42 protein-coding genes (2 of these 42 only partly in view) are annotated in these 57,671 nt (G+C 72.1%); 17 read left to right on the top strand and 25 right to left on the bottom strand.

The window, feature by feature from the left end; translation table 11 throughout:
• Positions 1-370: the 5' portion of a hypothetical protein gene (locus tag WMF19_RS17825; protein WP_437900190.1), read on the bottom strand. 53 nt of this gene lie to the left of the window's left edge; 370 of the gene's 423 nt are visible here — the first part of the coding sequence; it begins with the start codon at positions 368-370; its stop codon lies beyond the left edge, outside the window.
• Positions 371-830: 460 nt separating this feature from the next.
• Here WMF19_RS17825 and WMF19_RS17820 point away from each other — a divergent pair, with 460 nt between their 5' ends.
• The 3 genes from WMF19_RS17820 to WMF19_RS17810 all read left to right on the top strand — a co-directional run bounded on the left by WMF19_RS17820 (position 831) and on the right by WMF19_RS17810 (position 6,444).
• A complete protein-coding gene (locus tag WMF19_RS17820; RefSeq protein ID WP_437900189.1) occupies positions 831-2,651 on the top strand; it encodes a hypothetical protein in 1,821 nt (606 codons plus the stop codon).
• Between the two features lie 67 nt (positions 2,652-2,718).
• A complete protein-coding gene (locus WMF19_RS17815; RefSeq protein ID WP_437329783.1) occupies positions 2,719-4,110 on the top strand; it encodes a pyridoxal phosphate-dependent aminotransferase in 1,392 nt (463 codons plus the stop codon).
• A gap of 90 nt (positions 4,111-4,200) precedes the next feature.
• Complete coding sequence (locus tag WMF19_RS17810) at positions 4,201-6,444, top strand: protein kinase domain-containing protein (RefSeq protein WP_437900188.1); 2,244 nt, start codon at positions 4,201-4,203, stop codon at positions 6,442-6,444.
• A gap of 49 nt (positions 6,445-6,493) precedes the next feature.
• On the opposite strand, the gene WMF19_RS17805 is transcribed toward WMF19_RS17810, so the two are convergent.
• The gene (locus tag WMF19_RS17805; RefSeq protein ID WP_437329781.1) at positions 6,494-6,916 is read right to left on the bottom strand and encodes a response regulator; all 423 of its coding nucleotides are present in this window, start codon (positions 6,914-6,916) and stop codon (positions 6,494-6,496) included.
• Between the two features lie 203 nt (positions 6,917-7,119).
• On the opposite strand from WMF19_RS17805, the gene WMF19_RS17800 reads away from it, so the two are divergent.
• From WMF19_RS17800 to WMF19_RS17790, 3 genes are all read left to right on the top strand, one after another.
• Positions 7,120-7,626: a DUF2505 domain-containing protein gene (locus tag WMF19_RS17800; RefSeq protein WP_437329780.1), complete on the top strand. Its 507-nt coding sequence runs from the start codon at positions 7,120-7,122 to the stop codon at positions 7,624-7,626.
• A gap of 229 nt (positions 7,627-7,855) precedes the next feature.
• Complete coding sequence (locus WMF19_RS17795; RefSeq protein ID WP_437900187.1) at positions 7,856-9,193, top strand: NAD(P)/FAD-dependent oxidoreductase; 1,338 nt, start codon at positions 7,856-7,858, stop codon at positions 9,191-9,193.
• 85 nt (positions 9,194-9,278) lie between these two features.
• On the top strand, positions 9,279-10,058 hold the full coding sequence (locus tag WMF19_RS17790) for a hypothetical protein (protein ID WP_437802254.1): 780 nt from the start codon (positions 9,279-9,281) through the stop codon (positions 10,056-10,058).
• Positions 10,059-10,082: 24 nt separating this feature from the next.
• Here WMF19_RS17790 and WMF19_RS17785 read toward each other — a convergent pair whose 3' ends face one another.
• From WMF19_RS17785 to WMF19_RS17775, 3 genes are all read right to left on the bottom strand, one after another.
• Positions 10,083-11,573, bottom strand: a complete 1,491-nt coding sequence (locus tag WMF19_RS17785) for a tetratricopeptide repeat protein (RefSeq protein WP_437900186.1) — start codon at positions 11,571-11,573, stop codon at positions 10,083-10,085.
• An 88-nt stretch (positions 11,574-11,661) separates the two neighbouring features.
• Positions 11,662-13,812 carry a protein kinase domain-containing protein gene (locus tag WMF19_RS17780; RefSeq protein WP_437900185.1) on the bottom strand — a complete coding sequence of 717 codons (2,151 nt, stop codon included), beginning with the start codon at positions 13,810-13,812 and terminating at the stop codon, positions 11,662-11,664.
• A gap of 44 nt (positions 13,813-13,856) precedes the next feature.
• Positions 13,857-14,513 (bottom strand): hypothetical protein, encoded by a 657-nt coding sequence (locus WMF19_RS17775; RefSeq protein WP_437802248.1) that lies wholly within the window; start codon positions 14,511-14,513, stop codon positions 13,857-13,859.
• A 150-nt stretch (positions 14,514-14,663) separates the two neighbouring features.
• On the opposite strand from WMF19_RS17775, the gene WMF19_RS17770 reads away from it, so the two are divergent.
• Positions 14,664-15,851, top strand: a complete 1,188-nt coding sequence (locus tag WMF19_RS17770) for a lipin/Ned1/Smp2 family protein (RefSeq protein WP_437900184.1) — start codon at positions 14,664-14,666, stop codon at positions 15,849-15,851.
• A 25-nt stretch (positions 15,852-15,876) separates the two neighbouring features.
• Here WMF19_RS17770 and WMF19_RS17765 read toward each other — a convergent pair whose 3' ends face one another.
• Together WMF19_RS17765 and WMF19_RS17760 are read right to left on the bottom strand one after the other, a co-directional pair.
• Complete coding sequence (locus tag WMF19_RS17765; protein WP_437900183.1) at positions 15,877-16,695, bottom strand: lysophospholipid acyltransferase family protein; 819 nt, start codon at positions 16,693-16,695, stop codon at positions 15,877-15,879.
• A gap of 223 nt (positions 16,696-16,918) precedes the next feature.
• Positions 16,919-17,887, bottom strand: a complete 969-nt coding sequence (locus WMF19_RS17760) for a hypothetical protein (RefSeq protein ID WP_437802243.1) — start codon at positions 17,885-17,887, stop codon at positions 16,919-16,921.
• A 270-nt stretch (positions 17,888-18,157) separates the two neighbouring features.
• Here WMF19_RS17760 and WMF19_RS17755 point away from each other — a divergent pair, with 270 nt between their 5' ends.
• Positions 18,158-18,595: an acyl-CoA thioesterase gene (locus WMF19_RS17755; RefSeq protein ID WP_437329771.1), complete on the top strand. Its 438-nt coding sequence runs from the start codon at positions 18,158-18,160 to the stop codon at positions 18,593-18,595.
• 38 nt (positions 18,596-18,633) lie between these two features.
• Here the strand turns inward: WMF19_RS17755 and WMF19_RS17750 are convergent, their stop codons facing one another.
• The 9 genes from WMF19_RS17750 to WMF19_RS17710 form a co-directional block, all read right to left on the bottom strand.
• Positions 18,634-20,193, bottom strand: coding sequence for an AMP-binding protein (locus WMF19_RS17750; protein ID WP_437900182.1), 1,560 nt, complete (start codon positions 20,191-20,193; stop codon positions 18,634-18,636).
• Complete coding sequence (locus WMF19_RS17745) at positions 20,181-21,254, bottom strand: mandelate racemase/muconate lactonizing enzyme family protein (RefSeq protein WP_437900181.1); 1,074 nt, start codon at positions 21,252-21,254, stop codon at positions 20,181-20,183. Before WMF19_RS17745 ends, WMF19_RS17750 begins: the two co-directional genes overlap by 13 nt.
• A 5-nt stretch (positions 21,255-21,259) precedes the next feature.
• Positions 21,260-22,195, bottom strand: coding sequence for a 1,4-dihydroxy-2-naphthoate polyprenyltransferase (locus tag WMF19_RS17740; RefSeq protein ID WP_437900180.1), 936 nt, complete (start codon positions 22,193-22,195; stop codon positions 21,260-21,262).
• Between the two features lie 186 nt (positions 22,196-22,381).
• On the bottom strand, positions 22,382-24,226 hold the full coding sequence (gene menD / locus WMF19_RS17735; RefSeq protein WP_437900179.1) for a 2-succinyl-5-enolpyruvyl-6-hydroxy-3-cyclohexene-1-carboxylic-acid synthase: 1,845 nt from the start codon (positions 24,224-24,226) through the stop codon (positions 22,382-22,384).
• A 33-nt stretch (positions 24,227-24,259) separates the two neighbouring features.
• A complete protein-coding gene (gene ubiE / locus WMF19_RS17730; RefSeq protein WP_437900178.1) occupies positions 24,260-24,991 on the bottom strand; it encodes a bifunctional demethylmenaquinone methyltransferase/2-methoxy-6-polyprenyl-1,4-benzoquinol methylase UbiE in 732 nt (243 codons plus the stop codon).
• Positions 24,988-26,262 carry a hydroxymethylglutaryl-CoA reductase, degradative gene (locus tag WMF19_RS17725; protein ID WP_437329764.1) on the bottom strand — a complete coding sequence of 425 codons (1,275 nt, stop codon included), beginning with the start codon at positions 26,260-26,262 and terminating at the stop codon, positions 24,988-24,990. Before WMF19_RS17725 ends, ubiE begins: the two co-directional genes overlap by 4 nt.
• Positions 26,263-26,333: 71 nt before the next feature.
• Positions 26,334-27,410, bottom strand: a complete 1,077-nt coding sequence (locus WMF19_RS17720; RefSeq protein ID WP_437900177.1) for a polyprenyl synthetase family protein — start codon at positions 27,408-27,410, stop codon at positions 26,334-26,336.
• Positions 27,411-27,501: 91 nt separating this feature from the next.
• Complete coding sequence (locus WMF19_RS17715) at positions 27,502-28,059, bottom strand: GbsR/MarR family transcriptional regulator (RefSeq protein ID WP_272098226.1); 558 nt, start codon at positions 28,057-28,059, stop codon at positions 27,502-27,504.
• A gap of 420 nt (positions 28,060-28,479) precedes the next feature.
• Positions 28,480-30,228: a phosphoenolpyruvate carboxykinase (GTP) gene (locus WMF19_RS17710; protein WP_437900176.1), complete on the bottom strand. Its 1,749-nt coding sequence runs from the start codon at positions 30,226-30,228 to the stop codon at positions 28,480-28,482.
• On the opposite strand from WMF19_RS17710, the gene WMF19_RS17705 reads away from it, so the two are divergent.
• Positions 30,223-31,263 (top strand): metallophosphoesterase, encoded by a 1,041-nt coding sequence (locus WMF19_RS17705; RefSeq protein WP_437900175.1) that lies wholly within the window; start codon positions 30,223-30,225, stop codon positions 31,261-31,263. The genes WMF19_RS17710 and WMF19_RS17705 overlap by 6 nt on opposite strands.
• 28 nt (positions 31,264-31,291) lie before the next feature.
• Here the strand turns inward: WMF19_RS17705 and WMF19_RS17700 are convergent, their stop codons facing one another.
• Complete coding sequence (locus WMF19_RS17700) at positions 31,292-32,491, bottom strand: aminotransferase class V-fold PLP-dependent enzyme (RefSeq protein WP_437900174.1); 1,200 nt, start codon at positions 32,489-32,491, stop codon at positions 31,292-31,294.
• A 493-nt stretch (positions 32,492-32,984) separates the two neighbouring features.
• Between WMF19_RS17700 and WMF19_RS17695 the strand changes: the two genes are divergently transcribed.
• Positions 32,985-36,530 (top strand): protein kinase domain-containing protein, encoded by a 3,546-nt coding sequence (locus tag WMF19_RS17695; RefSeq protein WP_437900173.1) that lies wholly within the window; start codon positions 32,985-32,987, stop codon positions 36,528-36,530.
• A gap of 403 nt (positions 36,531-36,933) precedes the next feature.
• Entirely contained in the window at positions 36,934-37,617 is a 684-nt protein-coding gene (gene mutH / locus WMF19_RS17690) for a DNA mismatch repair endonuclease MutH (protein ID WP_437901642.1), read from the top strand.
• A 39-nt stretch (positions 37,618-37,656) separates the two neighbouring features.
• On the opposite strand, the gene WMF19_RS17685 is transcribed toward mutH, so the two are convergent.
• Both WMF19_RS17685 and WMF19_RS17680 read right to left on the bottom strand, forming a co-directional pair.
• Positions 37,657-39,366, bottom strand: coding sequence for a serine/threonine protein kinase (locus tag WMF19_RS17685; RefSeq protein ID WP_437900172.1), 1,710 nt, complete (start codon positions 39,364-39,366; stop codon positions 37,657-37,659).
• Positions 39,367-39,648: 282 nt separating this feature from the next.
• Entirely contained in the window at positions 39,649-41,766 is a 2,118-nt protein-coding gene (locus WMF19_RS17680) for a hypothetical protein (RefSeq protein ID WP_437900171.1), read from the bottom strand.
• A 1,031-nt stretch (positions 41,767-42,797) separates the two neighbouring features.
• Between WMF19_RS17680 and WMF19_RS17675 the strand changes: the two genes are divergently transcribed.
• From WMF19_RS17675 to WMF19_RS17665, 3 genes are read left to right on the top strand one after another with little or no spacing between them, the layout of a single operon-like run.
• Complete coding sequence (locus WMF19_RS17675; protein ID WP_437329755.1) at positions 42,798-44,129, top strand: HD domain-containing protein; 1,332 nt, start codon at positions 42,798-42,800, stop codon at positions 44,127-44,129.
• The gene (locus WMF19_RS17670; protein ID WP_437900170.1) at positions 44,129-44,857 is read left to right on the top strand and encodes a hypothetical protein; all 729 of its coding nucleotides are present in this window, start codon (positions 44,129-44,131) and stop codon (positions 44,855-44,857) included. The genes WMF19_RS17675 and WMF19_RS17670 overlap by 1 nt, the downstream gene beginning before the upstream one ends.
• On the top strand, positions 44,854-46,152 hold the full coding sequence (locus WMF19_RS17665; RefSeq protein WP_437900169.1) for a DUF4147 domain-containing protein: 1,299 nt from the start codon (positions 44,854-44,856) through the stop codon (positions 46,150-46,152). Before WMF19_RS17670 ends, WMF19_RS17665 begins: the two co-directional genes overlap by 4 nt.
• A gap of 193 nt (positions 46,153-46,345) precedes the next feature.
• Here the strand turns inward: WMF19_RS17665 and WMF19_RS17660 are convergent, their stop codons facing one another.
• The 4 genes from WMF19_RS17660 to WMF19_RS17645 form a co-directional block, all read right to left on the bottom strand.
• Entirely contained in the window at positions 46,346-47,350 is a 1,005-nt protein-coding gene (locus tag WMF19_RS17660) for a hypothetical protein (RefSeq protein ID WP_272098214.1), read from the bottom strand.
• Positions 47,351-47,540: 190 nt separating this feature from the next.
• Entirely contained in the window at positions 47,541-48,122 is a 582-nt protein-coding gene (locus WMF19_RS17655; RefSeq protein WP_020735583.1) for an ExbD/TolR family protein, read from the bottom strand.
• 15 nt (positions 48,123-48,137) lie between these two features.
• The gene (locus tag WMF19_RS17650) at positions 48,138-48,707 is read right to left on the bottom strand and encodes an ExbD/TolR family protein (protein WP_272098213.1); all 570 of its coding nucleotides are present in this window, start codon (positions 48,705-48,707) and stop codon (positions 48,138-48,140) included.
• A gap of 226 nt (positions 48,708-48,933) precedes the next feature.
• Positions 48,934-49,554 carry a MotA/TolQ/ExbB proton channel family protein gene (locus WMF19_RS17645; RefSeq protein WP_231864858.1) on the bottom strand — a complete coding sequence of 207 codons (621 nt, stop codon included), beginning with the start codon at positions 49,552-49,554 and terminating at the stop codon, positions 48,934-48,936.
• 1,011 nt (positions 49,555-50,565) lie between these two features.
• Here WMF19_RS17645 and WMF19_RS17640 point away from each other — a divergent pair.
• The 3 genes from WMF19_RS17640 to WMF19_RS17630 are packed head-to-tail and all read left to right on the top strand — an operon-like array spanning position 50,566 to position 52,400.
• Positions 50,566-51,228: a MotA/TolQ/ExbB proton channel family protein gene (locus WMF19_RS17640; protein ID WP_437900168.1), complete on the top strand. Its 663-nt coding sequence runs from the start codon at positions 50,566-50,568 to the stop codon at positions 51,226-51,228.
• A 3-nt stretch (positions 51,229-51,231) separates the two neighbouring features.
• Positions 51,232-51,795 carry an ExbD/TolR family protein gene (locus WMF19_RS17635; RefSeq protein WP_272098211.1) on the top strand — a complete coding sequence of 188 codons (564 nt, stop codon included), beginning with the start codon at positions 51,232-51,234 and terminating at the stop codon, positions 51,793-51,795.
• Positions 51,792-52,400, top strand: a complete 609-nt coding sequence (locus tag WMF19_RS17630) for an ExbD/TolR family protein (protein WP_437900167.1) — start codon at positions 51,792-51,794, stop codon at positions 52,398-52,400. Before WMF19_RS17635 ends, WMF19_RS17630 begins: the two co-directional genes overlap by 4 nt.
• A gap of 167 nt (positions 52,401-52,567) precedes the next feature.
• On the opposite strand, the gene WMF19_RS17625 is transcribed toward WMF19_RS17630, so the two are convergent.
• Together WMF19_RS17625 and WMF19_RS17620 are read right to left on the bottom strand one after the other, a co-directional pair.
• Complete coding sequence (locus WMF19_RS17625) at positions 52,568-55,897, bottom strand: DEAD/DEAH box helicase (RefSeq protein WP_272098209.1); 3,330 nt, start codon at positions 55,895-55,897, stop codon at positions 52,568-52,570.
• Between the two features lie 95 nt (positions 55,898-55,992).
• A protein-coding gene (locus WMF19_RS17620; RefSeq protein WP_437802212.1) for a sodium-translocating pyrophosphatase crosses the window boundary here: on the bottom strand, positions 55,993-57,671 show its 3' portion. Its footprint extends 538 nt past the window's final position; 1,679 of the gene's 2,217 nt are visible here — the last part of the coding sequence; its start codon lies beyond the right edge, outside the window; it ends in the stop codon at positions 55,993-55,995.

Below are 57,671 nucleotides of genomic sequence, written 5' to 3'. Positions count from 1 at the left end.
GGACCGCGAGCATCGCGTCGATCTCTTCCTTCGTGTGGACGCCGCTGCGCAGGATGGCCGCCGGGCCGTCGCCCCCAGGCACCACGACCGACTCCACGGCGAGCGCGGTGTTGACTCCATAGCCGTAGGACGCAAGCGTCACGACCGCGGTGGCTTCCCGGTCGTCGAGCAGCCTCCGGATCGTCAGCGTACGGCGCACGCGCTCGCTGTCCTCGGCCCACGACGCGAGCCACGCCCGCGCCGCCTCGTCGAGGCCGACGAGCACGAGCTGCGCGGGAGGCAGCGCGTCAGGATCGGCCGCGGCGACCGCGGCGCGGTGGAAGCCCCGCACCTCCCGGCACCAGAGCGGCGGCGCGCCGTCGACGCGCACGAGAAAACCGTAGGGGCCACGGGCCCCCTCTCGCTCCGAGCCCCCCGAAGAAGCAGAAGAGAAACTGTCGTTCGACACGAAGGGAGACGATACACGAGCTCTGCTCGGCGGCGGAAGCCCGCTCAATTGCGCAGCACGTCGAGACGACACGGCTCCGCCCCGGTCACACCTGTCACACGCACGCCGCCTGGGTACGCTCGCCGATGCCCATGGCGGCCACAACGAGAGCGCCACACTCCTGGGATTTCGGCTAAGGTGGCCCCGCCTCCCCCGTGGAGCCCGTCCGGGACGGGGTGCGTCCTGCACCTACGGCGTCGCCCCGGCCCCGACGGGCTCCAGCCCGCAGCGACGGGTCGGGGCGGCAGCGGCGCCCGATGTCGGGCGCGCTGCCGCGGAAGGCCGGCGAAGAGGCCCGCCGGCGCGTCCCGCGTCACCTCGATCCCGATCCGAACCGCAGGCAATGAAGCTCACGTCACAACAAGTCATCGAGATCGTCATCGCGCTCTGCGCCTACTTCGGCGTCGCGTTCGCGCTCAACTGGTTCACCCCGGCGCGTTTCCGCGTGCTCGCGCGGTACAGCACGGTCGCCGCGGGCGTCGCGCTGTTCTTCTATGGTCTGGACCGGTACATCGACGAGCACGCCCGCGCCGTGGACATGGCGAAGGTGGCGATCGCGATGGGCGCCGCGCTCTGCGTCTTCTACGAGACGCACCGCGAGGGGATGCGCCGTCCGATCGCGGAGCGCTGGAAGCGGTTCGCCGGCGTCGCGCTCGGCGTCGCCGCCATCATCGCGTACTTCAACGGCTTCCGCTTCGGCTATCCCAAGTATTACCACCGCTGGGATCAGTTCCATTATTACATGGGGGCCAAGTACTTCCCGGAGATGGGGTACGACGGCCTCTACAAATGCACGCTGATCGCGCAGGACGAGCTGGGGCTCGTCACATACACGAACGAGGACACGGGGCGGCAGGTCAAGCTCGACATGTCGAAGGAGGTCCGCCACCCGGACAAGAAGATCCGGAACCTCGGCGGCGACAACCTCCTCATGCCGGCGAGCGAGGTGCTCGCCAACCCCGAGATCTGCAAGGCGCACTTCGCGCCGGAGCGCTGGGATGCGTTCAAGGCCGACGTGCAGTTCTTCCGGACGGCCTCGGACAAGGGCTACTGGGAGGACATGCAGAAGGACCACGGCTACAACCCGCCGCCGGTCTGGACGATCATGGGTAAGTTCTGGGCGGACCTCCAGCCGGCCAGCACCCGCTACCTCCAGTTCCTCGCCAGCTTCGATATTTTCTATCTGCTCGGGATGTTCGCCGCCCTCTACTGGGCCTTCGGGTGGCGGGTCTTCGCCGTCGCGGCGATCTTCTGGGGGTGCCAGTCGTCGGCGCCGTTCTACTGGACGGGCGGCGCGTTCCTCCGGCAGGACTGGCTCTTCTACCTGGTTCTCTCGGCCTGCCTCATCCGGAAGCGCTACTTCAAGCTCGCGGGCGCGAGCATGGTCTACGCGGGCCTCCTGCGCATCTTCCCGGGCCTGCCCGTGATCGGCTGGCTCACCGTCGCCGGGATTCACCTCGTCCGCCACAAGCGCATGGCGAGGTCGCACGTGCAGGTGCTGATCGGCGGCGTCCTCGCGGCCGCCGTGCTCATTCCGGTGAGCATGAAGGTCTCCGGCTCGGACTCGTACCGGCAGTTCTACGAGCACACGCTCAAGGTGCACGACCAGACGCCGCTGACGAACCACATGGGCCTCCGCGTGCTCGTCTCCCACGAGCCCGGTACGGGCGTCGAGTCCGGCCGCATGAAGTACACGAAGGACACGAAGCTCGTCGATCCGTTCGAGGTCTGGAAGCGGATGCGCAACGAGCGCTACGCGAAGTACCGCTGGATCGCCTACGCGATCATCGCCGCGTCCCTGGCGGGCTTCGTCTACGTGTGCCGGCGGGTCCGCTCGCTGTGGGTGGCCCAGTGCCTCGCCCAGATCTTCGTCATCCTGCTCTCGCAGCTCACCTGTTACTACTATTCATTCATGATCTTGAGCGCGCCGCTCACCCGGGTGAAGCGCCAGATCGAGGTGCCCCTGTTCGGCCTGGCGGCGCTCAGCCAGTTCATCTGGATCACGTTCAACTACAACGACGACAAGTACACGGTGCTCACCGCTGTCTCACTCGCCTTCTGCTATTACCTGCTCTGGATCTTCTCCGGTAAGACGATGCCGTGGGCGCGGCAGCCCGAGCCGGCGAGCGAGGACGGCGGAAAGCCGACGGCCCAGCAGGCCTGAGGCGCTCGCCTCCTGCTGGATCACCACGGCAGCGCATCTCATGCCTCGAAGTGCCTGGAAACAAACGATGACAGAAGTAGAGCGAGAGCATCCCGACGAGCGAGGCGATCTCCAGGGAGACGAGGCCCGGCCCAGCGATCCTGGGGCGCCGGCCGACCGGGGGAACACGCCGGCCCCGCCGCGCGGCGACGAGCGGGCGGTCCACGCTTTCCGGAAGGTGCCGCGGACGGGCGTCATCTACGTGACGACCGAGGCCGCGCGCCTCGGGTTCAAGGCAGGCGCCGACGAGGGGACGGACGGCTGGTGCAACCTCGGGCAGGGCCAGCCGGAGACTGGCCCGCTCCCGGGCTCGCCCCCGCGCTGCGCGGCGGTGCCGATCTCCGGAGACGACCAGGAGTACGCGCCGGTGGCCGGCCTCTGGGAGCTGCGCGAGGCGATCGCGTCGCTCTACAACCGCGCTTACCGGCGGGGCATGCCGTCGCGCTACACGGCCGAGAACGTGGCCGTGTCGGGCGGGGGTCGCATCGCCCTCACCCGCGCAGCGGCGGCGCTCGGGCAGATCAACCTCGGCCACTTCCTCCCCGATTACACAGCGTACGAGGAGCTGCTCGACGTCTTCCGGCTGTTCTCGCCGATCCCGATCCTGCTCGAGGGCGAGCGCGGCTACTCGTTCTCGGTCGGCGACCTGCGCCGCGAGATCCTGGGCCGCGGGCTGAGCGCGATCCTCGCCTCGAACCCCTGTAACCCGACAGGGAAGCACGTGCGCGGCGAGGAGCTCGCCGCCTGGGTCCGCACCGCGAAGGAGCTCGATTGCGCGCTCTTGCTCGACGAGTTCTACTCGCATTACGTCTACGGGATGGGCGACGTCGCCCCGATGGAGAGCGCGGCGCGCTACGTCGAGGAGGTCGATCGCGATCCGGTCGTGATCTTCGACGGCCTGACCAAGAACTGGCGCTACCCCGGCTGGCGCGTCACCTGGACGCTGGGGCCGCGCGAGGTCATCGAGGCGGTGGCGAGCGCCGGCAGCTTCCTCGACGGCGGCGGCTCCAAGCCGATGCAGCGCGCCGCCGCAGAGCTGCTCACCATCGAGCACACCCGCGCCGAGACGACGGCCATCCACCGGACGTTCTCGCACAAGCGCGAGATCATGCTCGAGGGGCTGCGCAGGATCGGCGTCACCGTCGACGCGGAGCCCGAGGGCACGTTCTACGTCTGGGGCTCGGTCGCGGATCTGCCCCCGGGGCTCTCCGACGGCTACGGCTTCTTCCGGGCGGCCCTCGGGGAGCGGATCATCGTGGTGCCGGGCGAGTTCTTCGACGTCAACCCCGGCAAGCGCCGGGCGGGGCGGCCGTCGCGGTTCCGCCACCACGTCCGCTTTTCTTTCGGCCCGAGCGAGGACGTCCTCGTCCGGGCGCTCGGGCGGCTCGAGCGCATGGTAGGCGAGCGTCGCCGGGCCTGACACCGGCGGCGCCGCGCAGGGGAGCGGGAAGACGGGGCTGAGCGCCAGGTCTTGTCGCGCTGCACGTCTTCCGACATGGTGGGGGAGCGCGTGGCCAAAGATCCGTGGAGTGATTGGAACGACGACGACCCCGGTAACTTCCAGCCGGGCGATACGATCGGCCCCTATGAGCTGCTGTTCCCGGCAGCCGTGGGCGGCATGGCCGCCGTGTGGGCTGCGCGGCTCAGGCGGCCCAACGGCTCCGTCCAGATCGTCGCCGTCAAGCTGCTGTCGGACGCGATGCGCGGGGATGACGACGCGCGGGCGATGTTCCTCGACGAGGCGTGCACCGCGTCGCGGATCCTCCACCCGAACGTCGTGCACATCCTCGCGTACGGCGAGGTCCGCGATCGGCCGTACCTCGCGATGGAGTGGATCGACGGCGCCCCGATCGCGAAGATCTTCTCGAACCAGAAGGCGAAGCGCGCGCTCCTGCCGCTCGGCTGGGTGCTCCACGTGATGATCGCCGCGTGCGCCGGGCTGCACGCGGCGCATGAGGTCCGCGACGACACGGGCGAGCTCCTCAACCTGATCCACCGCGACGTCACGCCGGAGAACGTGATGGTGACGTTCGACGGCATGGTCAAGGTCGTCGACTTCGGCGTCGCGAAGACGCGGGCGCGCGCGCAGACCAGCCGCGTCGGCGCGATCAAGGGCAAGACGGGGTATTTCTCGCCCGAGCAGGTCATGGGCGGGGCGCTCGACCGCCGCAGCGATCTCTTCTCGATGGGCGTGCTGCTCTACCTCCTGGTGACGGGCCACACGCCGTTCCGCGGCAAGGGCCCGCTGGAGGCGATGCAGCAGATCGCCAACCGCAACCCGCAGCCGCCGCGCGAGATCATGCCCGAGGTCCACCCGGAGCTCGACCGCATCATCATGCGCGCGCTCGCCAAGAACCCGAACGAGCGGTACCAGACGGCCGCGGAGCTGCGCCGCGATCTCGAGCAGGTGAGCGTCGCGGTCCGCGAGAGCTACACCGACAAACAGGTGGGCCAGCTCGTCCGCGATCTGCTCCCCGGGGTCGCCGAGGCGCGCAAGGAGCGGATCGATCAGGCGCTCGACGAGCTCGATCGGATCCTCGCCGAGCGCGCCCACCCCCAGAAGCCGCAGGCCTCGCGCCCCGAGGACGCGACCGAGGTGATGCTCCGGCGCATCTCCATGCTGCCGATCCTGCAGGACGGCCCGGAGGCGACGGAGGGCGGGGGCGCGGCCGACGCGGCGCCGCCCTCGTCCCCGGCGGGCCCCGCGAGCTCGCGCATGTCGGGGCCGGCAAGCTCGCGCATGTCGGGGCCCGCGAGCTCGCGCATGTCGGGGCCGGCAAGCTCGCGCATGTCGGGGCCCGCGAGCTCGCGCATGCCGGCGCCGACGAGCCCGCGCCGCGCGAACGCCGACCCGATGCGCAAGTCGAATCCGGACGCGACGCGCAAGTCGAATCCGGATGCAACCCGCAAGTCGAACCCGGACGGGGCAGGCTCGCCGTTCGATTTCCCGGCGGGGCTTTCGCCGCTGCCGCTGCTCCCGCCGCCGCTGCACGTTGGGCCGCCGGCGCCCCCGGGGCCGGCGGCTTACGTCGGTCCGGCGGCGCACGCGGGCGGCCCCGCGAGCGCTGTCGCGCCGGCGCCCGAGCGCCGCGCGCCCCCGGCTCCTGCGACGTGGTCCTTCGTCCGCGTGGCGTTGCTCGCGCTGATCGTCCTGGGCCTGATCGCGGCCGCTGCGTTCGTGCTCGCGCGTTCCGGCCGCCTGCCGTTCGGCGGTGTGGTGGTGCCTTCCGCCAGCCCCAGCGCCTCCGGACCGACGGTGCAAACGCCCGATGCCGGCGCTGATGCCGCGGCGAAGCCGAGCGCGTCGGCGACGGCCGCCACGGTCGCGAGCGACGCCGTCGCCGATGCCGCGGCCCCGATCGACGCGGCCGCAGCCGAGCAGATCGCCGACGCGGCCGCGCAGGTCGACGCGGCCGACGCGGCCGCGCAGGTCGACGCGGCCGACGCGGCCGTGGATGCCGCGGTCCCCGCCGACGCAGGCGCCCCTCTCCCGAGCGGGCAGCCGGCGTACGTCCCCGGCACCGCACCCGCGCCGGGGACGCCGTACCCGGGCTCCTCGGTCACCCCTGCGCCGCGCGTCCCGGGACCCTTGCCGACGCCATCCGTCACCGGGTGGCCTCCGCCACGTCCCTCGCTCCAGCCCGCGCAGCCGGCGACGCCGCCCGCCCCCGCGCTGCCGCGCGGGCCCGTCCCCGGCCCGGCGCCGCCGCGGCCGCGCCCCGCTGCGCCGCCCCTCGACCTGGCGCCGCGGTAGCGCCTTCAGACCGGCCGCAGCGGCCTCCCGCGCGGCCGGCGGATCGCGCTCAGTGCTCCTTCGGCTTCTCGGGCTGCGCCTCGTCGGACGGCGTGGCGCGCGCGGCAGCTTTCTTCAGCGACGACTCCGCCAGCGACACCAGCATGGCGAGGTTCACCGGCTTCGAGAGCAGGAAGATCGCGTGCCGACGCAGCGCGCGGATACGAGCCTGCTGCGACTCATCGGCCGTCACGACGAAGACGGGCGTGTCCCGGTTCAGCGCCCCCTTGGCCGAGAGCGACTCGAGCACGCTGAAGCCGTCGACCAGCGGCATGTGCAGGTCGAGCACCACGAGATCGAACTTGCGCGCGGAGAGCCGGCGCAGGGCCGGCGCCCCGCCGTTCGCCTCCTCGACCTCGCCCAGCGGGCGGAGCGAACGCACGAACATGGATCGGATCGCGGCGTCGTCGTCGATGACGAGGATGCACGTCACAGCGTCATGCTCGCACGGATGCGGAAGCGCTGGAAGCCCGCCGCCCGCGCCTGCATCGCCCGGCGCGCGCAACGCAGACGGACGCATTGTCCTCGCAGATCCCGTGTTCAGCGCTCCCGGCCGAGACATGGACGCCACGTACGGGCTGCGGTACACGCAGAGCTAGACGTCATCGAACCCGCGCACCGCAAAGGAACGATCCCATGGGCAAGTTCACCCTCACACACGAGATCAACTGCAACCTCGAGACGTTCTGGAAGCTGTTCCTGGACAAGACATTCAACGAGGAGCTCTACAGGAAGGAGCTCGGTTTCCCCGAGTTCACGATCACGGAGCAGGTCGAGACGGCGACGGAGATCATCCGGAGGTCGGCCGGGAAGCCGAAGATGAACCTGCCCGGCCCCGTCGAGAAGCTGCTCGGCTCCGGGTTCCGCTACACCGAAGAGGGCAGGCTGAACAAGGCGACGAAGGTGTGGACCTTCAAGCTGACGCCAAGCACCCTGGCCGACAAGATGCGCAACGAAGGCGTGGTGCGCGCCGATGCCATCGGCGACAACAAGGTGCGTCGGATCGCCGAGATCACGATCGAAGCGAAGGTGTTCGGCGTCGGCGGCATGCTCGAGAGCAGCGCCGAAAAGGAGCTGCGGCAAGGGTGGGAGCTCAGCGCGGTCTTCATGAACAAGTGGATCGCCCAGGGCAAAGCCGCTTGACCGGGCCGATGGCGATCGGTCGGCCCCTGCTGCGCACCGCCTGGGGCGCCTGACGCAGGCGCTGCCCGACGAACGGGCGGCGACGCCGACGAGAGGGGATCGCGAGCGGCCATCTCGCGGCCTCCGTCCCGCGAACGAGCGAGGGCGCCCCCTTCACGTCCAGGGTCAAATCGGGAGATCTGCGGCTCCTGCTCTTGCTGCGGTGGCACACGGGAACCAGGGCCACGGCATGGAGCACGTCGTCATCATCGGTGCCGGCTTCGGCGGCCTCTACGCGGCGCGGGCGCTCCGGCGCGAGCCGGTACGCGTGACCGTGATCGACCGGCACAACCATCACACGTTCCAGCCCCTCCTGTATCAGGTCGCGACGGCGGGCCTGAGCGCGAGCGACATCGCCACGCCCATCCGCCACGTGCTGCGCAAGCAGAAGAACACGAGCGTGATCCTCGCCGAGGTGAAGGCGATCGACCCCGTCCAGAAGCGGGTGATCTTCGAGGACGGCGAGCTCGGCTACGACAAGCTGATCGTCGCGGCCGGGGCGTCGCACTCGTACTTCGGGAACGACGCGTGGGCGGCCTTCGCGCCCGGGCTCAAGACCGTCGAGGATGCGCTCGAGATTCGCCGGCGCGTCCTCGTCGCCTTCGAGGCGGCCGAGCGCGAGCCCGATCCGGCGCGGCGGAGCGCCTGGATGACGTTCGTCGTGGTGGGCGCGGGCCCGACGGGCGTCGAGCTCGCCGGTGCCCTCTCGGAGCTCTCGAGGCACACGCTCAGGCGCGAGTTCCGGCACATCGACCCGAGCAAGGCCCGCATCGTCCTGCTGGAAGGGGCCGGGCAGGTGCTGCCGTCGTACGTCCCGGAGCTCGGCGAGAAGGCGAAACAGCAGCTGGCCGCGCTCAATGTGGAGGTGCGGACGAACTGCCGCGTCACCGGCATCGACGAGGAGGGGGTCTCGATCGGCGACAAGCGGATCGAAGCCAGGACCGTGCTCTGGGGGGCCGGCGTCGCGGCGTCGGCCATCGCCCGCACCCTGGGAGCGCCGCTCGACCGGGCAGGGCGCGTGCTGGTGGCGCCGGACCTGACGGTGCCGGGTCACGAGGACGTCTACGTGATCGGCGACCTCGCGTCGCTGAAGCAGGAGGACGGGACGCCCGTGCCCGGCGTGGCGCCCGCGGCGATCCAGGGAGGGCGCCACGCCGCGCGCAACATCGCGCGCACCTTGCGGGGGCTGCCGCGGCTGCCGTTCCGGTACGACGACCGAGGCTCCATGGCGACGATCGGGCGCGCGGCGGCGGTCGCCGACTTCGGCAAGCTGAAGCTCTCCGGGTTCCTGGCGTGGCTCGCGTGGCTGTTCGTCCATATCCTCTTCCTGATCGGCTTCCGTAACCGCTTCCTGGTGCTGTTCTCGTGGGCCCTGTCCTACGTGACCTACGAGCGCGCCTCGCGGTTGATCACGGGCGAGATCCCGCCGCTCCTGGAGGACCACCGCGCGCCGGAGCTCGAGGCGCGCAAGGACGATGGCGCCGTCAGGAGGCACCAGCCCATGGAGCCCGCGCGCACGCGCGCCTAGGCGCCGCCTGGAGCACACACGCCACGCGCCGGCGCACTGCGCTCGTCTGGACCTTGGCGACGGAGCTGCGTTAGCGTCATTGACCATGACGATCCATCCCGGACAGGGCGCCCCGACGCATCCGTGGCGAGCGCTCCTCGCCAGCGCAGCACCTCTCGCCGCACTCCTGCTCGGCGCCCCCTCCGCCTTCGCGCAGGCGCCTCCTGCTGCGTCCGCGCCGCCGCGCGCAGCCGCCCCTGCCGGCGCCGAGCCGCAGCCCGCGCCCTACGGAGCCCCCGCGCCGTACGGCGCGCCTGCCCCCTATGGGCAGCAGCCCGGCTATTACCCGCCTCCCGGATACGCCCCGCCTCCGGGCTATGCCCCGCCTCCCGGATACGCCCCGCCTCCGGGCTACGCCCCGCCTCCCGGATACGCCTCGACCCCCGGCTCGTACCCGGTCGGCCCGAGGATCATGAACTACGAGGAAGGGCAGGCCGTCCCGGAGGGCTACCGCGTGGAGGAGAGGGCGCGCCGCGGCCTGGTCATCGGCGGCGCCGTGACGTTCGGGGTCACCTACATCCTCTCGGCGATGGTCGGGCTCGTCGCGGAGAGCGCGGACAGGGCGAGCGGCGGCAGCGGGGAGAGCTACCTCCCGCTCTACATCCCGCTCGCCGGCCCCTTCATCACCGTCGGCACCGCCGATGCGAAGGGCGGCGGCGTCTTCGTCCTCATGGTCGACGGGCTGGCTCAGGTCGCCGGGGCCGCGATGTTCATCGGCGGCCTCGCCGCGCCCGAGAAGAAGCTCGTCCGCAACGACGTCTCCCTGTCGGTGAAGCCGATCGTCACGGGCGACGCCGTCGGGCTCGGCGTCTCCGGCTCGCTCTGAGCGCGCGACGCCCGCGGCTCGGCGTCACGGCACGACGGGCGGCGTCTCATCCATCGTCTTGACGGCGCGCTTGGCCCTGCGGCGCACGTCGACGTGCAGCGACTCGTCGAAGTTGATGGCCGAGAACGCCGCCCGCGCCTCGATGTTCTTGCCGAGCGCGGCGTACGCCTCGGCCTCGTTCCATCGCAGCTTCCAGTCGCGCTTCGCGAGATCCGAGAGCCTCGCGGCGTCGGCGATGATGTCCGGGTACCGCTGCTGCTTCCCGAGCTCGGTCCAGTACTCGGCCCGGAGATCGTCGTCCCCGGGCGCGAGCGCGACGGCCGCCGCGAAGCCCGCCAGCGCGTCGTCGATCCGACCTGCGACGAGCTCGGCGCGGGCGAGCGAGCGGCGCGCGCCGGCGCTCTCGGGGTGAGCCGCGACGAAGGCGGCGAGCGCGGGGATCGCCTCGTTGACCTTCTGGATGTCCGCGGAATCGCTCGGCCAGAACCGGAGCGAGAGCGCCGCGAGATCACCAGGGTCGCTCTCCAGCGCGCGCTCGACCGCGGCGGGCACCTCCGCTCCGCGGCCCGCCTGAGACAGGCACTTGGCGAGCTCGACCCAGGCGCCCGACGAGGACGGCGCGGTCGCGACGAAGGCCTCGGCCGCGGCGAGCGCCTCGTCGGTGCGCCCGAGCGATCGGAGCGCGGCGATCCGCGCGAGGTGCGCGCGCTCGCCGCTCGCCCCTTGGCCCGAGGCGGCGACGGCGCGCTCCGCCGCGACCAGCGCGACGTCGTGGCGGAGCTCGCGCTCGTGGTAGGCGAGCTGCTCGAGATAGAAGGCGCCGTCGCGCGGCGCCGCGTCCCACTGGCCCGCGAGGTACTCGAGCACCGCGTCCGAGCGCACGTAGACGAGCGAGGCCGCGTCGCGCGGGTTCTCGTAGATCGGCGTGAGGACCCCGAGCTGGACCATCGCATCCAGCGCCGGCTGGCAGTCGGGCTTCGCCTCGAGCGCGAGCACCATCTCGTCGAGCGCGGCGTCTTTCTTCTGCATCGCCAGGTGCACTTGCCCGACCGCCACGTGGTAGTCGGCGTCCCCCTGGAACGTCTTTCGGATCGCCTGGAAGCTCTTCAGCGCCGCGGGGTGATCGCCCATGTTCGCCTGCGCCGAGGCGAGGTTCAGCCGCGCGGCGTGATCGTCGGGATCCATCGTGATGATGCGCTTGAGCGCCGAGATCGCCTTCTCGTAATCGCGCTCGCCGAACGCCTTCTGCGCGCGCTCCCAGACCGGAGCCTTGTCGAGGAACGCCTCGAATTGCGAGACGAGCGTGCTGTTCTGCTTGCGCCAGACGCCGCTCTTGCCGGGCTCGGAGTTCGTGAGGAAGTCCTTGATCCACTTGCGGGCGGCGTCGATGCCGAGCCCCTTGTCGGCCAGCCCTTCGAACTCGCCCCGAGGCACCGGCATGCGCGCGGGGATCCCCTGCCGGCGCGCCGTGGTCTCATCCAGGCCGATCAGCACCCAGTCGCTTTGCTCGCTCATGATCCAAGGACGGTAGCCGCCGTGCCCCGCCGGGATCAAGCGACGTCTCGGCGCGCGGCGCGTCGCGCGCTCGCGGGCGCAGCGGCGCTCAGGAATAGAACCAGGCCAGCAAGACGAACGCCATGAAGGCCGCCGCCGCGACGGCGAGCGCGAGCGCGCGCGGCACGCCGAGGAGCATCGGCCGGAGGCTGGCCTGAAACGCGTCGGCGTCCGCAGCGGTGGGCGGACCGATCGCGTCGCCCCGGACGGCGAGCGCAGCGGATGGCACGCCTGCCGCGTCGCTCCTCGCCGGGTCGGCCGCCATGAGCTGCTGCGCCGCGCTCGCGTCCCCGGGCGCCGGAGTGAGCCGCTGCGGGGGCGCGCCGAAGTCCGAGGGCCTCGACGTGGCGGGTGATGCCAGGTGCTCGAGGCCGAGCTGGGCGAGGATGGACCGCTGCTCGTTGCCCCACGCGACAGGCAGCGCGGTCGTCTCGGGCGCGAGCGTGAGCGGCGTGGACATGACCTTGTGCATCGCCCGCTCGAGCGCGAGCGCCTCGTCGAGGCGGTGCGACGCGCGCTCCGGGGCGGCGCTCGCGGAGAGGCGCAGCGCCTCGGTGGCCATCTCGGAGAGGTGAGCAGCCACCTTGGCCAGCGCCAGCTTGCGCTCGGCGTGGGCGACCGCGAAGCGCGCCTCCTCGCGGAGCCGGAGCGCCTCGGTCGTGAGGCGGTCGACCTCCGCGTGCAGCGGCCGCGCGCCTCCCGGTACGCCTTGCGCCGTGAGCGGTGTGTCGGCGTCATGATCCACGGCGAACGCGGCCACCCTCGAGATCGAGGGCGTCGCCTCGTTCCCGGGCGTCGCGCGCGGCTCGTTCCCGAACATCGGCAGCGGCTCGCTGTCCCGCTCGGTGATGGATCCGTACGAGGGCAGGCTGCTGCGCCGCCGTCCTCCGCCCGAGCTGGAGGACCCGGGGTCGGCGCGCCCCCTGCCGTTGCTGCCGACGACGACCGTCGCCTCGTCGGCCATCTCGGAGGCCATGGGACCGCGCCGGCCCAGATCGTCGTCCGCGGCGTCCACGTCGCTCGGCGTGAGGCCGGTCGGCGAATGGGACAGCGTCCCGCGGCGCGCCTCGATGTCGGTCGCGTCGTCGTCCTGAGCGCGCGCCCCCCCGTCGCCGCGCAGCCGTCCGGGCGCGTTCGCCCCCCTGCCCCGCGGATCGGCCGATGGCCGGCGCGGGATCGCCCGCGCGGTCGAGAGCGAGGGGCGCGGCGCCTTGGCGACGCCGGCGAAGCCGCCGGTGACGGCGCGCTCGAACCAGCGCATCTGCCTCATCGCGTTGCGCCGCACGAAGCGCCCGAGCGCCTCCTCGTTGCCCTCGTGGTACCCGTGGCTGTGCAGCCAGCCCTCCAGCCGAGCGAGGATCTCGTCCGCGCTCTGGAAGCGCGACGGCGGGTCCCTCTCGAGACAGCGCATCACGATCGACACGAGCTCCTTGTCGATCTTCGGCCGGAGCTCCCGCAGGTCGGCCGCCGGCTGCGTCGACATGCTCCGCAGGAGCTCGTAGTCGCTCGTCGACGGCCACGGGTGCTTGCCGGTGAAGAGCTCGAACAGCACGACGCCGAGCGAGAACAGGTCGGAGCGCTTGTCGGCGGCGCCCCCGCGGGCCTGCTCCGGCGCCATGTACGTCGTCACGCGGCGGCGCGCCCCGACGGCCGTCGTCATCACGCGGAGCGACGATTTGGCGAGCCCGAAATCGGCGATCTTCACCTCGCCCTGGAACCCGACGAGCACGTTGCCCGGCGTCAGATCGCGGTGCACGAGGTTGAGCAGCGCGCCGCCTGGCGAGCGGAGCTCGTGCGCCGCGCTGAGCCCGCGGCAGAGCGTCGCGCCGACGTGGACGACGAGCCGCTCGGAGAACATCTCGCCCGTGTCGAAGACGGTCTTCATGAGCCGCGCGAGGCTCACGCCCTGCACGAGCTCGACGGCGAAGTACCATCCCTGCTCGTCCGTCCCCCAGCCCGCGACCTCGACCACGTTCGGGTGCTTGAGCGCCGCGGTCGTGCGCACCTCGTCGAGGAACCGGGTGGAGACGTTCTGATCCTCGGCGAAGTGCGGGTGCAGCCGCTTGACGGCGAGCAGCTCCCCAGGCCGGTGCGGACCTGCCGACCTGCAGAGATCAACGCGGGTGGTGGCCCCGGACGCGATCTCTGCAAGGAACTGAAGCGAGAGCGCAGCCGGCGCGGGCTCGGGGAGCCGAGACATGCACGGAGAAGTCTAGCGGGCGACGGCCCCCAGCGGAAAGAGCCTCAGACGCCCGCGCGCACCGCGGCGATCGCGGCGGCGACCCCGGAGGGGGTGGCCTTGAGGTGCACGTCCAGGTGGTCATCCTTGGTCTTGAGCGCACGGACACCGAGCACCGGCGCGCAGATGCGCAGCGCCCGCGCGACCGTCGGATTCCCGCCGAGGGCCGGGATTTTGAGGAGATCCAGGGTAATCCTGTCATCCTTCGCGTCGATCAGCGCGGCGGGCCGCTTGGGCATGAAGGAGACGAGATCGCCCGGCTTGTTCAGGTCGATCGCCCCCGAGCCGATCAGCCCGGCGATCGGCGAGGCCTCGTCGCCCATCACCTGCAGCTTGAGGTCGGCGATCCGCAGGCCGACCTGGATCGCGTCCGCGCGCACGTCGAGCTCCTCGGCGAAGGCCGTGAACGAGGCCCGGATCGGGGCGCCCATGACCTTCACCGTCAGCGCGAGGCGCAGGCCCGGGGGCGCGGCCTCGATCACGATGTCCTTCGGCGCGCGCTTGCCGCCGCTGAGCTCTCTCGCCAGATAGCGCAGCGCATCGATCGGGACGCCGAACCGCAGGCGGAGCGCGCCGCGCAGCGCCCTCGCGATCTCCTCGGGGTGCGCCTTGAGATAGTCACCGGCGTGGCGGAGCAGGACCTTCGGGTCGGGCTTGGGCATCGTTAGGGCAGCTACGATTGCCCGGAGTCAGGCCAGCACGCAAGGGGCGAGCGCGGTCCACAGCGACGCCATCGACGACCGGAGCTCGCTGTTCGAATGGGGGCGACTCGGTCACACTCGGGCCCGATGCAGACCAGGATACTACTTGTCATGGCGACAACAGTGCTCGCGATCGGCTGCGGATCGGCCGACGCGACGCTCGAGTGGACGCCGAGCGGCGACGGGGGCGGTGGCCAGGGCGGCGATGGTGATGGCCGGGGCGGCGATGGCGACGGCCAGAACAGCGGTGGGGGCCAGAGCGATGGCGGCGGGGGCAAGGGCGATGGCGGCGGCGGCGCACCGAGCGGCGAGGACGGCGGTTCGAGCGGCGACGGGGCGCCGGGGGCCTTTTGCAACCCACCTCCGGCGTGCGATGCGCCGCCGCCGGATCCGGGCGAGGAGCTCGCGTGGAACCACCCGTCCTCGTACCTCATCGCCGGCGCTGGGAGCCCCAACCACCGCGGACGCGACCTCTACCTGACGCCGGACGACCCGCAGTGGATCATCGGAAAGTTCGCCTACGGGATCACGGACAAGGACCTGAAGGATGAGCGGGTCGACGTCTATCTGCTCCGCGGCTGCGACGGCGCGTGGGAGCGCCTCGGCTCGGCGACCACGACGGAAGCGGACTCGGCGCACCGCGCGGTCGAGGGCGTCAGCGATGACGGCGGCCGCGTCTATTTCGAGATCCCCGCGGCGCAGCGGCTCGGTCCGGGCCGGCACCGGGTCCACCTGGTCGTCCGCGGCGACCTCTCGAGCACCGACCTCTTCATCGAGGTCGTCCCGCGGGGCGCCCCGGTGTTCGTCAGCGACGTCGACGGGACGCTCACCGGCACGGAGACCGAGGAGTTCACCTCGCTGCTCCTCGGCGAGCTGCCCGACGTGCATGCGCACGCCGCGGCGGCGTTCCACCGGCTCACGTCGAAGGGCTACCGCCCGATGTACCTGACCGCGCGGCCGGAGTGGCTCGTCCAGCGCACGCGCGATTTCCTCGAGGCGTACGGCTTCCCGCCTGGCATCGTGCACACCACGCTCAGCCTGACCGGCGCGGTGGGCGACCGCGCCGTGGAGTACAAGACAGCGGAGCTGGAGCGGCTGTTCGACGGAAGGGACATGCTGCCCGCGTGGGCCTTCGGCAACACGGCGACGGACGCCGAGGCCTACGACAACGCCGGCGTGATGCCGCTCGCGCAGCGCGTGTTCTATCGGTTCGACGATGAGTCGCACGGGGGCCGTCGCATCGACGGCTACGACGAGCTGTTCGCCGAGATCGACGCGCTCCCCAGCCTCTGCGATTGATCCACCCGGCCGGCGTGCCGGCCCGTCAGCCGGACGCCTGCTCGGTCCGGGCGCCGCTCGCCGGCGCCTCCGATGCGGCCGCGGCGCCGGCCGGCGCTTCGACGCGACCGCCGATCGAGCGGAGGAGCTCGCTCACCGCGGCGTGGGCGCGCTCGCGCAGCTCGTTGACCCGCGCGCCCTCGCGGCCGTCCGGGCGCACGGCGATCGGCGCGCCGACCCGGACGCGGACGATCCGCAGGGTGCCGTCACCGGTGTCGATGGCGCCCTTCTTCATGAGGAGGTGCGTGCCGTCGATGGCGACCGGCACCACGGGCACGCCGGCGCGGACGGCTGCATAGAAGCCGCCGTTCTTGAACTCCCGGAGGATGCCGTCCTCGCTCCGCGTCCCCTCGGGGAAGACGAGCAGCGGCTTGCCGCTCCTGAGCACCGCCTCGAACCGCGCGATCGCCTCGACCGCGGCGCGGGAGCCGACCGTGCGATCGACAGGCACATGGCCCGCGAGCCGGAGGTGCCAGCCGAGGAATGGGATCTTCATGAGGGAGCGCTTGGCGGCCCACTTGAAATCGCCTGGTAGAACGGCGCCGAGGGCCAGAATGTCAAGAAGGCTCTGGTGGTTCGAGCAGTAGACGAACACCCCGGGAGGGACGTTCTCGAGCCCGCTCGCCTGGATCTCGATATCGAGCCCTCGCGCGCTCGCCTGACACCAGCGCCGCATCGCCCACAGGCTCGCCGAGCGCTGCGGCGTGAGGGGGCCCAGCGTCAGAGACACTGTGCCGTACGCCATGGTCCTGAGGGTGAAAGGGACCCACTGGCGCGTCGCCAGCCATGCGCTCTTGAGATCCATACTACAGCGCTTACCACTCTCCATGTCGGGCGAAAACGCGTAGTGTCTTGCGCACCATCGCTGTGTGCAAGCCGCGTTGCTCGACTCCGGATCGCCGCTCAGCGCCGCGACGCGCCGAGATCGCGATCCGGCGTTCGCCCACGTCGGAACCTCGCCATGAGCCGGGATGGCTCCGCGGGCCAGGGTGGCGGCTCGAGCGACGCGCTCTTGCAGCGCCGTGCGGCTACGGCTGGAGCGGCGGCGTGAGCAGCCCCCAGCCGACCGTGGCCGGCCGCCCGGCGCGCTCGAACTTCACCGTGTACAGGCCTGTCTCTTCGGCGCTCTGCACGACGGCTGGGCGCAGCGCGCCGACCCACTCGGCCCAGACGCTCGCCCCGATCTTGAGCTGCGGCTTGACGGGGAGCGGACGGAGCGCCGATTCGTCGGCGAGCAGCGCGGCGCCGCCGTAACCGAGGGCAAACCACCGCGCGGAGCTGCTGGACAGCGACGTCAGGACGGCGCCTGGCTCGGCCGCGGGACCGCCGAGCCGCGACACGAGCAGCACGTGGCGCCACGTCTCGCCGTCCTTCCATGCGGCGAAGTTGCCGGGCGCGAGCCCCGCGGTCTGCACGACGAAGCGAACGCCCTTGAGCTGCGCGAGCGGGGTCCGCGGGTCCATGTCGGTGTAGCGGACCTCGATCTTGTCCTTCACGAAGCGGGTGAGGACGGCGTGCTTCATGACGCCGTTCCACTCCGTGAGCAGCGGGTCGTGGGGCCGGAGGCGGGGCGCGTCGGGCACGGGGATGACGTAGCCCGGGTGAACCTTGTACGACGGTCCGCCCCTCCCCTCGACGATGAGGTCGTCGCCGTCGAAGCCGACCACCGTCCCAGCGTACAGCACGAGCGTGGACCCGAGCTTGGCCCCGGCGAGCATCCGGTCCGAGAAGGTGAACACGCGGCGGCCTGGCTCGAGCTTGATCGGATACGGGGGGAGGCCGAGCGGGTTCGACGCGTGCGCCGCGCCGGTCGGCGCCGAGGACTCCGCGAACGCAGGCCGCGGCAGCGCAGCGACGGGCGGGCTCTGGGAGGGCATCGGCGTCGGGGTCGACGCCGGCGCCGACTCGCACGCGGCCGCGAAGCACGCCGCCAGGAGGCAGGCGAGCGCCGCGACCACGCCGCGGGAGCGCGGCGCTCGGGCCCCGAGGCATCGCATCGCGCGGCGCTCGCTATCCTTCGCGGTGGCGCGACGCAGCCTGCGGGACCCGGCCCCGAGACCGCCGGGACGTCGGTCAGCCATCGCGGGCGAGCATGGACCGCGAAACGGGCGACGGCGAGCGGAAAGGGACACGGGAACGACGCGACGAAGCGCCGCCGGTCCGACGTGACCGCCCGCGTCAGAGCCGGAGAAGGAGGGCGCCGCGGTGCGGCGGAGCACCGCGTTCCTCGCGACGTGAGCAGCGCCTCTGCGCTACCCTGCGGCGCGATGAAGCGCGCGTTCAGCGTCGATGAGCTCAAGCAGACCGCGCCGCGCCTCGCCGTGGAGCGCCGCGCCGTGCGCTTCCAGGACGTCGACGCGGCCGGGATCGTCTTCTATCCGCGGGTCCTCGAGTATTTCAGCGATGCTTACATGATCGCGTTGAAGGAGCGAGGCATCGACCTCCCCGCCATGATCGCGGGCGGCACGATCAAGCTGCCGCTCGTCCACGCCGAGGCGGACTACCTCCTGCCGCTCCGGTTCGGCGACGCCATCGAGGTCGAGGTGCTCGCGCCGAAGCTCGGCGACACGTCGTTCACGGTGGGCTACCGCGTGACGACGGCGGGCCGGGTCGCCGCCATCGGGCAGACCGTGCACGTGTGCATCGACGGCGCGCGCTTCACGCCGTGCCCGCTCCCGGGCGATCTGCGCAGCGCGCTCGCATAGCCGCGCCGAGCGACGACCGCCGGACGGCGCGCCGGGCGCTAGCGCGGTGGGAACGGGGCGAGCGCAGCCGCGAGCTGCGCCGCCGCGCCGGCGCGATCGAGCTTGCCGGCCGCGGTGAGCGGCAGCGCCGCGACGGCGCAGAGGCGCCGCGGGCGCTTGTGCGGGGCGAGCCGCGCCGCGACGACGGCCGCGAGGTCGCCGAGCAATGCGGGCGAGGGCGCGGCGCCGCCCGTCGCGCCGGGCGCGCCCTGATCCGGGACGATCGCCGCGGCGACGACCTGGCCCCAGCGCTCGTCAGGCACGCCGAACACCACCGCGCCGGCGACGCCCGCGCAGGACGCGAGGACCTGCTCCACCTCGGCGGGGTAGACGTTCTCGCCGCCGGTCACGATGAGATCGCTGCGGCGCGCCGCGACGTGCAGCCGCCCGGCGGCGTCGAGCGCGCCGAGATCGCCGGTGCCGAACCACCCGGCGCCGTCGACCGCGAGCTCCGGCGCGCGGTCGGGGCCGCGGTAGTAACCGCGGAACAGCACCGGGCCGCGGATCTCGATGCGGCCCACGCCGTCGCTGCCGGCGCCCTCGATGCGAAGCTCGACGCCGGCGATCGGGGAGCCGGAGCCCGGCTCCCTCGCGCGCGGATCGCGCGGGCGCTGCGCGGTGACCTGCGAGCACGCCTCGGTGAGGCCGTACGTGGTGAGCGCCGGGATCCCGCGGCGCGCGCACTCGTCGAGCGCCCGCTCCGGAGCGCCCGCGCCGCCGACGAGCACCGCGCGGAGCCGGGCGAGGACGTTGTCGCGATCGGCCTCCAGCAGCGCGAGCAGCATCGTCGGCACCACGGAGAGCAACGTCGCGCGGTCTCGGACGATCGAGGCGAGCACCGAGGCGGGCTCGAAGCGCGGCGCGAGGATGACGGCGCGCCGCGCGAGCAAGCAGCGGGTCACGATCGAGAGGCCACCGACGTGGCAGAGCGGAAGGCAGAGCAGCCAGCGATCGTCGTCGCGCACGCCGAGGTTGGCCGCGCTCCCCTCGGCGGCGGCGAGGAACGCCCGGCGCGAGAGCACCGCGCCCTTGGGACGCCCGGTGGTGCCCGACGTGTAGACGATCGCCAGATCGCCGGATGGATCCGGCGGCGGGACGCGCGCGGCCTCCGCGGCGCGCGCCCCGCGCTCGCGGAGCGCGCCGATCTCCGGCGCGGCGTCGTCGAGCAGGGCGGCGAGCGCAGGCTCGCGCAGAACGAGGTCGGGGCGCGCGTCGTCGACCAGGAGGCCCGCCTCGCCGGCCGTGAGCCGGGGGTGGATCGGGACGAGCACGGCGCCGAGCGCGAGCAGCGCGTGGATGACGACCACGGTACCGAGCGCGTTCGGGGCGACGAGCGCCACGCGGGCTCTCGGCCCTACCCCCGCGCGGGCGAGCCGGGCGCACACGGCCGCGACCGCGGGCGCCAGCTCGCCGAAGCGGAGAGCGCCCCCGGGGCCGACGCCGAAGGCGGGGACGTCGATCGCGCGCGGCGCGCCGTCCTCGGCGCCGCCGTGGACGATCGCTGTCCGGGCGGCGATCGCCGGATCGCGCGCGGCATCGAGGAGGCTCAGCCCGTCCATGGCCCAATGCCGAGGCCGGGCCGATCGCTGGCCGCGACCAGGCCGCCCTCGCGGAGCTGCGGGATCCGGATCGCGGGCCACGCCTCCAGGCCGGCGTGCGCGTCGAGGCCGCACGCGAGCGGCGGGCGCGGCAAGGCGAGCGCGAGCTCGCACGAGGCGGCGAGCGCGATGGGCCCGTCGAAGAGGTGCGTCACCACGGCGTCGATGCCGCGCGCCTGCGCCCTGCAGCCGAGCGCGTGCGCGCGCAGCAGGCCGAGCATCGCGGGCTTCAGGATGAACGCAGCGCAGCCTTCCGCTGCGAGCAGGCGCTCCGGCATGCCCTCGACCGCGAGCGACTCGTCGGCCGCCCACGGGACCTCGCGCGCGCCGAGGTGATGGAGGAGCTCCGGCGCGACCGGCTGCTCGACGAAGCGCGGGCCGAGCGGCGCGAGGAGCGCGAGCCGACGCGGCGCCTCGTCGAGCGACCATGCCGCGTTCGCGTCGAGCCGGAGCTCGACGCCCGGGTGCTCCCGCCGCAGCGCGCGCAGCGCCTCGAGGTCGCGCGCGAAGCCGTCCTCCCCGCGCGAGCGGAGCTTCACCTTGATCGCGCGGACGCCGCGCGCGGCGAGCCCGCGAGCGCGCTCGAGCATCTCCGGCAGCGCCACCGAGGTCGTGAGCAGGCCGTTGACCTGGACGTCGGCGTAGCGCCGGTGTCCGCCGAGGCACGCCGACATCGAGAGGCCGAGGCGCTGGCCCAGAAGATCGAGAAGCGCCGTCTCCAGGGCGAAGCGCGCCGCCGGGAGATGGCGCAGCCGCGATGACAGCGGCGCGAGCGCGCGCAGGATCGCGGACGCCGCGGCCGTCGGTGTCGCGCCCTCGGCCGGCGGGTCGATCGCGCCGAGCGCCCCCGGCAGCTCGGCGAGCGCGCGCTCGTCTTCGTCGGCCGTATCGGGCGAGAAGCCGGGGAGCGGCGTGGCCTCGCCCAGGCCGACGCGCCCCTCGTCGTCGGTGAGCGCCAGCACGAGGCCCCGGCGCGCGCCATCGAGGATCCGGGACGCGAGGCGGGCATCGACGACGCGCATGATCCCTACAGCTGGGCCGCGAGGCCGAGCGAGAAGAGCAGCGCGTAGGCGAGCAGCAGCTTCGCCGTCCCGGCGAGGCACTCGTTGAGCGGCCGGCCGTCGGTCGTCGCCAGCACCCGGAGCAGGCGCACCGCGCGAGGGAACGTCGCGAACACGAGGAGCGTCCACCGCCGGCCCTCGCCGACCGCGAGCGCGACCGGCACCGCGTAGGCGACGGCGAAGAGCATCGCGTATTCGATGACGCCCGCGCGGCGCCCGAGCCGGACGGCGAGCGTGCGCTTGCCGGCGACGACGTCCGTCTCGCGATCGCGGACGTTGTTCACGACGAGCACGGCGGTGGCGATGGCGCCGATCGGCACGGCCGCCGCCCACGCGAGCGGGGGCACCGAGCCGAGCTGGACGAACGCCGTACCGCAGACGGCGACGAGGCCGAAGAACACGAACACGAAGAGGTCGCCGAGGCCGTGATAGCCGAGCGGGTACGGCCCGCCGGTGTACGCGACGCCAGCGAGGATCGAGACGACGCCGATCACCACGATGGGCCACCCGCCCACGAACGCCAGGTAGACCCCGAACGGCAGCGTGAGCGCGATCGTGACGAGCAGCCCGGCGCGCACCTGGCGCGCGGTGAGCAGCCCCGCCTGCACGGCGCGCGTGGGACCGAGCCGCTCGTGCGTGTCGGCCCCCTTCTCGTGATCGAAGACGTCGTTCGCGAAGTTCGTCGCGATCTGGATGAGCATCGCGCCCGCGAGCGCCGAGAGCGCCGGGCCGAGCCGCATCCCGCCGAGCGCGTAGGCGACGGCCGTCCCGACCATGACCGGCGCGACCGCCGCGGTGAGCGTCGCCGGCCGGGACGCGAGGAGCCACGCCCGGAGCGAGCCGGGGCGCACGCCCCCCGCGGCCGCCGCGCCCGCCGCCTGAGGAGCCGCCGCGGCGCTCACGATCCCCTCCCCGCCTCGCGGAGCCCGCGCGCTCCCGCGGCGGCGCGAGCGCTCCCGCGCTGCGCGGCGTCCTCGCCGGAAGCGCCGCGCGCGACATCGTCGGGTGCAGGACTCGTGTTCGCGTTGACCTGGCTCATGATCGTGGATCCCTCTCGGCAAGCTCGGGGTTCTCGGCGCGCGCGCCGCTCATGGAGACTGCAGATCGGCCGCCGCCCCCTCCGCGGCCGGCGCGCTGACCAGGGCCGCGACGTCGCGGCGGACGTCGGACCAGAGCCGCGCCACGCGGGCGGCGCCGTCGTGGGGCGGCACCACCGCCTCGATCAGCGTCGCGCCCATCCTCTGGTACGCAGCGGCGAGCGCGCGGGCCAGATCTCCGGCGGTCCCGGCGCGCTCGTAGGCGAGCCCGAACATCGCCGCCGCGGGCGCGAAATCGAGGTGCTGCGGCATGGTGAAGCACCGCTCGAGCAGCTCGGCGCCGCGCCTGGCGATGGGGAGGTGCTCGAAGATGCGGCCGCCGTCGTTCTGGACCACCACGATGACGAGCGGCGCTCGGCCGTCGCCCGCCGCCTTCGCCCCGAGGAGCAGCCCGGTCAGATCGTGCAGCAGGCTGAGATCGCCGAGCAGCAACGTGACCGGCGCGGCGGCGGCCGCGCGGGCGCCGGCCGCCCCCGACACCAGGCCGTCGATCCCGCTCGCCCCGCGCTGGTGCAGCACGCGCAGCGCGCGCGCCGACGGCGGGCAGTACGTGTCGAGGTCGCGCACCGGCATGCTGTTGCCGATCGCGAGCAGCGAGCCTGCCGGGCACGCGCTGGCCACCATCCGGGCGACGGCGCCCTCCGTCAGCTCGTCCCCGGCGCAAGCGCGCGCGGCGTGCGCCGCCGCGATCTCGCCGGCGCGCGCGAACGTCGCGGCCCAGTCCCGCCGCCCGCGCCCCAGGCTCAGCGCCGCCCCGGCGAGGCGCGCCGCGAGCGCCTCGCACACCTCCACGGGCTCGCCCATGACGAGGGCGGCCGCGGCGCTCGTCGGGTCGTTCCAGCCGTGCGAGGAGACGACGACGCGGCGGGCGCTCGCGTGCTCGGCGATGTAGGTCGCGTACCCGGCCGATGTCGGCGGGGCGCCGAGCTCGAGGAGGAGGTCGGGCGCGTTCGCCGCGCGGAACTCGGGCGCGCGGAGGAACGAATCGAACGACGCCGGCATCACGACGCCCTCGGCGAGGCCGCCGAAGCAGATCTGGCTCGTGCCCTCGGCGAGCACCGGGAAGCCTGTCGCGCGCGAGAGCGCGAGCACCGCGCGGCGCGCGCGCGCGTCGTCCTCTCGGCTCTGGGCGGGGCCGCACACGATGAGCCCCCGCTCCGCGCGCGCGCAGCGCGCGGCGATCTCCTCGATCGCGCGCCCATCGACCCCGGCGCGGGCCGACACGACCCGCGTGCCGCCGCGGCGCATCAGCGCCTCCCACTCCGCCTGCCATGGCTCGGGCCCGGCCGCGTCGACCGGCTCGAGCGGCTTGCGGAAGCGCGCGTTGATGTGGACCGGGCCCGGCGTCGGCGAGAGCGCGCGCGTGACCGCCTGGGCCGCGATGCGCGCCGCCGCGCGCATCGCGAGGGGCGACGGATCCGGCAGCCCGAGCTCGGCGAAGTGACGGACGTGGTCGCCGAAGAGCTTGGTCTGATCGATGGTCTGCGAGGCCGCGGCGTCGGCGAGCTCCCACGGGCGGTCGGCCGTGATGGCGATGAACGGGGTGAAGCTCTGGTGCGCCTCGATGATCGCCGGGAGCGCGTGCGCGCCGGCGGTGCCCGAGGTGCAGACGAAGACGCTGGGCCGGCCGGTGACGCGCGCCTGCCCGAGCGCGAAGAACGCGGCGGCGCGCTCGTCGACGACGCTCTGGCAGCGCACCTCCTCGCTCTCCATCGCCGCGATCGCGAGCGGCGTGGAGCGCGAGCCGGGGCAGAGGACCACGTCGCGCACCCCCGCCTGCGCGAGCGCGCGGACGAACAGCTGCGCCCAGGCAGAGTGGAGGTTCGACCCGCCCATCACCGCCCCCCGAGGCCCTCTCTCGCGCGCACGTCAGGCCCCCTCGGGCGTCGCGACGAAGAGGCACACGACGCCCATCGTGAGCGGCTCCACGCGGAGCACGCGCAGCCCCGCCTCGCGCATCAGCTCCGCGAACTCGTCCGGCGGCGGGAACCTCGCGATCGAGTCCTGCAGGTACCGGTACTCGTCCTTGCCCGAGATCGCGCCGCCCACGTACGGCACGACCGTGTGGATGTGGAAGCGCGCGAGCTTGCCCATGAGCCCGCTGCGCGGCTCGCTGAGCTCGAGGATCGCGATGCGCCCCCCGGGCCGCGTGACGCGCGCCATCTCGCGGAGCGCCCGCGCGCGATCCGGGACGTTGCGGATCCCGAACGCCATCGAGATGGCGTCGACGCTCGCGTCGCCGAGCCGGAGCTGCTGCGCGTCGCCGACCTCGAGATCGATCCGCCCGGCGAGCCCCGCGGCCTCCACCTTCCGGCGGCCGACGCCGAGCATCCCCTGCGACGGATCGACCCCGATGACCCGCACGTCGTGCTCTCGCGCGATCGCGATCGCGAGATCGGCGGTGCCCGTCGCCAGGTCGAGCACGGTCGCGCCGGGCGAGAGCTCGAGCGAGCGCACCGCGCGCCGCCGCCAGCCCTGATCGAGCCCCAGCGAGATGACCCGGTTCAGGAGGTCGTACCGCTCGGCGATGCCGTCGAACATCTCGCCCGTGCCGAAGCGGCGCCCGCCGCGCGGCGCCTGATCCTGGCTCGCGGCGCTCATGTCCCGCCTCCCGCCTGGTGCGCCGCGCGCGGCGCCTCGGCTCGCTCTGCGGCGAACCGCTTGCCTTCGCCGGACGCCGGCCCGGCGGCCTCCCCGCCCGCTGTGGACGTGACGCCGAGCGCGCGCTTCCGCTCGTGGAGCCGCATGTGGCCTCGCTGGATACCCTCGCTCGCGAGCGCGCGCAGCGCCGCCAGGTTGGACGCCAGCCCGACAGACGCCAGCACCACCGCGAGCTCGCGCGCGCTCTTCGCGCCCACGAGCTGCAGCGCGGCGCGCACGCCGGCGTGCACCTCGGTCGCGCCGCCCACCGTGCCGACGGCGAGCGGCAGCTCCGCGCGCCCCACGAGCCCGTCGGGGATGCGCTCCCACGTGCTGAGCGGCCGGTACCGGCCGCCGAGCGACGCGTACGCGTGCGCGCCCGCCTCGATGGCGCGGAAGTCCTGCCCGAGCGCCACCGCGGCCGCGTCGAGCCCGTTCATGAAGCCCTTGTTGTGGGTCGTCGCCCGGTACGGATCGAGCTCCGCGAAGCGGCTCGCCCGCGCGATGCCGCTCGCCACGTCCGCGCCCCCGAGCGCGTCGTCCGTCACGGTGGCCGTCACCCGGACGAGGCGGCGGACGGTCAGGTTGGAGAGGATCCGCAGGCCCAGCGTCCCGCCGGCGATGCGCTGCACGAGCGGCGCCACCGCCTCCGCCACGGTGTCGACGAGGTTCGCTCCCATGGCGTCGCCGACCTCGACGTAGAGGTGCACGACGAGCACGCCGAGCTCCGCCGAGAGGACGCGCACCTCGAGATCGCGGCAACCGCCGCCGCGCGCCACCATCCTGGGGATGGCCGCGTCCCCGGCCGCGAGCAGGCTCGCGCGGGCCGCCTCCAGCCGGCCCGCGGCCGCCTCCGCGTCCGGCACGTCGTCGAGCTGGACCTGGGCGGTCATGATCGGCGGGTCCGCCTCGCCCGAGAAGCCGCCCGACCGCCGGACCATGCGCGCCGCGTTCGACGCTGCGGCGATGACGCTCGGCTCCTCCACCGCCATCGGCACCAGCACGTCGCGCTGGTTCACGCGGAAGTTCAGCGCCAGGCCGAGCGGGAGCGCGTGCGTCGCGATGACGTTCTCGCACATCCGATCGGCCACCGCCGTCGGCAGCCCTCCCCCGCTGGCGAGGTGCGCGAGCGCCTCCTCGTCGAGCAGACCGAGCGCCTGGATCGCGCTGAGCCGCTCCTCGAGGCACCGCTTGTAGAAGCCGCTGATCCGGCTGGACACGTGTTGGCTCATCGGGTGTCTCCGCGCGCTCGCGAGAGGAGCGCGCGCTCCGCGCACTGCATCAAGGGGTTCGTCATCGCCGCTCACCGCCTCCGCCGGGGCGTCGACATCGCGACCCCCTCCAGCGCCGCCTTCGCCGGGCTCTCCGGGAGCGGCTCGATGCTCCGCACCGCGTCCCCGCAGAGCCGGGACGCGAGCTCGAGACAGTCGTCCACGACGCGCTTCTCGACCATGATCTGCGCGATGCGCCGGCCGAGCTCCGGCTCGACGGCCGTGTCCTCCGACGCGCAGTGCGCCTCGAGGGCGGGCGTGAGCTCGCGGTCGCGCTCCATCGCGAGGAGCAGCGGGTACGTCATCTTGCCCTCGCGCAGGTCCGTGAGCAGCGCCTTGCCGGTCGCCTCCGGGTCGCCCGCGAAGTCGAGGACGTCGTCGACGAGCTGGAACGCGACCCCGAGGCTCGTCCCGAAGCTCTCGAGCGCCTTGCAGAGCGGCTCGCTCACGCCGCCCGCGCGCGCCCCTGCGAACATCGCCCAGCGGAACAGCGACGCCGTCTTGCCGTCGACGATCTGGAAGTACTCGCTCGTGCTCGTGCGCACGCGGCCCCGCGACGCGAGCTGGAGCGCCTCGGCGACGACCATCTCCTTGATCACGAGGAGCACCCGCTCGAGCACGTCGGTCATGCCGACCGCCTGGATCTTGGAGAGCGCGTCGAGCAGGAGGTAGTCGCCGCCGAAGATCGAGGCGGCGTTGCCGTAGATGACCCGCGCCGCGTCCGCGCCTCGCCGGCGGTCGCCGAGGTCGACGACATCGTCGTGCAGCAGCGTCGCGTTGTGGACCAGCTCGACCGCCACGGAGAACGTCCGCGCGGCGTCGTTGAAGCCGCTCCCGATGTGGGAGGCCAGCGCGACGCAGATGGGCCGCAGCCGCTTGCCGTTGAGGCCGAGCAAGTGCCGCGCGCTCCGGTGCGCCGGCGTCTCGCCGTCCAGCCCGACCTTCGCGATCTCGCGCTCGATGTCGCCGAGGTCCCCGTCGAGCAGGCGCCTCAGCTCCGCGAGGCGCGCTGCGAGCGCGTCGAGCCCTCGCCCAGCGCACATGCCTCCGAGGCTCGAGACGACATCGCTCCGCTGGACCGTCCCAGTAAACGTTGTAGTCGCAGTCATCCCATCTCCACCTGGAAGCACGAGCGCACGCTGCGCCCCGCACCGCGCGGGGCCCCCCGTGACGGTCGAGCCCTCCGAAATCACGGTCCCGCTAGGCGCCTCGCCGGGAACGCACGGCGCGGATGGGGAACCGGACCAGATCCCCGAACCGCGAGAAATCCACGGTCCTGCTCTTGATGAACCCGTCGAGCGCCGCCTGCGCGACGATCACGAACGAGAGGAGCCGCTCCACCCGATCGAGGCTGAACCGGGCGGCTTCGGTGGGAGGCAGGCCTTCCAGCAGCGCCGAAGCCCGCTCGAGGCGCTCCCTCACGGAGTCGGCGATCAGCCGCTCGCGCTCGGCGAACACTTTGGAAATCATCTTCCAGAAGTCCGTCTCGGCCTCGAAGAACTCCTTCCGCTCTCCCGGTTTCCATACTCTTCGTACTACACCCCACCTTTGCAATTCTGTCAGCGACATACTCATTGCGCCGGAGGAAACCTGCAGCCGCTCGCCGATCTCGGCGGCGGCGAGGGCTCCGCCCTCGATGAACAGGACGGTCCAGATCCGCCCGAGCACCCGGCGGAAGCCCCAGTGCTCGATGACGTCGCCGATCGCGTCCGCCGCGAGCAGCTCCGCCTGGCGATGGATGTCGCTTGCGTGGCTCATGAAAGTTTCAGAATTCTTTGAAAGAACTGTGTGGGCCTACTTGCGCCGGCGTCAAGACATTCCCGACCGTTCTCGCCATGTAGCGCGGACGGGCAGGTCGGTTCCTGGGCCGGCGCGGGCGCGCGCGTCATTTCCTCGGCCGCGCGCAGGCGCGGCACTCTTCCCGGGCCGCGCGCCCGCGCGTCACTCTTCCCGGGCCGCGCGCCCGCGCGTCACTCTTCCCGGGCCGCGCGCCCGCGCGGCCTGGCGTCGAGCGCCGGGATGCTCCTGGGCAGGGCTCGCGCGTCAGCTCCGCGAGCCTTCGGCCGGGGGCCGTTCCGGGCCTCGCGGCAGTGCGTGGCGTGAATCAGGCGTGATCGGGCGTGAATCAAGCGTGAATCAGCCGTAAACCGCGTCTGAACCGCTCTCGACCGCGCTAGCTCACGCGCGCATCCGGGCCATGAGATCCCGGTTTTGCCGGAGCAGCGCCTCGGGCATGCGCGAGCCGAACGACTCCAGGAACGCCTCGCGATCGCGCGCCTCCTCCAGCCATGCGTCGCGATCGATCGCGAAGAGCTCGCGCATCGCCTCGTCGTTCACGCCGAGGCCGCTCGTATCGAGCTCGCCGTCCGCGGGCATGATCCCGACCGCCGTGTCGCGCCCCTTCGCCTCCCCGCGCACGCGCGCGACGATCCAGCGGAGGACGCGGAGGTTCTCGCCGAAGCCTGGCCAGAGGAGCGCGCCCGCCTCGCTCTGCCGGAACCAGTTCACGTGGAAGATCTTCGGGAACGCCGCGCGGTTCTCGCCGAGCTCGATCCAGTGCCCGAAGTAATCGCCCATGTTGTATCCGCAGAAGGGGCGCATCGCCATCGGGTCCCGGCGGACGACCCCGACCTTTCCGGTGGCCGCCGCGGTCGTCTCCGAGGCCATCGTCGCGCCCAGATAGACGCCGTGAGCCCAGCCGCGCGCCTCACAGACGAGCGGCGCGAGGCGCGCGCGCCGTCCGCCGAAGACGATGGCCGAGATGGGCACGCCCGCTGCGGCCTCGAACTCCGTCGAGATGGACGGGCACTGGCGGGCCGGCGCGGTGAACCGGCTGTTGGGATGCGCCGCGGGCTCCTTGCTGTCGGGCGTCCATCGGCGTCCCCTCCAGTCGGTGAGCACCGGCGGCACCGGACCGTCGAAGCCCTCCCACCACGGCGTCCCCTCCGGCGTGAGCGCCACGTTCGTGAAGATCGAGTTCCTGGCCACCGTCGCCAGGGCGTTCGGGTTCGTCTTCGAGCTCGTCCCCGGCGCCACGCCGAAGAAGCCGGCCTCGGGGTTGATCGCCCAGAGCCGGCCATCCCGGCCGATCCGCAGCCAGGCGATGTCGTCGCCGACCGTCCACACCTTCCACCCCTTCTGGGACGCCGGCGGCACCAGCATGGCGAGGTTCGTCTTCCCGCAGGCGCTCGGGAACGCCGCGCAGACGTACGTCACCCGCCCTCCCGGGTCCTCCAGGCCGAGGATGAGCATGTGCTCCGCGAGCCACCCTTCGTCGCGCGCCATCGTGCTCGCGATGCGCAGCGCGAAACACTTCTTCCCGAGCAGCGCGTTGCCCCCATACCCGGAGCCGACGCTCCAGATGAGCCGCTCCGCCGGGAAATGGCAGACGAAGCGGCGCTCGGGGCTCAGGTCCCCGAGCGAGTGCAGCCCCCTGCAGAAGTCCTCGGAGCTGCCCAGCGCATCGAGCGCGACCCGGCCCATACGGGTCATGATCCGCATGTTCGCCACGACATAAGGGCTGTCGGTGATCTCGATTCCGACCTTCGAGGAGGGCGATCCCACTGGGCCCATCAGGTACGGGACGACGAACATCGTCCGCCCCTTCATCGCCCCGTCAAACAGCCGTCCGACCCGCTGCGAGGCCTCGTCCGGCGACATCCAGTTGTTCGTCGGGCCCGCGTCTTCCTTGTCGCGAGTGCAGATGAACGTGAGGTGCTCAGTCCGGGCGACGTCGGTCGGGTCGCTCCGGTGAAGATAGCAGTTGGGGTATCTCTCCCCGTCGAGCGCGAGGAGCGTACCGTCGCTCAGCATCCCCTGGATCAGCGTTCGGTTCTCCGCCTCGGAGCCGTCACAGAAGACGACCCGATCAGGCCGCGTCTGATGGGCGACCTCGTCCACCCACGCTGAAAGTTTCCGGTTTTGCATACGACTGCGAGCCTAGCCCGAGCGAGAACCTCCGCCAAGTCACAGTACTATTGTAGTATTTCGTCAAATCTGGATGATCTGGCAGAGGGCGTGGCGTCGCAGCCGGCCGGCGTTCACGCGTCGGATCGGCTCAGTTCACGCGAGGCGAACGCAGGGACGTTCGGCTATGCTGGAGACGTGCAGCGTGTCGTCGACCTCCCTGATCGGGGCAGACTCATCGTCGCCACCGATTTACAGGGCAATGTCGCGGATTTCGAGCGAATCGCCGAGATCTTCGAGCGGGCGGCGACCGGCCGTGACGGCGCGGTCCTCGTGATCACGGGCGACCTGGTCCACGGGCCCGAGCTCGACGAAGGTGAATGGCCCGACTATCTGGGCTCGTTCTACCGGGGCGATTCCGTGACCTTGTTGAAAAAGGCGAGGAGTCTCGCGGAACGCCACCCCGGCAGGGTTCACTACCTGCTCGGCAACCACGAGCACGCGCACGTGGGAGGTCCGGTGGTGGCCAAATTCTTCCCGGACGAGGCGCTGCGGCTCGAAGACCTCCTCGGCCCGGAGGACACGCTGGCGATGCGGAGCTGGTTCCGCGGATGGCCGTTCGTGGCGGCCGCGCGCGCGGCCCGGCTGGTCATGCTGCATGCGGCGCCGCACGCCCGCATCCAGAGCCGGCAAGATCTCGATCGGCTCCCGCTCGACGGGTTCCTCGACGTGCCGCTCTCGGAGATGAGCCTGCACGGGACGCTCGGCGCGCTGCTCTGGGCGCGGAGCACGTCGAGCGACCGCGCCCATGCCTTCCTCCGCGCGATCGACCCGGACGCTCGCGTGGCGATCTACGGGCACGACGTCGCGCGCGAGGGGTATGCCACCGAGCGCGAGCCGCTGCTCTGCCTGTCGACGAGCTTCGGTTGCTACGACGGCGACAAGCTCTACCTGGAATGGGATCTCGCCGAGCCCGCGGAGAGCGCGGCCGACGTCGCCTGGCGCGGGCTCCGGTCGCTGTACCCCGACGCGCCGCGCGTCCACAGCGAACCCTGAGCGTCCCGACGAGAGCGTCGCCAGAGCGCTATCGACCGAGCTCCTCGACGAGGGCCGCGACGCCCTGGTCGATCTCGGCGTCGGTGAGGTACGGCGCGGGGCCGATGCGCAGCACGTCACGCCGGGCGTCGACGAGCACGCGCCGGGCGCGGAGGCGCTCGACGACGTCGCCCGCCCGCGCTGAGCGGACGGCGACGAAGCCGCCCCGGCGCTCGGGCTCGCGGGGCGAGACGACGTCGCCGCCGCGGCCCGCGGCGTCGAGGACGTCGAGGATGCGCCCGGTCTGCCGGAGCGATATCGCGCGCAGCCGCGGCACGGTGAGGCCGAAGCGATCCCAGTGCGCGATCACCGCGGCGGCGCGGTAGACCGCGGAGGGGTCGAACGTCGAGCCCGCGAACCGCGCGCCCCCGGGCGCGTACGCGACGCCCCCGCTGCTGCCCGCGAGCGAGCCGAAGTCGGCGAACCAGCCGGTGAAGACCGGACGCAGCTCGCAGCCGTGCGGGACGCGCATCCAGCAGATCCCCTCGCCCATCGCCGCGTACTTGTAGCCCCCCGCGACAGCGAAGACATGAGGCGCGGCGCTGCCCCACGCGAGCGGGACGACGTTGAACGCGTGGTAGGCGTCCACGAGCGGGACGGCGCCGATCTCGGCCGCGCGCGCGACGATCTCGCCGAGCCGCGGCACCACCGTCGCGCTCTCGAAGAGCACGGCCGAGATCGCGAGCATCGACGTGCCCGGCCGGAGCGCCGCGAGCAGCCTGTCGGCGAGCGCGTGGCGCGGCTCGACGGCCACCCAGTCGATCTCGACGCCGTCCTCGGCGAGGCGGGCGAGCTGGCGCCTGAGCGAGTGGAACTCGCCCTGCGTGGTGACGATCCGGAGCCGCTCACGCCGCGGAAGCGACGAGATCAGCCGGTAGACGAGCTCGTGGGTGTTCTGGCCGAAGGCGATGGCGTCGCCGCGCTCGAAGCCCATCCGCTCCAGGATCGCCGCGCCGACAGCCGAGAGCCTGGGCAACACCGCGGCGTCCCACTTGCCGTCGACGAGCCGCGCGGCGTCGTCGAAGCATGCGGCGAGCGCGTCGCGCGCCACATCAGGCCAGGCCTGGTGCGAGTGCCCCGTGAGCAGGATGCGCGGCGCCGCGTCCCCGGCCGGCGCGAGGAAGCGCGAGTACGCCGCGCGGAACGCGTCGAGGTCGAGAGAGAAGCCCTGTTCCACGTCTCCTTGCATTCCAGCTCTTCAGTCGAGGCGTCGCCCGGCGGACACGCTGGGCGACGAGGCCCCGTAGCGCTGCCGCTTAACCCACTTCGCTGCTCACTTCCACCCAGCCGGTCCGTGCGGTGCGGTGCCTTGCGCAGGATGCGTGGATTGCGTCCTCAACGCGTCGAGCGGCCCGGAGCTCTCTGCCATCTGCCGCTGCCCCACGCGCGCGCCGACGGCCCAGGCGGCCAGACGCGAGAGGAGGCGCTTCTGCGGGAGATCGAGCGTCGACAGGGCCGGCTCCTCGCCGTGCCACGACGTGCTCGCCTGGGCGAGGAGGCGAAACGCGCGGCGGGGGCGCGCCTCGGGCCGGTCCGATCATCGTAGGGGGAGGTAGCTGTCTCGGAGCCATGTGGAGCGGCACGCGCTCCGGATCGAGGTGGGAGGTTCCATGGCGGGCGAGGATTGCCGCGGCGTGGGAGGGGGGCCGGCGCGTCGGCGCGCTAGACTGCGCAACCTGCCGATGCGACCGCGCGCGGAATACCTCGAAGGGCTCGTCGACCTCACGTCCCACGACGACCCGAACGTCCGCCGCGCGCTCTTCCGGCAGACGATCGCCTCGCTGGCCCTGGTCGACGCGCTCGATGGATCGACCCCGCTCGATTCTCTCAGCCCGGATGGCCTGCTCCGGAGCGTCCAGACCGCCATGGCCGACGGGCTGCTCGACGATCTGAGCTGGCTCGCGCCGGCCGCGGCGAGCGTGGCGCTCTACGAGATCGCCGGGGCGCTCCCGCTCGGGCCCGAGCGGCGCGAGCTGGGCAGGCGCGTCCTGGGACAGCTCTATGCCGGCAACGCAGCGACGTTCGTCGCGCTCGCGACGCGCATGGCGGCCGGCTCGGCCCGCGGCCTGTCCGGGGCAGGGATCCGCGCCCGCGTGATGCTCTCGCTCTGGCTCCCCGCCGGCACCGACATCCCGGTCGAACCGCTCGCGCTCCTGCTCGCCTCGCGGCGCGAGCTGTCGCGCGACTGGATCGCCGCGCCATCGACCGGCTCGCTCCCGGAGCGACGCCTCGCCGCGCGCCTGCTCGAGCGCGCCGCCCGCGAGGCGACCCGCCGGGCCACGCAGGGCGACGACCTCCCGCTCCGGCTGTTCCGCAACGTCGGCGACGGGCGGCGGCGCGACCTCGACCGCAGCGCCGACGGGATCGCGCTCGCCTGGCAGACGCTCCTCGCCGATCGCGAGCCGCTCGTGTGGCGCCACGTGGCCGCGGCGCGCGGGCTGCTCGCCGGGGTGCTGCCCGACTTCGCCGAGGAGGTGCGCGCGCTGCTCGCCCAGGATCTCTCCCCCACCGAGTGGCGGCGCGGCGCGGCGTCGCTGGCCGCGAGCATCGCCGTGGATCCGGACGGCGCGCTCGGACGCGCGATCGAGCTGCTCCGGAGCCCGCTGCTCGCCGCGGATCCGGGCATCGCCACGGCGATGGCCTGGGGGCTCCCCGTCGCGGCCGACGCGGAGCCCGAGGCCGCCGACGCGCTGCTCGACGAGATCGCGCGCACCTCCCCGATGGCGACCGCCGAGGCGATCGTCGAGCTCCGGCGCGAGCTCCGGGGCGTGATGAGCCGCGGCGAGCCGTTCGGCGCCCGCGCCGCGGCGCGCTGCGCCCGCGCGCTCGAGGACGCGCTCGAGGCCCCGCCCAGCGCGCACGTCCGCGACGACGGGCTCGCGGCGCTTGCGCGCGTCATCCACCGCGACCTCTCGATGGACAGCGCCGGGGTGGCGCTGCTGCGCGGCGCGCTCGACAGCGCCGTCGCGGCGTTCGTCGAGACCGGCCCGCGCGACGCGCACGGCCGCGCGCTCGAGGCCTATGCCCTGGCGACCGAGGTGGTGGGCGCGCTCGAGGAGATCGAGCTCTGCGAGCACGACGACGCGCAGAGCACCGCGGCGCGCAGGGCCGCGCTGGGGCTCGTGCGCGAGCTCGACGCCGAGCTGCTCGGCTCCGGCCTGCTGAAGAGCCTCCTGCTCCTGAACCGGCGGCCGAGCGAGGACGCGACCGGGGTCGCCTCCCTGGACGATCTCGACGAGCGGCTCGCTCGCTGGCTGCTCCGCGCCGAGGGTCCCGCCGCCCGGGCGAGCGCCTCCCCGCCCCTGCACGTCACCGTGCACCAGCGCAACCTGCGCGCGCTCATCCACCTGATCGACGGAGAGAGCACCGATTTCGGCAGCGAGCCCGAGCTCAAGGCGCGGGTGCTCGCCCGCTGGACGGGCGCCATCGGCGTGCTGCTCGACCGGCTGCGCGCCGAGCGCGGCTCGTCGCTCCGCCGCGCCATCGCCGCCTCGGTCGCCCGCGGCCTCGACGCGCTCGTGCGCGAAGGCGCCGCCGACGCGGCCGACATCTTCCTGCACGCGGCGATGCGCGGCGGCGACCCCGACGACCTCGACGTGCTCGGCCAGGCGAGCATGCACCCGGACGTCGCCCAGCTGCTGCGCGCGTACGCGCGGTTCGCGCGCGGCGGGCGCGAGGGCGGCGCGCGCGCGACGGAGGGCGACGCCCCGGCGTCGCGCCGGTCGACCCGACAAGGCGGCCTCGACGCGGAGCTCGCCGAGGCCGAGCGCGCGCGTGTGGCGCTCGAGCGCATCGCCGCCCTCGAGGCGCTGGTCACGGCGCTCCCTGCGGGCGCGTCGCAGCGCACGGAGATCGTGCGGGGCGCGCTCGCCCGCCTCTCGCGCGCGCTCGGCGCGCTGAACGCGGCCCGCGCGCTCAGCGCGCTGACCGGCGCGGGCGACGGCGACGTGGACGCCTCGCCGCTCGCCGCCCTGGAGGAGGCCTTGACGCGCCTCGCGCAGCTGACCGCGGGCGCGCGCCGGCGCTGCGGGGAGCACCCGGCCTCGGCGCCCTCCGGCGCGACCGAGCCGCTGCGCCTCGCCATCGAGGTCGCGCTGCAGGACGAAGGCGACGCGGAGCCGAGCGTCGCCGCGCCGATCGAGGCGCTCGTCTCGGCCGCGCGCGCGAGCATCCCGAGCGCGCTCGCCGATGTGGTCGCCCTCGTCGTGCCGCGCGTCCTGCTGCTCCCGGGCCGGCGGCCGAGCGCGCCGAGCGGGGTCGCCCTGCCCGAGCAGCCGCTGCCCGCGTGGCTTCCGAGCCGGCGCACGCTGGGCGGCTTCTACGTGCACCGCCAGCTCGGCGGCGGCTCGCTGGGGACGGTGTTCGTCGTCACCCGCACCGAGGAGCGACACGATCCGTCGGCGGAGCGGTTCGCCCTCAAGGTGCCGGAGTACGATCACACGGCGGCCAGGAGCGTCTCGGAAGCCGACTTCCTCCGCCTCTTCCGGGAGGAAGCGGGCGCGCTGCTATCGCTGCCCGATCACCCGAACCTCGCCCGCTTCGTCACGTTCGACGCGGGCGCCCGCCCCAAGCCGATCCTCGTGATGGAGCTCATCGAGGGCATCCGCTGCGACAAGCTGCTCGACGCTCGAGGCCTCACCTCCCGGAGCGCGGTGGCGCTGCTCGACGGCATCCTCGCCGGGCTGGAGGCCATGCACGCCGTCGGCGTCGGGCACCTCGACATCAAGCCGACCAACGTGATCCTTCGCGGGGGACGCGAGCCCGTGCTCGTCGATTTCGGCCTCGCAGGCCGCCACATCCGCCCCGGCTGCGCCACCGGCTGCTACGGCGCCCCGGAGATCTGGGGCGTCGTCCCCGCCGGGGTCACGCCGACCCCGCTCACCGCCGACGTCTACAGCTTCGGCTGCCTCGCCTACGAGATCCTCACCGGCAAGACGCTGTTCGACGCGCCCACCGAGGTCGCGCTCATCACGGCGCACGTCACGCACGACGGGCTCCCTGCGCCGATCAAGCGCATCGCCGACGATCCGAGGACCGCCGACATCGCGGCGTTCATGTATGCCTGTTTACGACACAACCCGAACGACCGCGCGAACGCCTCCTCCTTGAGGGAGATGCTGCTGCGGATCACCGGTCAGCTCGCCGACCTGAGATGGCCGCTCGACGACGAGCGGGCTGCCAGGCCCAACGCTGGTGGGCCCCGGAAAGTCCATACAGGAAATTCCTGATGCGTTTTTCCTCTGAATCCTGTCGGCCCAAAGAAGGTTTTAAGCAGTAGGTTGTTTCTCGGCGGCGCGTTCGGGGGGGCCGCGTATCAGGCCGCCATGGCCCCCGGGTCAGCGCTGCTCGATCCCCATCGACGTACCGGCGCACCCCGGCGGCCAACCTTTCTCGATCGCGGCTGAGCGCTGGAGTCGCGCCCCGCGATGCTCTAATACTACAGTTGCACATGCTCCGGGCCGGACGACTCGTCAATGCGGTTCCAATGCGGTTCCGCGCAAACCTGGTGCGAGCTGCAGAGCCCGGGTGCCCACCGTCCCGCCGAGCCCGACGTCGAGCATCCCGAGGCTTAGATGGTTGCGCCAGTTCGCCAGGCAGCAAACTGCAACTGTAGTACTAAGGGCGGCGTCGTTGATCCCTGCGCTGAAACCGCCGCGCGACGAAGCCGAGCTCCGGGGCCGGGCGGCCGCGCTCGCCGGCCTGACGCTCGCCGATCTCGCGCGCGCGCTCGGTTGCGCCGTGCCCCGAGGAGGCGTGCGCACGAAGGGAGCCGCCGGCGCGCTCGTCGAGCGCGCGCTCGGCGCGACGGCCGGCTCGACATCGAGGCCCGATTTTCCCCACCTCGGGATCGAGCTCAAGACGATCCCCGTCGACGTGACCGGGGCGCCGCAGGAGTCGACGTTCGTCTGCTCGATCTCCCTCTCGGACGCCGATCGCGCGGAGTGGGAGACATCGCGCGCTCGCGCGAAGCTCGCCTGTGTGCTGTGGGTCCCGATCATCGCCTCTCCTGGCCGGCCGAGCGAGGAGCGACGGCTGGGCGCCCCACGGCTCTGGCGGCCGACGGACGCGCAGGAGCGCGTCCTGCGCGCCGATTTCGAAGACCTGATGGGGCTCATCGGCATCGGCGCCGTCGAGGCGCTCACCGCGCACGCGGGGCGCTGGCTCCAGGTGCGGCCGAAGGCCGCGAGCGGGCGCTCGCGGACGCTCGCGTTCGGACGCGACGGGGAGATGATCGCCGCGCTGCCGCGCGGTTTCTACCTGCGCCCCAGCTTCACCGGCGCGATCCTGAGCGATCCGGCCGCGATCCCGGCGTGACCGGCGAGCCCCCTCCGCGAACGGGCGCCGCGGCGCGCGTCACTTGCAGGGGACGACCTTCTTGGAGCCGTCCGGCATCGTGGCGGTGCATGTCTCCAGCGAGAGATCGTCGTTCACGGTCGGCGTGACGGTGCGCGGCGTCGCAGGCTCGTCCACGGCAGCCCCCCCGGCTTCCGCTGGGCGCGTGCGCCCTCGCCCTCCAGCGCCGGCGCGCGGCGGTTTGCCCGCGCTGGCGCTCGGCGCCGTCGTACCCGCTGCGGACGGCTCGCTCCCCGCATCCGCCGCTGTCCCGATCGGGCTGACGCCCGCATCCGATGGGCCTGCGTCCGCCTCGCTCGCGCCTGCGTCAGCGGTCAGCGCGGCGCCCGCGGGGACAGCGACCGTCGGGCTCGCCGCGGCCGTGTCCGGCGCCTGAGGCGCCGTCGCCGTCGGCGCGCCGGGAGCCGCCGTGTCGGCAGACGAAGGCGCTTCCGCCGGAGCGGTCGCCTCGCTCCCTCCCACAGCGAAGCGGCTGCGCTGGAACTGGAGCGCGCCCCACGCGCCCACGAGGACGGCGACAGCCCCGACCGCCACGTAGAGCATCGTGCGCCCGCGGCGCGGGACCTCGTCCTCCACCGGGGGCGTAGAGCTGCCCGTGCGCGCGCCCCTGTCGCTCACCGACGGCCCGCCGCTGCTCGTGCGCGACGCGCGCGACGTCCGCGTCATGGCCGCCCGCGACGCCGGCGGAGGCAGGTCGAGCTCCACGGCGTGCTGGCGAAGGATCCCGCCGATGGTCGTGCGCGTGCCCGGCGCGGCGTAGGGCGCGAGCGCCTGAACGAACTCCGCGATCGACTGGAAGCGATCCTCCGGCTCGCGCGCGATCGACTTCTCGATCACCTCGACGAGGCCCTCCGGCACCTCGGGGCGGAGGTCCTGGAGCGCCTCGGGCGGCGACGTGTAGATCTTCGCGCACAGCTCGGGGAAGCTATCGGCGACGTACGGCGGCCTGCCGCCGATGATCTCGAAGAGGCACACGCCGAGCGCGTAGATGTCGGTGCGAGGATCGACGCTCTTCGAGGAGCGCATCTGCTCGGGGGACATGTACAGCGCGGACCCGAGGATCGTGGTCGTCTGCGTGAGCGAGACGTTGCCCGTGTCGCCGGTGAGGATCTTCGAGACGCCGAAGTCGAGCACCTTGATGTGCGGGGCGCCGTCTGGGCGCTTCGTCAGGAACAGGTTCGCCGGCTTCAGATCGCGGTGGACGATGCCGAGCGCGTGCGCCTCCGCGAGCGCCTCGCACGCCTGGACGATGTGATCGATGCACTCGCCGATCGCGAGCGTGCCCGACTCGGCGGCGTGGCCCGCGAGGTCCACGCCGTCGAGCAGCTCCATCACCATGTACGGCTCGCCGCTCTCGAGGGCGGCCACGTCGAGCACGCGCACGACGTGGGGCGTCTGCAGCTTGGCGACCGTGCGCGCCTCGCGCATGAACCGCTCCGACGCCTCGGTGTACGACATGAACTCCGGGAGCAGGAACTTGATGGCGACACGCGTATCGAGATCGAGGTGCAGCGCCTCGACCACGAGTCCCATGCCTCCACGGCCGATCGTGCGCTCGACGCGGTACTTGCGCGCAATGACGGTGCCAGGCGCAATCGTGTAGACGTTGTCAGCCTTCGGTTCCCCCGGGCCGAGCGGAAACGCAGCCGTCTCCGGGCCGACCGAGACTTCTCCTTCGGTCGAGTCCGGCTCACCAGAGGAGGGCGCCATCGAGCTAAGGTATACACGTCGCGCTTCTCCGAAGCGATTCCCCTCACGCCGCAGGAATGCAAAGAGCTGCGAAAAAACGACTCCCAGGTGGGACGCGCGCGTGGAACAGGCGGAAGCAAGCGCAACCCAGGGCCAGCCTGCGCGCCTCACGCACCGCCACACCGCGGACGAAGCGCCCCCGCGGTCCGTCGGTGAGCGCCGACGACCGCCCGGCGGTTCCTTCAGGTTCGGCTCAGCGGTCGGCCTGCGCTCGTGGCCCCGCAATGCCAGTTGACAGCGAGCTCAACGGGTGCGCGCTGGCGGAGTCCGGGAGCGCCGCATGTTCGCCGTCGACGAGGTCCGGTGCGGTCCCTCGGTGCCGTGCGCCGGGGTTTGCCGCGTCGCCTTGAGGTTGCCGAGATCGGCCTCGATCTCGACGCCGAGCGCGCGACAGCGCCGGATGAGCCGCTCCAGATCGACACCCGCCTCGATCAGCAACCCCGAGGGGGGCGACGGATCGACGAACATCTCGGCCGCCGGCCTCCGCGTGCGGAGCAGCTCGCGGATCTCGGGATCCTCGATCCATAGGAAGCCGGAGGCGCCGACGAAGCTCGCCTTGCCGATGACGACGCTCGCCTGGATGAGCATGCGCGAGATGGTGTCCGGCAGCGGCGCGACCGCCTCGATGCGAGAGCGCAGCGCGTCGCTGTCGAGGCCCACCGACAGCGCGCGCGCGATCGACGGCGGCGTGAGCAGGAGATCGACCTGATCGCCGACGCGGCCGATCTCGGCGAACGACGAGAGCCCGAGCACGGCGGCGACCCTGGCGCTCGGGCCCACGCGCAGCGCGTGCGCCTCGACGAACTTGCTCTTGCTGTTGTCCGAGCTCGGCGCGGAGCCCGCGAGGAGCGCCCGCCCGCGCGGCGTCAGCCGGAGGGCCAGCTCCGCGCTCGCCACGTCCTCGGCCCCGCCGAGATCGATGATCCCGAGCGCCGGCAACGACTCCAGCGCGATCCGCCGCGTGATGTCGGGGACCTCCGGCGCCTCGACCGAGGCGCGCTCGGCCCAGCGACGGACCAGCCGCTCGACCCCCGCGATGCGCTCGTCCGCCGCCAGGTAGCCCTGCAGCGACTGCCAGGGGACCCAGCGGCCCTCGCCGAGGTCGTGGAGCGCGTCGAGCACCATCTCGCGGAGCGCGCCGATGGGGCTCGCGTCGCGGTTGTCCGACGCGACCCGGAGCACCTCCCGCTCGGCGCGCGCCTCATCCCACGCGCCGCCGCGGCGCCACGTCGTGAACAGGAGCGGCGTCAGCTCTTGCACCTGGAGCGAGCCGGGCGGCGTCGCGGGCGACGCCGCCGAAGCGTCCCAGAGCCCGACGGCGCGCGACAGCGCGGCGACGAGCGCGACGCCCTCGACGTCCCGCCCGAAGCGCTGCGCGAGCCGGACGAGCAGCGACCGCGGCGTCCCGACGCCGGGGCGCACGTCGCTGCCGGGCTCGCGCACGCAGTACGCGAGCGCCAGCGCGAGCATCCCGGGATCCGAGGCGAAGCGAGCGCGCCGCGGGGCGTGATCCTCCTCCAGGACGAACGACCGGATCTGCTCGCGCCGCTTCTCGCGCATCCGGCGGCGATCCGCGCCGACGATCGCCGCTACCTCGGTCGGCACGACGTGCCGGTTCGGATGGATCGGGATGAGGAAGGCGCGGCGCTCGAGCGCGAAGCCCGCGCCGCGGCGGCTCGCTGTCACCCCGCTCGCGCTGCGCAGGCGCATCGGCTCCCGCTCCAGATCGAGCAGCTCCTGCGTGTCCACCTCACCGCCGACGGCCTCGATGGACTCGAGCAGGCGGCGCTCGACGGGCGCGAGGCGATCGATCTCCTCGCGGAGCCGGTCCGGATCGCTCAGCGTCTCCCACGCGTTCTCGAGGGACAGCGCGATGGGCGGCGTGGCCGGGCGGCCGAGGTAGTGCGTCGCGATCGCGCTCATCGTCTCGAACGGCGCCTGCGCGAGCAGCGCCCGGATCGCCCGGGGATCCTCGCTCTCCCAGCTCTTCAGCTGGACGAGGAACGCGGCCGGGAGCACGAGCTCGATGCCCTCGTCGGTCTTGCGCGCGTAGACCACGCCACGGGCGATGAGCGGCTCGAGCCCGGCCGGGAGCGACGGGACGACGAGCACGCCGCCCGCCTCGGCGATGCGATGGAGCAGCTCGCGGCTGGCGGTCGGGAGCCGCGACGGGTCGCGCACGTCGGGGAGGCCGACCAGCGCCCGCGCCGCCTGAGAGGGCGCGTCGATGCGCTTCGCGGCGTCGATGCGGATCCCCATGCGTGTGATGAGGCCCTTGAGCTCCGACTCTGGGAGGGCGCGGAGGATGGCGTCGAGCCGCCTCGGCGACTCGTCGAGCTCAGCCTCATCACTGCTCGCCATGCCTCCCGATTCGCGTGTCACCCGACCTTGCTCCTCATCTGCAGGATGCTCCCGCCCCGACTGTCGTCCGTTGGTTGTGGTCATGCGCTCGACTTGATCTCCCGGATATCCGATGACCCACGTTAACCAGCGGAATAGTCAGCCTCCTACCGTACACCAGGATGCTCGTCCAGCTTCAAGAAATCGAGCACTTTCCTCCGTCGATCACAATTTTCTCCGATCGCAATTTCGCTCGCTGGCCTCGCGGCGGCTCCTTTTCGTCGGTTCACGTCGGTTCACGTCGGTTCTTCGCAGGTTCACGTCGGTTCACGCCGGTTCACGCCGGTTCACGTCTGTTGTTCGTCGGTTCACCCCGCTGTGGTTCGCGTCGTCCTCGCACGTTCCTCGCGCGTTCCTCGCACGTTCCTCGCATGGTCACCCGCTGTTCGCCCGATTCACCTCAGGCATCTCAGCCCGTATCTCGAGCGCTCGTCCCGTGTACCGCGACCGCACGAAACCGCACGCAACCGTACGCAATCACACGCGCTCGTACGCAATCGCATGCGGCCGCGGGACCACGCTCGCGGTGCCGTGATGCGCCGCGCGCGCGTTCGCCTCACGCGACGCTCGACACGGTTTGCCGCTCGCTCGACGTCCGCGACGTCCGCGACGTCGGCCGCTCGACGTCCGCCGCGCGATTCCGCCTCGGCGTGGCTGGCCCTATCGCATGAATTCCGTCGCGCGCCACGCTCGCGGCGTCCCGATGCGGCGCGCCTGTCGTTCTCGTCAGGGGGAGCTGACCGGCTCGCTGGATCGCTCACGAAGAAGGCTCGGCGACGAGCCGCGCTTGCCTTCCCGCGGGCCCACGTGGGAACGTCGCACACCTCCTTGATTTCCCGCCCCTGTTCGAGGCGCACCATGCTGTGCTCCACACCGCACGCCCGAAGCAATGAGCCCTCTCCCCCGCGCACACGCCCGCGGATCGACGCCATCAGGCGACTCCTGAGTGACCCGGCGCCGTTTGCGCCCATGGCGTCGAGTGGAGACCCATCTTGATTCTGCGCGACCCGGTCCACGGCTTGATCGAGTTCGAGAGCGCCGAAGCGGCCATCGTTCCGCGCCTGCTCGGCGCTCGCGAGGTGCAGCGGCTGCGGCGCATCCGTCAGCTCGGGCTGACGTCGCTCGCCTTCCCAGGCGCCGAGCACACCCGCTTCTCGCACGCGCTCGGGGCCGCTCACGTGATGCGCCGCCTGATCGCGAGGCTCCGTCAGATCGATCGCGACCTTCCGTTCTGGCAGAGAGTGACCAGCGACCGCGCGCGCGACGCGATCGCCGCAGCGTTCCTGCACGATCTCGGCCACGGCCCGCTGTCGCATCTCTTCGAGGAGGCCATGCCGGGAGCGCTCCACCACGAGCGCTGGACCGAGCGCATCCTGCTCGACCCGTCCTCGGACGTGCACCAGGTGCTCGTGCGCCAGGATCCCTACCTCCCGCAGCGGGTCGCCGACCTCATCGGCGGACGGCACGAGCTGCCGTACCTCGCCAAGGCGGTGAGCGGGACCTTTGACGTCGATCGCTGCGACTACCTGCTCCGCGACGCGCACGCGACGGGCGTCAGGTACGGCGAGTACGACCTGCCGTGGCTGCTCCGCAGCCTCAGGTTCAGCGACGTCCAGGTGGAGATGCCCGGCGGCGGCGCCGCGTCCGCCCCACCAGCGCCCGCGCTCGCCATCGACGGGACGAAGGGGATGAGCGCGATAGAGTCGTTCCTGCTCGCCCGCTTCTTCATGTTTCAACAGGTCTATTTCCACAAGACGACGCGCAGCGCGGAGTGGATGATCGGCGCCATCCTCCGGCGCGTCGTCAACCGCCTCACCGCCGGGGACCGGATCCCCGAGGTCCCCGCCGCCGTCGCCGCGATGGCCGTGGGCGAGATGCCCACCCTGGAGCAGTACCTCGAGCTCGACGATCAGGTCCTGCTCGGGGCCATCCATGCCTGGGAAGCGGCGCCCGATCCCGTGCTGTCCGATCTCGCCCGCCGCCTGCGCGTGCGCTCGCTCTTCAAGTCGGTCGAGCTGTTCCCGGAGCCCGGCGAGTCGCCGGCCGAGCGCGACGCCCGGCGCGCGGCGGCGCTGGAGACCGTGCGCGAGATCGCGCAGAGCGGCGGGCTCGACCCGGATGTGTACGTCGGCGTCGACGTCGCCGAGGACACGCCCTACGCCGAGGACGAGTCGCTCATGGTCGTCTACTCCAAAGGGCGCCCGCGGCGCCCCGCCGAGGTGTCCTTCTTGCTGGATCGGCTGCGCAACGAGACGATGACACGCACCCGGATCCTCTTCGCGCCCGAACTGCGGGACACGGTGCGGGAGGCGCTGATACGCTGATGACCACCAGGAACAAGGCAGCCCGGGGATCGTCCGAGCCCGCGCGCGCGCGCCGCGCCATCGCCAGAGCGGTCGCCGGTGTTGCAGCGCTCGCGGCGCTCGCGGGGGCGTCCACGGCGCACGCGGAGGGCGACGGGGCGTACGGCCGGCTGGACGGAGACCTCGATCTGCGCGCGGGCGCTGGCGCCTCGTTCGCGGACGGCGGTCCGGCGCTCTGCGCGCGCGGCGCCGCGGTGTACCTCTCGACCGCCGGCCTGTATGCGCACTACACCGACGCGCTCGGCGCAGACGGGGCTCCCGTCGCGCGCTCGATCGCGGGCGGCGTCTTCATCCAGCCGCTCTTCCTCGCCCGCTATGCGAGCGATCTCGAGCGCAGCGCGCCCTGGCTCGACCTCTTCATGGATTCCGTCGCGCTCGGCGTGGGCTCGTTCTGGGAAGCGCCGCCGGGAGCAGGGCTCGCCGCGGAGCCCGGGCTCGAGCTCTCGCTGTCGCTCGACGTGCCGCTCCTGGGAGACGCCACGGGCCCGTTCCTCGGCGTGCGGGGTGCGCTCCGCTTCCGCGGGCCGGAGCTCTCGGGCGACGAGGGCCCGCGCGACGCGCAGCGGGCGATGGTATCGGTCACGCTGGGCTGGCACCACGTGCTCCGCGCGCACCTCGTCGACGCGGGCGATCGTGCCCCCGCCCGGGCGGCGGTGCAGCGCGGCGTGGTTGGCGCGAGGACCCGTTGAGCGCTGCCCTCGGCGAGCTGCGCGCGGCGCTGGTGGCCGCGTTCCGCGCCGGGCTGACGGAGCTCGACCCGGCAGGGCTCGTCGAGCGCGCGCTCGACGCCGAGGTCGGAGCGCACCGCGGCCGCGTGTTCGTGATCGCGGCGGGGAAGGCGGCGCCCGGGATGGCCCGGGGGGCGCTCCGCCGCTGGGGTGACAGGATCGCCGGAGGGCTCGTCATCACCGTCGCGGCCCCGGCGCTCGCCGCGCGCGATGAGACGACATCGCCGACCGACCCCGAGGAGGCCACGCTGCGCCCGCTGCGCGTGATGCGCGCGGCGCACCCCATCCCCGACGCGCGCAGCGTCGACGCGGCCGAAGCGGCCCTCGCCATCGCGGCCGCGCTCGGGCCCGAGGATCTCCTGATCGCCCTCCTTTCCGGCGGCGCGTCGGCGCTGATCGCCGCGCCGCCTCCGGGCGTGTCCCTGGCGGACAAGCAGGCCGTCGTCGCAGAGCTCCTGGAAGCAGGCGCGCCGATCCAGGACGTCAACCTCGTTCGCCGCCACCTGTCGCGGATCAAGGGTGGGCGGCTCGCGGCGGCGGCGGCCCCGGCGCGCGTGCTGACGCTGCTCATGAGCGACGTCGTGGGTGGACTCCCGCACGACGTCGGCTCGGGCCCCACCGTCCCGGACCCGACGCGCGTGGAGGAGGCGCTCGCCGCCCTCGAGCGCTGGGCTCCCCGGTTCGCGCGGCTCACGCCCGCGCTCAGCGAGTCGCTGAAGCCAGCGGAAGCGCGCCTCCTGGAAGCGCGCGTGCTCGCCGATCCGGACAAGCTCGCCGAGCGTGTGGCGGCGGCCCTCGCCGACAGGACAGGGCTCCGCGCCGCCGCCGCCCCTGCCGAGGACGGCGATGCGCGCACGATCGTGGAGCGCCGCCTCGCGCTCGCGCGCACCCTCGCTCCCGGCGAAGCGGCCGTGATCCCCTGCGAGCCGACGCTGGCGCTGCCGGCCCACCGCGGCGCCGGCGGCCGCGCAGGATGGATCGCGCTCGCCGCCCTGCGCGGCTTGCCGCCCGACGTCGCGCTCCTCTGCGCGGCCTCCGACGGCGTCGACGGCAGCTCCGGCGCCGCGGGCGCGGCCGTCGCCCGCGCGGCAGCAGCCGCGATGGACGACCGCGCGATCGACGCGGCGCTCGCGCGCTTCGACGACGCAGTCGTTCACCGCGCGCTCGGCACGCGTGTCGAGACCGGGCCGACAGGTCACAACCTCACGGACCTGCACATCGTTGCGCGAGACTTCCCCAGAGGCGCGCACGCGTGAGCTCACGCGGCAACGCGCGCTGAGGCGCGGCGGCGCGCGTGAGTTCACGCGGCAACGCGCGCTGAGGCGCGGCGGCGCGCGTGAGTTCACGCGGCAACGCACAATCGCGTGAGCTCACGCCGCAGCGCGGACTACGGCGCGAGCCGGCGCGCGCAGGCGCGATGAGCGGCGCGCGCCCCGGGGCGGCGCGCCCTCACTGCGGCTCGGCGACAGCGGCCGTGGTGTCGCCCATCGCTTCGCGCACCGCGAGCGCGAGCGCGCAGCTGTTCGCCTGCCGCTGCCGCGCATCGAGCACGCTCCCCTCGATCGAGGGCGTCCCGCCGATGAGATTGCCGCTCGCTTCGCGGCGCACCCGCAGGATGGGCTTGCCGTCCGACAGCCGCCACACCCCGACCCGCGCCATGTGCGGCACGCCGAGCAACGCCTCGGTGCTCGCCGCTCCCTCGGCCGGCTCGTCGAGGACGAGGAGGTAATACTGCGCCCGCGTGAGGAGCTCCGCCGCGAGCGGAACATCGTCTCGGATCGTGTCCTCGAAGCTGGATTCCAGCAGCCGCAGGCGGAGCTCGCTCGAGGCATCCTGTGCGTCACGCACCCACTCGTCCGAGAGGACCTGCATCGTCCGGTAGGCGACGCGCAGGTTGAAGGGCTGCGCGGGCCTGGAGCAGCGCTCGGCCTCGTTGCAGTACTCGCCCGCGGGGCAGTCCCGCGTGCGCTTGCACTCCGCGCCGGCCAGCGGGTTCGGGTTCGGCACACGCAAGAGACACGCGGTGAACGCGTCGCGGAGCGACTGCTGCGCGTTCTTCCGCACAGCGTCGACGCCCGTGGCCTCGTCTACCCGGAGGCGCAGGTAAATACCCGCAAGCTCACGGAAATTCCACGTCTTGAGCGCTTCCCGATCCACGAGATCGGCGCCAGCGCTCCGCGCCAGATCGAGGGTCCAGCCCTCCACGCGCTCGCGCATGGGGAACCAGCGCGGGCCGAGCTCGACGGCGACCGCGCGCTGGCGCGCCATCAGCTTCTGACGCGCGCTCTCCATCTGCCCCTGCGACCACTTCCAGTGGAGGATCGCCGAGACCGCCAGGACGAGGGCCGTGTAACCCCAGAACTTCGCCGGGGGCCAGCGCATCTTGGAGCGCGCCTCGCGCGCCTTGTAGACCGACGGCAGGCCGCGCTCGCGGGGCGGCTGTTCAGAGGACATAGCAGAGGCTCCACGCAGGAGGCCCCAGCCCGATCACCCGAGCAAGGCAGCCTCCTCCACGCGAGCCGCGTAGAGGCGAAGGCCGCGCCGAGCGCGCCGCTGGAGCCACCACGTTCCATGGTGACCGAGGCCGCCGGGGGTCGCCCGGCGTGCCCCATCCTTCTGTGCTCGATAGGTCAAGAAGCGGGGATCACTGCGACTTCGGGAGCTTGCTGACCATGAAGCTGACGTTCGGGTAACCGGCGAACGCCGCGGTCTGGAACACGCTCTTCACGACCAGCGCGGGCACGTTCTGATCGACCTGGAGGATGCACACGCCGGGGAACGGCTTGTTCGGCTGCACCTGCTTCCACAGCTCGCGCTTGTTCTTGAGCAGGTTGAAGAGCTCGTCGATCTTCTGAAGCCGCCCGAGCTCCTCGATCGCGCGGGTCGACCCGGCGAGGGCGCCGTCGACGAGGATCTGGTTGCCGTTCACAGCGACCATCGGCGCGTCGATGACGTCTTCGACGTTCTCCGCCTTCGGGAGCTTGACGTTCTTGTCGACGGCGATCTCGCCTGACGCCGAGAAGGACATCAGGAGGAAGATCACGGTCACGACGAGGAAGTCGATGAAGCTCACGAGGTTGAGCCCCGCGTTCGGGCTGCGAGCGCCGTGTCCGGACACCTTGTTCCACACGAACCGGAGCGGCACGCCCTTCATCAGCCGGCGGCCCGGCTGGTGGATCACGTGGGCGTGGGGGTTCTTGTGGTGCTTCGGATTGAACCTATCCATGTGCGCGCTCCTGCCTCAGCGGACCGAGAACGTCATGTTGAACACGGGGACCTGCTTGTTCCCATCGGGCAGCCGCATCTCGCGCTTGGGCGCGTAGAGCGCGTCGAGCACCGCGACGATCTCCTTGAAGGGCGTCCGGTTGTCGGTGTGGAGGATGGCCTGGTCGAGCTTCTTGTCGCTCGGATCCCGGTGGCCGCCGTGGGTCTTCCACTCCTCCTCGATCCGCTTCGCCAGCTCGGGGTAGCGGACGATCTTCGAGCCCGCCTCGCCGATCTCGACGGGCGACTTGTTGACCTTGACCTCGTTGACCACCGTCGCGCCCTGCTTCCACACGAGCCCGAACTCGCTCTCGCCGATGTGCAGGTTCAGCACCTTCTCCGGCGTCTGCGGGGTGAGCTCCTTGTTCGGGTCCGGAGGGCCAGGGACCTGGGCGTCCGCGTTCATGCGCGAGTTGGTGACCCAGACCGCCGTGATCAACAGGAATGCAATCGTGACCATCAGCAGGTCGATGAACGGGATCATGTTGATATCGCTGTTCGTCGACCGCTTCTTGCCGCCACCGTCGCCGACGTCTACGCCGCCCATATTGCCTTCCCAACGTGAGCCTGAGCTCACCTATCCAAGTTGTTCCGGGGAACGCCCTGCCCGCAGCTCGCGGTGGGCCACCATGCTGGGTCTGACTTCGTCGCTCTTCCGAAGTTCCCGGGGCCCCGGCGGCGGAAGCCGCCGTCCGGGGCTTCGAGGCGCGAGAGCGGGCCCAGGTGACATCGCGCGCGAAGGGCGCTCGACGACCCGGGCCCGCCGAGGACCATCAGGCAGCCGCCTGACCTACTGCTGCGACATTCACCTTCTGACGGTTCGCGACGACGAGGTTGAGGATCTGCACCGACGCCTCGTTGATGTCGTCCTCGATGTGCTGCGTCTTGCCGTTCAGCACGGCGAAGCCGATGAGGCCGATGATGGCCACGCCGAGGCCGAAGGCGGTGCAGTTCATGGCCTCGGAGATCCCGAGCGCGAGCACGCGGGCCTTCTGGCTCGGGTCGACCGACTCGCCGGCGACGGAGCCGAACGACTTGATGAGGCCCGTCACGGTCCCGAGGAGGCCCGAGAGCATCGCGAGGTTCGCGAGCAGCGCGAGGTACGAGGTGCGCGCCGAGATCTTCGGCAGCTCGCGGAGAGCCGCCTCGTCCATCGCCGCCTGGACCTCCTCGTCGGGACGGTTCACCTTGACGAGGCCAGCCTGGACGATGCGGGCGAGCGGGGCGTTCGCCGCCGAACACATCTTCACGGCCTTGGCAACGTCACCCGCCAGGATGCACTTCTGCATGGTGGCGAGAAAGACGTCCTTGTTGATGGACGAGCCGAACAGGTAGAGGGCGCGTTCGACGATGATGCCGATCGTGAGGATCGACCAGAACAGGATGGGCCACATACCCCACCCACCCTCTTTGAAAGCTTCATACGCTCCGTGCATTGCTTCTGTCCTCCAGTTCGCCTCGCGTCCCCGGGATGAGGTTTCGCGCAACTCGATCGGTTCCCTTTGTCAGACTCGTGTTGCCGAGGGGCGGCAGTCTTTCACTCACACGTAAAGACGGATGAGAGGCCTATTTTTGCTTGGCGGCGCTGGCCGTGGACGGCGTGCTGCTGTCGCTCTCTGGCGAGATGCCCACGGGACGCTAACCGAGCGGCGCTGACCTCTGCAAGAGTCCTGATCGTCTCTTCTGGGGCCGGCGCCCGGCGCCGTCCCAGCTCTCCCACCTGTCGTCCAAGACTGACTTCGCGTCGTCGCGCCAGGGGCCGTTCATGGCTCTGGGCGCGGCTCCCCGTTCACCGCAGAGCGTGCCGCCTTGTGGCCGAGCTACGCCGACGCGCCCGGGGGACTCGCGCATCTTCGCGATTGAGACCCGGCGCCGTCAAGAGAGATTTGGCCACACGTGAGCGCTCTGATACGGGCAAAACTTTACAACAATCGCGGGGTTATGTCATGATCGGCCGGGAGCGATGCGGGTCGACCGGCGGCAGATCCCGCGAATTTCAGGGGGCGCGGCGCCCGCATGACCACCGCCGGCCCGATCGCGCGCCGCGGCAGCGCGAGCCGCATCACCCGAGAGCGAGCGCAGCGGCTCATCCACCCGGGGGACGCGGCGATGGCAGAGCACGGTAGCCCGCTCGGATGCCGGAGGCCGGGGCGATTCAGGGGTCTCCGGACCTCCCTGTCCGGCCTCGACACCGCCGGCGCCCGTCCGCGTGGTCGGGGTGAGCTCGCCGTGAGATACGCTGGTTCTTGCGGGGATTTTCGGCGATCCCGGCCTCGCGGCTCGGGGCGCGGCAGCATCGCCGAGCTTGCGCACGGGATCGGGCGGCAGTTATAGTCGCCGCGCCTGGAGATTGTCGGGCTTCTGACGACGCTGAGAAAGGGACTTCGAGGATGCGTCATCTGCTGATGTTGGCGGCCGAGGGTGGTGGCGAAGGTGGGATGTGGGAGGCCATCAAACACAATCCGACCTTCCTGATCGCGAACCTGGTCGTCTCCGCGATCGTGGTGACCATCATCATCGAACGAACCGCGTTCCAGCTCGGACGCTACCGCGTGAACTCCAAGGAGTTCTTCGCGCAGGTCAAGAAGCTGGTGGCGGCCGGCAACATCGACCGCGCCATCAAGCTCTGCGACGCGAGCGACTATCCGATCCTGCAGCTCGTCAAGGCCGGCCTGACCCACGCGAACAAGGGGGCCGACGAGATCGACGCCGCCCTCAGCGAGAAGCTGTCCGAGCTGAAGCCGGCCGTGGAGAAGCGCATCGGCGCCCTGTGGTCGCTCGCGAACATCGCGACGCTGATCGGCCTCATCGGGACGGTCTCCGGCCTGATCAACACGTTCGCCTCCATCGCCGCCCAGGGCCTCTCGCAGGCCGACAAGCAGCGGATGCTCTCGAACGGCATCGCGGAGGCCATGTACAACACGGCGTTCGGCCTCGCCATCGCGGTGGTGTGCATGATCGCGCACGTGCTCCTCCACACCCGCTCCAAGAACATCCAGCACGATCTCGAGTCGACGACGGAGCGCGTGTTCAACCTGCTCACGATCAGCAGCAAGCCTGGCTACTAGCCCATGGCGGACCCGCAAGACGTCCCGCTCAGCTCGGCGCAGCGATCGAAGATCCGGCGCCTGTCGCAGCCCAAGGAGCCCGAAGCCGGGGAGGAGGCCGGCGAGCTCAACGTCGTTCCGTACCTCGACATCATCACGAACATCCTCATCTTCGTGCTCGCCAGCGTGTCGGTGACATTCGTGTCGTCAATCGACACGACCCCGCCTTCCATCGGCGGGGGCAAGGTGCGCAGCGAGCTCTCCAGCAAGGCGTTGAACCTCTCCGCGTTCATCACCAGCCAGGGGATCTCGCTGAAGACGTCGAGCGGCAACATCGCGACCGGCTGCCAGGACGTGGGCGGCGGGGTCACGGTGCCGAAGGTGAACGATGGCTATGACTATCCCGCCCTCACGGCGTGCGCGAAGCGCCTCAAGAACGCCCGCTCCGAGTTCAAAGAGGAGACGCAGGTGACGATCACGGCGAACCCGGGCATCGACTACAAGACGATCATCGACGTGATGGATGCGCTGAGGAGCGACGACGGGGAGGTGCTGTTCCCGGAGGTCCACTTCGGGGTGGCCCGATGAGCGCCGAGCAGCGACCTGCCCCGCGGCCGAGGGCGAGCGTCGTCCGCTACAAAGCGGCCCTCCGGAAGGCGATCCGAAGGAACCGGCGGGACCCCGAGATCGACTTCTTGAACATCACGGCGATGCTCGACCTGATGACGATCATCCTCGTCTTCTTGCTGAAGAGCGTTGGATCGTCGGCGGCATCCATCCCGCAGTCGAAGGACCTCACCCTGCCGAAGTCGGTGATGCAGGCCGAGCCCTCCCAGGAGGGTGTGGTCGTCATCGTCTCGAAGTCGCAGATCCTGGTCGGCGAGGATCCGACCCCGATCGTCATGCTGCCCAACCGCGAGCAGCTCGCGCAGTCGGGCGTCGACGCAAAGTACAAGCGCAGCGGGCCGAACGATCTCTACATCGTGCCGCTGGCGAACGCCCTGTCCCACGCGCGCGAGACGGACAAAGCCATTCGCGCCGCGAAAGGGCTCGATCCGTCGTCGTCGGAGGCGATCATCGTCGCCGACGCGACCACGCCGTACCGCCTCCTGATCGAAGTCCTGTTCACCCTGGGGCAGAGCGAGTTCGGCAAGTACCACCTGATGGTCCTGAGCGGCAGCCGCAAGCCGTAGCCATCCTCCCCCGCCCTGCGGTGCCCAAAGCCCCCACGACGGCCGCTCCGAGCGCCGTCATGGATCCACCCCTGCTCCCATGAGGGAGGGGCGCGCTCCCTTGCGCGCCCCCGTGGATCGGCCGGTGCTCCGCGACCGGCGCGCTCCCCCTGCGCGCCGTCGTTCGTTCAGTCCACCGCGAACAGCTCTTCCAGGTCGGCCTTGGTGAGCTTCTTCGCGCCGCCGGCGTCCTCGCTGAGGACGGACGCGACGAGCTGGCGCTTCTTGTCCTTGAGCAGCAGGATCTTCTCCTCGATCGTGCCCTCGGCGATGAGCCGATAGGCCGTCACCACCTTCGTCTGGCCGATGCGGTGGGCGCGGTCCGTTGCCTGCTGCTCGACCGCCGGGTTCCACCACGGATCGAAGTGGATGACCGTGTCGGCCGCGGTGAGGTTCAGGCCGGTGCCGCCCGCCTTGAGGCTGATGAGGAAGACCGGCACGCTCGGATCGCTCTGGAAGCGCTCGACGCGCTCCGCCCGGTCCTTCGTGGAGCCGTCGAGGTACTCGTAGGCGACTCCATCCTCCTTCATCGCCTTCTCGATGAGCCTCAGCATCATCACGAACTGGCTGAAGACGAGGACCTTGTGCCCGCCCTCGACGGCGTTCGCGATGAGCTCCCGGACCGCGACGAGCTTGCCCGAGTCGTCGTCGCCGAACTCCCGCGGCAAGCCGAGCAGCCGCGGGTCGCAGGCCGCCTGCCGCAGGCGGGTGAGGCCGGCGAGGATCTGCAGCTGGCTCTTCGCGAGGCCGACGCGCTCGACCTCGCCGAGGACCTGCGCCCGCACCTCGCGCGCGACCTGCAGGTAGAGCGCCCGCTGCTCGCCCGTGAGATCGCAGATCTGATCCATCTCGATCTTCTCGGGAAGATCCTTGGCGACCTCCTGCTTCGTGCGGCGCAGGATGAACGGGTGGATGGCGGCGCGCAGGCGCTGCGCGGTCTTGTAGTCACCCGCCTCGATCGGGCGCGAGAAGCGAGCCTCGAACTTGTCGAGCGAGCCGAGCAAGCCCGGCGAGACGTAGTCGAAGATGGACCAGATCTCCGAGAGCCGGTTCTCGATGGGCGTGCCCGTCAGCGCGAGCCGGCGCTTCGCGCGGAGCCGCTTGGCCGCCGCGGCGGTGGCGCTCATCGGGTTCTTGATGTGCTGCGCCTCGTCGAGGATGGCGTAGCTCAGGTCGAGCTGCGCGAGGAAATCCTCGTCGCGACGGAGGAGCGCGTAGCTGGTGATCACAACCTCCGCGGCCTTCACCTCGTCGATCTGGTCCTTGCGATCGGCGCCGTGCCAGAGGGCGACCGACAGCGAGGGCGCGAATCGGGCGAGCTCGCGCTCCCAGTTCGTGACGACGCTCGTCGGGGCGACGATCAGCGCGCGCATGTGCTTCTCCTCCTGCTTGACGGCGAGCAGGAGGGCGAGCGTCTGGACCGTCTTGCCGAGGCCCATGTCGTCGGCGAGCACGCCGCCCGAGCCGATGTCATGGATGAACTTGAGCCACGAGAGGCCCGCCTCCTGGTAGGGGCGGAGCGTCGCCTTCAGGTTCCTGGGCCGCTTGGTGCTGCCGATCTCGTCGATGTTGCTGAGCTTCTGGAACAGCTCGCGCGCGGACGCGGTCACGCTCGATCCGCTCGCGTGCTGGAGCAGCTCGTGCACCCGCCCGGCCTGCGCGAGCGGCAGCCGGCCGCTCTTGCCGGCCGCCATCATCAGCTCGACCTCGCGATCGAGCATCGCGCGCACGGCGTCGGGATCGAACGCGGCGAACGACCCGTCCTCGAGGCGGACGTAGCGCTTGCCCTCGGCGAGGCAGCGGCGCAGCTCGTCGCGATCGACGCCGACGCCCTCGCTCTCGAAGCTGAGCTTGACGTTCAGCCAGTCCATCCCCGAGGTGACCTTGGCGAACACGCCGATGGGCCTGCCGCGCACCTGCGTGTCGACGAGATCCTCGGGGACGAAGAGGTCCCAGTCGTCGGGGAGCTCGGCGAGCCCCTCGGTCCAGAAGGTGAGCGCCTGGTCGCCGTTCGCGATGAAGCCCTGGCCGGTCTCGTCCGGCTTGAGCCCGAGGGCGAGCAGCTTGCTCGCCGCCTCCTGCTGCGCGGCGATGTCCACGCGGATGCAGCGGGCGCGCTTCATCCCCTCCTCGGGCGGCTGAATGAGCACCGGGGGCGACATGCCGTCGGCGCGCACGGCGACCTCGGCGTCGCCGTAGGCGGCGGTCAGCGTGACGCGCGCCTCGATGAGCGAGCCGCCCGCGCGCATGCGGAACGTGGGCACGAGGTCGACGACCTCGGCGATCTGGTTCAGGTCGGGCAGCTCCGCGCCGACCTCGAGCGCGATCTTGGGCAGCCCCTGCATGATGATGCGGGCCAGCTCGCTCATCGGCTCGCCGATGGTCGGCGAGCGGAGCAGGCGGCGCATCGCCGCGGGGGAGACGCGCTTGTCGATGCGGCGCGCGAGCCCCTCCTGCGTGTCGATGTGCCAGCCCGGCCAGCCCTCGAACCACCCGCCCTGGAGCAGCGAGAAGCGGCGCTTGTCGTTCCCCCGCTCGAAGCTCGTCTTCACGATGATGGTGTCGCCGCCGACGGTCTCGAGATCGAAGCGCGGCCGCAGGCTGTCGTCGCCGAAGCGGAGCTGCATCAGCGCCGGCTCGAGCAGCACGCGCTGGCCCTCGAGCAGCGGGAGCAGCTCGGCCACGTCCTCGCCGCGGATGTCGACGGCCGGGTGGCGCGGGTTGCCGCTCTCGAACCGGGCGAGCAGCCGGAGGGCGTCGCGATCCGGCGTCGGATAGAGCGCCTGCCAGGCGAGCGCCGCGGAGGGCAGCACCGGGACGCGCGCCTCGGCGTCGAGGACGGTGACGGTCAGCGCCCCCTGCCGCACGTGGAGGCGGAACTCCACGCGCCGTGCCCCGGTGACGCCCTCGGGCGGAAGCCAGGCGCCGATCCCGGTCTGCTTGGCCGTCGCGTCCAGGACCGGCGCCGCGAGGGCGACGGGCGAGCCCGGCGGCCCGTGGGTGCCGACGACGGTCGGGACGGGCGCCGCCGGCGTGATCGCCAGGCGGCCGCGGCGGTCGCGCCGGCGCACGCGCTTCAGGGCGTCGCCGCCGGCGTGGGCGGTCTGCGGGACGAGCGCCGGGATCGGCGGCTCGCGCCGCGGCTGCGCGCCGCGCGCCTGGTCGCGGATGCTGATCAGCAGCGCCGCGACGTGCTTGCAGTGCTGCCCAGCCTTCTGGAACGCAGGACAGGAACACTGCGACTGGATGCCATCGGGCGAGAGCTCGACCTTGACCGGATACGGCTCGGAGTCGGCGGCGCGGACGGTGCCGCTCGCCATCGTCTCGTTGATGGAGATGTCCTCGACGACGCGGCGGCGGAAGTACTCCAGCCCGCGGAGGAAGGTGCGGGCGCCAAGCAGCCTTCGCAGGCCACGATCGCTGAGGGTAGAGAGTGCGTCGGAGATCGGAGGCGGCACGTCGTGGGCTCGGGATACGGGTGCGGCGGCTATTCGCCGGGATGGGTCGGGTGAACGGGATCTCTTGGCAAATCCCGCTGGGTGAAGAACCGTCATCAGATGAAGAACGGCAAGAACACGATGGTCACGGCGGGGAGCATCTTGATGAGCACGTGGATCGCGGGACCGGCCACGTCCTTGAGCGGATCGCCGATCGTGTCGCCAACGACGGCGGCACCATAGGTGGGGTTGTCCGCCCGCGCCCCCGTCTCGTCGACAAGGTAGCGCCCACCGTGCGCGCCGGTCGCGATGTACTGCCTCGCATTGTCCCAGATCGCCCCGGTATTCCCCAAGAAGAGCGACCCGAGGACGCCTGCGACCGTCCCGGCCATGATCAGGGCCGCGACTGAATCGGCCGCGACCAGAGGATTATCTTCCGTCCTTGCAAAGCGCAAGGCAAGTCCCACGACGACGGGCACCGCCACGGAGACGAGGGCCGGCGCGATCATATGGCGCAGCGCTGCCCGAGAGACCATCTCGACGCAGGGCTCGTGGTCGCCGACGAAACCCGGCGGGCGGGCGCGGGCCTGGCGTCTCACTTCATCGAGGACACGTCGGCCAGCCTGGAGGACGTTGCGAATGCAGCGGCCGGCCAGCCAGAAGACAAGGAGGATCCCGACCAGGGCGCCGAGATAGACCTCGGGCCGGTCGAGGCGCAGGACCATCGCGGTCGTCTCGCCGCGGATCGGCGCGCTCGACGCCAGCGCGCGGCGCCGGGACTCATCGAGGTAGCCCGCGACGAGCAGCAGCGAGGCGAGCGCGGCCACCCCGGCCGTGTACGCCTTCGTGAGCGCCTTGGTCGTGTTCCCGACGGCATCGAGCACGAGGGTGCGGCCACGCACGTCCGGCCGCTCGCGGGCGACGGTCACGGCGACGATGCCGCCCGCGTTGTCCACGATGGGGCCGAACGCATCCATGGCGAGGACGTAACCCGAGGTGCCCAGCATCCCCATCGTCGCGACCGCGGTGCCGAACAGGCCACCCCCGGCGAGCCCGGAGCGGGCGCCGAGCAGGTAGGAGCCGAATGTGGCGCCGACGACGACCAGGAGCGGGAGCACCGAGCTCTCGAGGCCGATGGCGAGCCCGCGCAGCACCGCCATCGCGGAGCCGCTGCGCGCCGCCTCGGCGAGCTCGCGCACCGGGCGGTGCCGCTGCTCGGTGTAGTACTGCGTGACGTGCAGCACGCCGATGCCGGCGACGATGCCGATCACGCCGCACGCGAAGAAGACGACCCAGTGGGCGTCGAGCAGCCACTTGGCGGCCCCGGCGATGCCGACGGCGTGGAGGGTGGCCGTGACGTAGAGACCCCGCACGAGGGCGTTGAAGGCGTCCTCCCGGTCGTCGGTCTTGACGACCATGACGCCGAAGAGCGTCGCGATGAGGCCGAACGCGCGGCTGACGAGCGGGAAGAGCACGACGGCGAGGGCGCTCGGGAGCCCGGCGTTGTTGCGGAAGAGCATCGCGCCGACCACCATGGCGCCCGCGTTCTCGGCGACGGTCGAGGCGAAGACGCCGGCCGCGCGCCCGGCGCAGTCGCCGACCGTATCGCCTGCCAGGTCGACGATCGTGGCCGGGTTCTGGAGGTCGTCCTCGTCGAGCCCGACCTCCGCGCCGGCGAGGTCCGCGCCGAGATCGGCCGCCTTCGAGAAGGTGCCGCCGCCGAGCTGCGCCATCAGGGCGGCGAAGGAGGCGCCGAGCGGGTAACCGGCGATGACCCAGGGGATGGTCGGGGCGA

It is taken from the genome of Sorangium sp. So ce124 (assembly GCF_051525235.1).
GTDB classification, from domain to species: domain Bacteria; phylum Myxococcota_A; class Polyangia; order Polyangiales; family Polyangiaceae; genus Sorangium; species Sorangium atrum.
Note: the sequence above shows the minus strand (reverse complement) of the source record. Positions and strands in the feature narration are given on the sequence as shown.

What these genes read in the sequence shown, in the direction of transcription:
- WMF19_RS17800 (WP_437329780.1), top strand. Translation starts at nt 7,120, where the DNA reads ATGGGCAAGTTCACCCTCACACACGAGATCAACTGCAACCTCGAGACG.
- WMF19_RS17655 (WP_020735583.1), bottom strand. Translation starts at nt 48,122, where the DNA reads ATGGATAGGTTCAATCCGAAGCACCACAAGAACCCCCACGCCCACGTG.
- WMF19_RS17780 (WP_437900185.1), bottom strand. Translation starts at nt 13,812, where the DNA reads ATGTCTCGGCTCCCCGAGCCCGCGCCGGCTGCGCTCTCGCTTCAGTTC.
- WMF19_RS17670 (WP_437900170.1), top strand. Translation starts at nt 44,129, where the DNA reads ATGACCACCAGGAACAAGGCAGCCCGGGGATCGTCCGAGCCCGCGCGC.
- WMF19_RS17785 (WP_437900186.1), bottom strand. Translation starts at nt 11,573, where the DNA reads ATGAGCGAGCAAAGCGACTGGGTGCTGATCGGCCTGGATGAGACCACG.
- WMF19_RS17710 (WP_437900176.1), bottom strand. Translation starts at nt 30,228, where the DNA reads ATGCAAAACCGGAAACTTTCAGCGTGGGTGGACGAGGTCGCCCATCAG.
- WMF19_RS17700 (WP_437900174.1), bottom strand. Translation starts at nt 32,491, where the DNA reads ATGCAAGGAGACGTGGAACAGGGCTTCTCTCTCGACCTCGACGCGTTC.
- WMF19_RS17640 (WP_437900168.1), top strand. Translation starts at nt 50,566, where the DNA reads ATGTTGGCGGCCGAGGGTGGTGGCGAAGGTGGGATGTGGGAGGCCATC.
- WMF19_RS17755 (WP_437329771.1), top strand. Translation starts at nt 18,158, where the DNA reads ATGAAGCGCGCGTTCAGCGTCGATGAGCTCAAGCAGACCGCGCCGCGC.
- WMF19_RS17815 (WP_437329783.1), top strand. Translation starts at nt 2,719, where the DNA reads ATGACAGAAGTAGAGCGAGAGCATCCCGACGAGCGAGGCGATCTCCAG.
- WMF19_RS17775 (WP_437802248.1), bottom strand. Translation starts at nt 14,513, where the DNA reads ATGCCCAAGCCCGACCCGAAGGTCCTGCTCCGCCACGCCGGTGACTAT.
- WMF19_RS17715 (WP_272098226.1), bottom strand. Translation starts at nt 28,059, where the DNA reads ATGAGCCACGCAAGCGACATCCATCGCCAGGCGGAGCTGCTCGCGGCG.
- WMF19_RS17645 (WP_231864858.1), bottom strand. Translation starts at nt 49,554, where the DNA reads ATGTGGCCCATCCTGTTCTGGTCGATCCTCACGATCGGCATCATCGTC.
- WMF19_RS17695 (WP_437900173.1), top strand. Translation starts at nt 32,985, where the DNA reads ATGCGACCGCGCGCGGAATACCTCGAAGGGCTCGTCGACCTCACGTCC.
- WMF19_RS17660 (WP_272098214.1), bottom strand. Translation starts at nt 47,350, where the DNA reads ATGTCCTCTGAACAGCCGCCCCGCGAGCGCGGCCTGCCGTCGGTCTAC.
- WMF19_RS17635 (WP_272098211.1), top strand. Translation starts at nt 51,232, where the DNA reads ATGGCGGACCCGCAAGACGTCCCGCTCAGCTCGGCGCAGCGATCGAAG.
- WMF19_RS17820 (WP_437900189.1), top strand. Translation starts at nt 831, where the DNA reads ATGAAGCTCACGTCACAACAAGTCATCGAGATCGTCATCGCGCTCTGC.
- WMF19_RS17685 (WP_437900172.1), bottom strand. Translation starts at nt 39,366, where the DNA reads ATGGCGCCCTCCTCTGGTGAGCCGGACTCGACCGAAGGAGAAGTCTCG.
- menD (WP_437900179.1), bottom strand. Translation starts at nt 24,226, where the DNA reads ATGGGCGGGTCGAACCTCCACTCTGCCTGGGCGCAGCTGTTCGTCCGC.
- WMF19_RS17790 (WP_437802254.1), top strand. Translation starts at nt 9,279, where the DNA reads ATGACGATCCATCCCGGACAGGGCGCCCCGACGCATCCGTGGCGAGCG.
- WMF19_RS17795 (WP_437900187.1), top strand. Translation starts at nt 7,856, where the DNA reads ATGGAGCACGTCGTCATCATCGGTGCCGGCTTCGGCGGCCTCTACGCG.
- WMF19_RS17750 (WP_437900182.1), bottom strand. Translation starts at nt 20,193, where the DNA reads ATGGACGGGCTGAGCCTCCTCGATGCCGCGCGCGATCCGGCGATCGCC.
- WMF19_RS17725 (WP_437329764.1), bottom strand. Translation starts at nt 26,262, where the DNA reads ATGAGCCAACACGTGTCCAGCCGGATCAGCGGCTTCTACAAGCGGTGC.
- WMF19_RS17680 (WP_437900171.1), bottom strand. Translation starts at nt 41,766, where the DNA reads ATGGCGAGCAGTGATGAGGCTGAGCTCGACGAGTCGCCGAGGCGGCTC.
- WMF19_RS17770 (WP_437900184.1), top strand. Translation starts at nt 14,664, where the DNA reads ATGGCGACAACAGTGCTCGCGATCGGCTGCGGATCGGCCGACGCGACG.
- WMF19_RS17765 (WP_437900183.1), bottom strand. Translation starts at nt 16,695, where the DNA reads ATGGATCTCAAGAGCGCATGGCTGGCGACGCGCCAGTGGGTCCCTTTC.
- ubiE (WP_437900178.1), bottom strand. Translation starts at nt 24,991, where the DNA reads ATGAGCGCCGCGAGCCAGGATCAGGCGCCGCGCGGCGGGCGCCGCTTC.
- WMF19_RS17745 (WP_437900181.1), bottom strand. Translation starts at nt 21,254, where the DNA reads ATGCGCGTCGTCGATGCCCGCCTCGCGTCCCGGATCCTCGATGGCGCG.
- WMF19_RS17650 (WP_272098213.1), bottom strand. Translation starts at nt 48,707, where the DNA reads ATGGGCGGCGTAGACGTCGGCGACGGTGGCGGCAAGAAGCGGTCGACG.
- WMF19_RS17630 (WP_437900167.1), top strand. Translation starts at nt 51,792, where the DNA reads ATGAGCGCCGAGCAGCGACCTGCCCCGCGGCCGAGGGCGAGCGTCGTC.
- WMF19_RS17720 (WP_437900177.1), bottom strand. Translation starts at nt 27,410, where the DNA reads ATGACTGCGACTACAACGTTTACTGGGACGGTCCAGCGGAGCGATGTC.
- WMF19_RS17760 (WP_437802243.1), bottom strand. Translation starts at nt 17,887, where the DNA reads ATGCGATGCCTCGGGGCCCGAGCGCCGCGCTCCCGCGGCGTGGTCGCG.